45 protein-coding genes and 4 pseudogenes are annotated in these 45,740 nt (G+C 60.8%); 20 read left to right on the forward strand and 29 right to left on the reverse strand.

The features are described 5' to 3' along the window. On the forward strand, positions 1-137 hold a 137-nt coding region (locus HHJ18_RS08300), incomplete at its 5' end, for an ATP-binding protein (protein WP_296913941.1). 101 nt (positions 138-238) lie between these two features. Then, positions 239-553 (forward strand): annotated as a pseudogene (locus tag HHJ18_RS08305) (IS3 family transposase); the annotation flags it as partial. A gap of 69 nt (positions 554-622) precedes the next feature. Here HHJ18_RS08305 and HHJ18_RS08310 read toward each other — a convergent pair. From HHJ18_RS08310 to HHJ18_RS08345, 8 genes are all read right to left on the reverse strand, one after another. Then, positions 623-2,365, reverse strand: a complete 1,743-nt coding sequence (locus tag HHJ18_RS08310) for an IlvD/Edd family dehydratase (protein WP_296913837.1) — start codon at positions 2,363-2,365, stop codon at positions 623-625. Positions 2,366-2,560: 195 nt separating this feature from the next. Then, positions 2,561-3,433: a carbohydrate ABC transporter permease gene (locus HHJ18_RS08315; protein WP_296913839.1), complete on the reverse strand. Its 873-nt coding sequence runs from the start codon at positions 3,431-3,433 to the stop codon at positions 2,561-2,563. A gap of 38 nt (positions 3,434-3,471) precedes the next feature. Then, positions 3,472-4,377 (reverse strand): sugar ABC transporter permease, encoded by a 906-nt coding sequence (locus HHJ18_RS08320; RefSeq protein WP_296913842.1) that lies wholly within the window; start codon positions 4,375-4,377, stop codon positions 3,472-3,474. Between the two features lie 119 nt (positions 4,378-4,496). Beyond that, on the reverse strand, positions 4,497-5,813 hold the full coding sequence (locus HHJ18_RS08325; RefSeq protein WP_296913846.1) for an ABC transporter substrate-binding protein: 1,317 nt from the start codon (positions 5,811-5,813) through the stop codon (positions 4,497-4,499). Between the two features lie 68 nt (positions 5,814-5,881). Next, entirely contained in the window at positions 5,882-6,958 is a 1,077-nt protein-coding gene (ugpC, locus tag HHJ18_RS08330) for a sn-glycerol-3-phosphate ABC transporter ATP-binding protein UgpC (protein ID WP_296913849.1), read from the reverse strand. Positions 6,959-7,176: 218 nt separating this feature from the next. After that, complete coding sequence (locus tag HHJ18_RS08335) at positions 7,177-7,827, reverse strand: YitT family protein (protein ID WP_296913851.1); 651 nt, start codon at positions 7,825-7,827, stop codon at positions 7,177-7,179. A 451-nt stretch (positions 7,828-8,278) separates the two neighbouring features. Next, positions 8,279-8,800, reverse strand: a complete 522-nt coding sequence (locus HHJ18_RS08340) for an epimerase (RefSeq protein WP_296913853.1) — start codon at positions 8,798-8,800, stop codon at positions 8,279-8,281. An 88-nt stretch (positions 8,801-8,888) separates the two neighbouring features. Beyond that, positions 8,889-10,634 carry a DEAD/DEAH box helicase gene (locus tag HHJ18_RS08345; protein ID WP_296913855.1) on the reverse strand — a complete coding sequence of 582 codons (1,746 nt, stop codon included), beginning with the start codon at positions 10,632-10,634 and terminating at the stop codon, positions 8,889-8,891. A gap of 389 nt (positions 10,635-11,023) precedes the next feature. On the opposite strand from HHJ18_RS08345, the gene ettA reads away from it, so the two are divergent. The 3 genes from ettA to HHJ18_RS08360 all read left to right on the forward strand — a co-directional run bounded on the left by ettA (position 11,024) and on the right by HHJ18_RS08360 (position 14,281). After that, a complete protein-coding gene (gene ettA, locus HHJ18_RS08350; protein ID WP_296913858.1) occupies positions 11,024-12,685 on the forward strand; it encodes an energy-dependent translational throttle protein EttA in 1,662 nt (553 codons plus the stop codon). A gap of 144 nt (positions 12,686-12,829) precedes the next feature. Beyond that, entirely contained in the window at positions 12,830-13,366 is a 537-nt protein-coding gene (locus HHJ18_RS08355) for a DUF1415 domain-containing protein (RefSeq protein ID WP_296913861.1), read from the forward strand. 336 nt (positions 13,367-13,702) lie between these two features. After that, on the forward strand, positions 13,703-14,281 hold the full coding sequence (locus HHJ18_RS08360; RefSeq protein WP_296913863.1) for a BLUF domain-containing protein: 579 nt from the start codon (positions 13,703-13,705) through the stop codon (positions 14,279-14,281). Positions 14,282-14,381: 100 nt separating this feature from the next. On the opposite strand, the gene HHJ18_RS08365 is transcribed toward HHJ18_RS08360, so the two are convergent. From HHJ18_RS08365 to HHJ18_RS08385, 5 genes are all read right to left on the reverse strand, one after another. Then, entirely contained in the window at positions 14,382-15,869 is a 1,488-nt protein-coding gene (locus tag HHJ18_RS08365; RefSeq protein ID WP_296913865.1) for a TAXI family TRAP transporter solute-binding subunit, read from the reverse strand. 189 nt (positions 15,870-16,058) lie between these two features. After that, positions 16,059-16,376 (reverse strand): copper-binding protein, encoded by a 318-nt coding sequence (locus tag HHJ18_RS08370; protein WP_296913867.1) that lies wholly within the window; start codon positions 16,374-16,376, stop codon positions 16,059-16,061. An 11-nt stretch (positions 16,377-16,387) separates the two neighbouring features. Next, positions 16,388-16,858 carry a DUF411 domain-containing protein gene (locus HHJ18_RS08375; RefSeq protein WP_296913869.1) on the reverse strand — a complete coding sequence of 157 codons (471 nt, stop codon included), beginning with the start codon at positions 16,856-16,858 and terminating at the stop codon, positions 16,388-16,390. 151 nt (positions 16,859-17,009) lie between these two features. Then, complete coding sequence (locus HHJ18_RS08380; protein WP_296913872.1) at positions 17,010-17,456, reverse strand: hypothetical protein; 447 nt, start codon at positions 17,454-17,456, stop codon at positions 17,010-17,012. 30 nt (positions 17,457-17,486) lie between these two features. After that, positions 17,487-17,801 (reverse strand): hypothetical protein, encoded by a 315-nt coding sequence (locus HHJ18_RS08385; RefSeq protein WP_296913875.1) that lies wholly within the window; start codon positions 17,799-17,801, stop codon positions 17,487-17,489. Positions 17,802-18,082: 281 nt separating this feature from the next. Here HHJ18_RS08385 and HHJ18_RS08390 point away from each other — a divergent pair, with 281 nt between their 5' ends. Next, positions 18,083-19,876: a long-chain fatty acid--CoA ligase gene (locus HHJ18_RS08390; RefSeq protein WP_296913877.1), complete on the forward strand. Its 1,794-nt coding sequence runs from the start codon at positions 18,083-18,085 to the stop codon at positions 19,874-19,876. 155 nt (positions 19,877-20,031) lie between these two features. Here the strand turns inward: HHJ18_RS08390 and HHJ18_RS08395 are convergent, their stop codons facing one another. Continuing rightward, on the reverse strand, positions 20,032-20,589 hold the full coding sequence (locus HHJ18_RS08395) for a YaeQ family protein (protein ID WP_296913880.1): 558 nt from the start codon (positions 20,587-20,589) through the stop codon (positions 20,032-20,034). 124 nt (positions 20,590-20,713) lie between these two features. Between HHJ18_RS08395 and HHJ18_RS08400 the strand changes: the two are divergent. The 5 genes and pseudogenes from HHJ18_RS08400 to HHJ18_RS08420 all read left to right on the forward strand — a co-directional run. After that, a pseudogene (locus tag HHJ18_RS08400) lies at positions 20,714-20,896 on the forward strand (mannose-6-phosphate isomerase); the annotation flags it as partial. Between the two features lie 279 nt (positions 20,897-21,175). Beyond that, positions 21,176-21,646, forward strand: coding sequence for a hypothetical protein (locus tag HHJ18_RS08405; RefSeq protein WP_296913883.1), 471 nt, complete (start codon positions 21,176-21,178; stop codon positions 21,644-21,646). A 140-nt stretch (positions 21,647-21,786) separates the two neighbouring features. Beyond that, on the forward strand, positions 21,787-22,071 hold the full coding sequence (locus HHJ18_RS08410) for a DUF427 domain-containing protein (protein ID WP_296913886.1): 285 nt from the start codon (positions 21,787-21,789) through the stop codon (positions 22,069-22,071). A gap of 217 nt (positions 22,072-22,288) precedes the next feature. Next, complete coding sequence (locus tag HHJ18_RS08415; protein ID WP_296913889.1) at positions 22,289-22,726, forward strand: universal stress protein; 438 nt, start codon at positions 22,289-22,291, stop codon at positions 22,724-22,726. Positions 22,727-22,750: 24 nt separating this feature from the next. Next, positions 22,751-22,990 (forward strand): DUF465 domain-containing protein, encoded by a 240-nt coding sequence (locus HHJ18_RS08420; RefSeq protein ID WP_296913891.1) that lies wholly within the window; start codon positions 22,751-22,753, stop codon positions 22,988-22,990. A gap of 144 nt (positions 22,991-23,134) precedes the next feature. On the opposite strand, the gene HHJ18_RS08425 is transcribed toward HHJ18_RS08420, so the two are convergent. The 3 genes from HHJ18_RS08425 to HHJ18_RS08435 all read right to left on the reverse strand — a co-directional run bounded on the left by HHJ18_RS08425 (position 23,135) and on the right by HHJ18_RS08435 (position 25,352). Next, the gene (locus HHJ18_RS08425) at positions 23,135-23,899 is read right to left on the reverse strand and encodes an SDR family NAD(P)-dependent oxidoreductase (RefSeq protein ID WP_296913893.1); all 765 of its coding nucleotides are present in this window, start codon (positions 23,897-23,899) and stop codon (positions 23,135-23,137) included. 24 nt (positions 23,900-23,923) lie between these two features. Next, on the reverse strand, positions 23,924-24,499 hold the full coding sequence (locus tag HHJ18_RS08430) for a protocatechuate 3,4-dioxygenase (protein WP_296913944.1): 576 nt from the start codon (positions 24,497-24,499) through the stop codon (positions 23,924-23,926). A 163-nt stretch (positions 24,500-24,662) separates the two neighbouring features. Continuing rightward, the gene (locus tag HHJ18_RS08435) at positions 24,663-25,352 is read right to left on the reverse strand and encodes a pseudouridine synthase (RefSeq protein ID WP_296913947.1); all 690 of its coding nucleotides are present in this window, start codon (positions 25,350-25,352) and stop codon (positions 24,663-24,665) included. Positions 25,353-25,402: 50 nt separating this feature from the next. Between HHJ18_RS08435 and atpE the strand changes: the two are divergent. Beyond that, positions 25,403-25,643 (forward strand): annotated as a pseudogene (gene atpE / locus HHJ18_RS08440) (F0F1 ATP synthase subunit C). Here the strand turns inward: atpE and HHJ18_RS08445 are convergent. Both HHJ18_RS08445 and HHJ18_RS08450 read right to left on the reverse strand, forming a co-directional pair. Then, positions 25,640-25,969 carry a VF530 family protein gene (locus tag HHJ18_RS08445; RefSeq protein WP_296913895.1) on the reverse strand — a complete coding sequence of 110 codons (330 nt, stop codon included), beginning with the start codon at positions 25,967-25,969 and terminating at the stop codon, positions 25,640-25,642. The pseudogene atpE and the gene HHJ18_RS08445 overlap by 4 nt on opposite strands. A 7-nt stretch (positions 25,970-25,976) precedes the next feature. Further along, positions 25,977-26,120, reverse strand: a complete 144-nt coding sequence (locus tag HHJ18_RS08450) for a hypothetical protein (RefSeq protein ID WP_296913897.1) — start codon at positions 26,118-26,120, stop codon at positions 25,977-25,979. Between the two features lie 177 nt (positions 26,121-26,297). Between HHJ18_RS08450 and HHJ18_RS08455 the strand changes: the two genes are divergently transcribed. Further along, positions 26,298-27,572, forward strand: coding sequence for an MFS transporter (locus HHJ18_RS08455; RefSeq protein ID WP_296913899.1), 1,275 nt, complete (start codon positions 26,298-26,300; stop codon positions 27,570-27,572). On the opposite strand, the gene HHJ18_RS08460 is transcribed toward HHJ18_RS08455, so the two are convergent. The 7 genes from HHJ18_RS08460 to HHJ18_RS08490 all read right to left on the reverse strand — a co-directional run bounded on the left by HHJ18_RS08460 (position 27,560) and on the right by HHJ18_RS08490 (position 35,109). Then, positions 27,560-28,885, reverse strand: a complete 1,326-nt coding sequence (locus HHJ18_RS08460; protein ID WP_296913902.1) for a cytochrome c — start codon at positions 28,883-28,885, stop codon at positions 27,560-27,562. The genes HHJ18_RS08455 and HHJ18_RS08460 overlap by 13 nt on opposite strands. After that, positions 28,882-29,700 carry a c-type cytochrome gene (locus tag HHJ18_RS08465; RefSeq protein ID WP_296913904.1) on the reverse strand — a complete coding sequence of 273 codons (819 nt, stop codon included), beginning with the start codon at positions 29,698-29,700 and terminating at the stop codon, positions 28,882-28,884. The genes HHJ18_RS08460 and HHJ18_RS08465 overlap by 4 nt, the downstream gene beginning before the upstream one ends. A 513-nt stretch (positions 29,701-30,213) precedes the next feature. Continuing rightward, entirely contained in the window at positions 30,214-31,242 is a 1,029-nt protein-coding gene (locus tag HHJ18_RS08470) for a c-type cytochrome (RefSeq protein WP_296913906.1), read from the reverse strand. A gap of 78 nt (positions 31,243-31,320) precedes the next feature. Beyond that, positions 31,321-32,430 (reverse strand): c-type cytochrome, encoded by a 1,110-nt coding sequence (locus HHJ18_RS08475; RefSeq protein WP_296913909.1) that lies wholly within the window; start codon positions 32,428-32,430, stop codon positions 31,321-31,323. A gap of 311 nt (positions 32,431-32,741) precedes the next feature. Further along, positions 32,742-33,518, reverse strand: a complete 777-nt coding sequence (locus HHJ18_RS08480; RefSeq protein WP_296913912.1) for an alpha/beta hydrolase — start codon at positions 33,516-33,518, stop codon at positions 32,742-32,744. After that, positions 33,515-34,594, reverse strand: a complete 1,080-nt coding sequence (locus tag HHJ18_RS08485) for a M14 family zinc carboxypeptidase (RefSeq protein WP_296913915.1) — start codon at positions 34,592-34,594, stop codon at positions 33,515-33,517. The genes HHJ18_RS08480 and HHJ18_RS08485 overlap by 4 nt, the downstream gene beginning before the upstream one ends. 188 nt (positions 34,595-34,782) lie before the next feature. Continuing rightward, positions 34,783-35,109, reverse strand: a complete 327-nt coding sequence (locus tag HHJ18_RS08490; protein ID WP_296913917.1) for a 2Fe-2S iron-sulfur cluster binding domain-containing protein — start codon at positions 35,107-35,109, stop codon at positions 34,783-34,785. 200 nt (positions 35,110-35,309) lie between these two features. On the opposite strand from HHJ18_RS08490, the gene HHJ18_RS08495 reads away from it, so the two are divergent. Further along, on the forward strand, positions 35,310-35,831 hold the full coding sequence (locus HHJ18_RS08495) for a GNAT family N-acetyltransferase (protein ID WP_296913919.1): 522 nt from the start codon (positions 35,310-35,312) through the stop codon (positions 35,829-35,831). A gap of 73 nt (positions 35,832-35,904) precedes the next feature. Here HHJ18_RS08495 and HHJ18_RS08500 read toward each other — a convergent pair whose 3' ends face one another. Next, entirely contained in the window at positions 35,905-36,090 is a 186-nt protein-coding gene (locus HHJ18_RS08500) for a hypothetical protein (protein ID WP_296913922.1), read from the reverse strand. A 326-nt stretch (positions 36,091-36,416) separates the two neighbouring features. On the opposite strand from HHJ18_RS08500, the gene HHJ18_RS08505 reads away from it, so the two are divergent. After that, entirely contained in the window at positions 36,417-36,767 is a 351-nt protein-coding gene (locus tag HHJ18_RS08505) for a hypothetical protein (RefSeq protein ID WP_296913925.1), read from the forward strand. A gap of 137 nt (positions 36,768-36,904) precedes the next feature. Beyond that, positions 36,905-37,849 (forward strand): DUF808 domain-containing protein, encoded by a 945-nt coding sequence (locus HHJ18_RS08510; protein ID WP_296913928.1) that lies wholly within the window; start codon positions 36,905-36,907, stop codon positions 37,847-37,849. A 38-nt stretch (positions 37,850-37,887) separates the two neighbouring features. On the opposite strand, the gene HHJ18_RS08515 is transcribed toward HHJ18_RS08510, so the two are convergent. Continuing rightward, positions 37,888-38,085, reverse strand: coding sequence for a hypothetical protein (locus HHJ18_RS08515; RefSeq protein ID WP_296913931.1), 198 nt, complete (start codon positions 38,083-38,085; stop codon positions 37,888-37,890). A gap of 614 nt (positions 38,086-38,699) precedes the next feature. Here HHJ18_RS08515 and HHJ18_RS08520 point away from each other — a divergent pair. Continuing rightward, positions 38,700-39,887 carry a class I SAM-dependent methyltransferase gene (locus HHJ18_RS08520; RefSeq protein ID WP_296913950.1) on the forward strand — a complete coding sequence of 396 codons (1,188 nt, stop codon included), beginning with the start codon at positions 38,700-38,702 and terminating at the stop codon, positions 39,885-39,887. A gap of 22 nt (positions 39,888-39,909) precedes the next feature. Further along, positions 39,910-40,944: a tRNA-dihydrouridine synthase gene (locus HHJ18_RS08525; RefSeq protein WP_296913933.1), complete on the forward strand. Its 1,035-nt coding sequence runs from the start codon at positions 39,910-39,912 to the stop codon at positions 40,942-40,944. Positions 40,945-40,971: 27 nt separating this feature from the next. Here the strand turns inward: HHJ18_RS08525 and HHJ18_RS08530 are convergent. Next, positions 40,972-41,945, reverse strand: a pseudogene (locus HHJ18_RS08530) (DUF5996 family protein). 242 nt (positions 41,946-42,187) lie between these two features. Between HHJ18_RS08530 and HHJ18_RS08535 the strand changes: the two are divergent. Then, complete coding sequence (locus HHJ18_RS08535) at positions 42,188-44,611, forward strand: cellulase family glycosylhydrolase (RefSeq protein ID WP_296913936.1); 2,424 nt, start codon at positions 42,188-42,190, stop codon at positions 44,609-44,611. 851 nt (positions 44,612-45,462) lie between these two features. Continuing rightward, on the forward strand, positions 45,463-45,740 hold a 278-nt coding region (locus HHJ18_RS08540), incomplete at its 3' end, for a hypothetical protein (protein ID WP_296913938.1).

Below are 45,740 nucleotides of genomic sequence, written 5' to 3' on the forward strand. Positions count from 1 at the left end.
CGGCCATGACGCTGGCTGCGGTTGACCGGCTGGTGCATCACGCAACCATTCTGGAGATGAACGTGGAGAGCTACCGCCGCCGCGCCGCACAGGCGGGGCATGCTCCGCCTGCCAGAAAGGCCCGTTCAACAACGTAACCAGTTCCATTCATTCCCCGCTTCCACCGGCCAGGATAGTTGTCGCCGAGCGGTCAAGATAGTTGACGTCGACCACCATTGAGAAGGTGGCCAACAGCGCTGACCGACCTGTGGTTCACTCTGACCGCGGTGCGCACTACCGCTGGCCTGGGTGGCTCTCGCGGATGCACGGTGCGAAGCTGATCCGCTCAATGTCGCGCAAAGGATGCTCTCCCGATAATGCGGCCTGTGAAGGCTTCTTCGGGCGGCTGAAACCGGAGCTGTTCCATCCTCGGGACTGGCAAACTACAACCATTGAGCAATTCATGGAGGCAGTTGACTCCTACATCCGCTGGTATAACGAAAAACGAATCAAGATCTCCCTTGGCTCACTCAGTCCCCTTGAGTACCGACAGAGCCTCGGACTTACGGCATAACCAGTCCAAGTTTTCCGCCGCACCCCCGGTGGCTCAGTATTCAATCGGCGCCGACACGCATTCAATCATTCAATGGTTATCGCGCGGTACAAACGAGCCGCGCTTTCCCACCAGAAAATCAAGATCTGCGCCTTCATCGGCCTGCAGCACATGGTCGATGTAGAGCTTCCAGTAGCCCGAGGAGAGTGGCGGTTCGGGCGCTTTCCAGTTGGCCTTGCGTCGTACCAATTCTTCATCGCTGACGTGCAGGTGCAGGCGGCGCTTGGGCACATCGAGCTCGATCAGATCGCCGTTCTGCACCAGCGCCAGCGGGCCGCCGGCCGCTGCTTCGGGTGCGGTGTGCAGCACCACCGTGCCGTAGGCTGTGCCACTCATGCGGGCATCGCTGATGCGCACCATGTCGGTAATGCCCTTGCGCAGCACTTTGGGCGGCAGCGGCATGTTGCCCACCTCGGCCATGCCAGGGTAGCCCTTGGGGCCGCAATTTTTCAGCACCATCACACAGGTCTCGTCGATGTCGAGGTTCTCATCGTCGATGCGTGCGTGGAAATCTTCAATGTTCTCGAACACCACGGCGCGGCCCTTGTGCACCATGAGCTCGGGCGTGGCAGCGCTGGGCTTGATGACGGCGCCACGCGGCGCCAGGTTGCCGCGCAGCACGGCGATGCCGGCCTTGTCCTTGAACGGCGCAGCCAGCGGCTTGATGACTTCGGTGTTGAAGTTTTCGGCATCGGCGATGTTCTCAGCCACGGTTTTCCCGTTGGCGGTAACGGCCTGCGTGTGCAGGTGCTGTGCAATTTCCTTCATCACCACCGGCAGGCCACCGGCGTAGCAGAAGTCTTCCATCAGGTACTTGCCCGAAGGCTGGAGGTTGAGCAGGCAGGGAAGTTCGCTGGCCAGCCGATCAAAATCGTCGATGCTCAGCTTGATGCCGATCCGACCAGCCATGGCAATCAGGTGAATCACGGCGTTGGTCGAGCCGCCAATCGCAGCCAGTGTTTTGATGGCATTCTCAAACGCTTCGCGCGTGAGAATTTTGGAAAGCTTCTGGTCTTCATGCACCATCTCAACCACGCGCCGACCGGCCATGCGGGCCAGCACATTGCGCCGTCCATCCACCGCCGGGTAAGCAGCGTTGCCGGGCAGGCCGATGCCCAATGCTTCGACCATGCAGGCCATGGTGCTGGCCGTGCCCATGGTCATGCAGTGGCCGTGGCTGCGGTGCATGCAGCTCTCGGCCTCGAAAAATTCCTCCAGCTTGAGCGTGCCGGCGCGAACCTGCTCGCTCATGCTCCATAACCCGGTGCCTGAGCCGAGTTCCTGACCGCGCCACTTGCCGTTCAGCATCGGGCCACCGCTCACGCCAATAGTGGGCAAGTCCACGCTGGCCGCACCCATTACCAGCGACGGCGTGGTCTTGTCGCAGCCCATCAGCAGCACGACGCCGTCAATCGGGTTGCCGCGGATGCTTTCCTCCACATCCATGCTGGCCAGGTTCCGATACAGCATGGCGGTTGGTCGCAGCAGCGTTTCACCGAGCGACATCACGGGGAACTCCAGCGGAAAACCGCCAGCCTCGTAGACGCCGATCTTTACCTGCTCGGCCAGCGTGCGGAAGTGCGAATTGCAAGGGGTCAATTCGCTGAAGGTGTTGCAGATGCCGATAACCGGGCGGCCATCGAATTGGTCATGTGGAACCCCTTTGCCCTTGACCCAGCTGCGGTAGGCAAAACCATCGCGATCCTGCCGGCCGAACCATTGCTGGCTGCGCAATTCGGAGGGGGATTTTTTGGGTTTTTCGGGTGCGGTCATAGAAAAAAATCCTTAATTGATAAACAGGGGATGGGTGCGGCTGTCTTGAATGACGTGCGCGATGAACTCAAGAAAGCCTGCGACGATGGCGCTTGGGTCATGTCTTGATGAAGACCCATTCGTTGAATGGTTGTTGGCGCCTTCTGTCGTTGACGTGGGGCTTTTTGGTCTGCCGGTGGTGCGAGCTGCGTGGTCTTATTCCTTGACTGCACCCGTCATGCCGGAGACGTAATATTCAACGAAGAAGGAATAGATGATGGCCACGGGCAAGGAGCCCAGCAAGGCCCCCGCCATCAGCGCACCCCAGTGGTACACATCGCCACTGACCAGCTCGGTGATGGTGCCCACGGCAACGGTTTTCACCTCGGAAGAAGAGACAAAGGTCAGTGCGTAGATAAACTCGTTCCAGGACAGTGTGAACGCGAAAATGCCTGCGGAAATCAGGCCCGGCACCGACAGCGGCAGGATGATCTTCCAGAGGATTTCAAAGCGCGTGGCGCCGTCGATCAACGCGCACTCCTCCAGCTCGTAGGGGATGGATCGGAAGTAACCCATCAACAGCCAGGTACAAAAAGGAATCAGAAAGGTGGGGTAGGTCAGTATCAGGGCCCAGCGCGTGTCGAACAGGCCGAGCTGGAACACGATGGCTGCGAGTGGAATGAACAGGATGGACGGGGGCACCAGATAGGCCAGGAAGACGCTCAGGCCCACTTGCCGCGAACCCTTGAAGCGCAGTCGCTCGATGGCATAGGCCGCCAGCACCGAGGCGGCCAGCGACACGAAGGTGGAGACCACCGAGACAATGACCGTGTTCCAGAGCCAGGCCGGGTAGTCCGTCTCAAACACCAGTCTTTTGAAATGCGCCAGGGTGGGCGCGATCACCAGAAAGGGATTGCCATCGCGTGCCAGCAATTCCGCGTCCGGTTTGAACGAGGTGATCGTCATCCAGTAAAACGGAAAGAGCAGAACAAATACGAAGATACCCAGCGGGATGAACACAGTCACGACACGGCGCGGCATCGTGTCGAGAAAGCGCATGCCCGGGCTGTCGTTGTCCTTTTGTTTCATGAATTCCTCAGGGGGTGGGTGTGGAAAAGGACTTGTTTTTACTTGTCGCTTCCGCCCTGTTGCCAGGCACGGCGCTGCAATCCGAAGTAACTGAACAGGATGGAGGCCAGCAGAAAGGGCACCATGGCAATCGCAATCGCCGCGCCCTCGCCCAGGGCACCGCCGGAGATGGCGCGCTGGAACGACAGGGTGGCCATCAGGTGCGTCGCATTGAGCGGCCCGCCTCGCGTGAGCACGTAAATCAGTTGAAAGTCGGTGAAGGTGAAAAGCACCGAGAAAGTCATGACCACGGCGATGATGGGCGTCAACAAGGGCAGGGTGATGAAGCGAAAGCGCTGCCAGCCACTGGCACCGTCAATGGCCGCCGCTTCGTACAGCGAGGGCGAGATGGTTTGCAGGCCGGCCAGCAAGGTGATGGCTACAAACGGCACGCCGCGCCAGACATTGGCCGCAATGGTGGACAGGCGTGCGTTCCAGGGGTCACCCAGGAAATCGATGTAGTGGTCAATCAGACCCATCTTCATCAGGCCCCAACTGAGTACCGAGAACTGCGCGTCGTAAATCCACCAGAAGGCAATCGCCGACAGCGCAGTGGGGACGATGTAGGGCAGCAGGATGATCGTTCGGAAAAATGTTTTGAAGGGGAGTTGCTCGTTGAGCAGGATCGCAAGCCACAGGCCCAGGACGAACTTGAGCACGCTGGCGACAAAGGTGTAGAACAGCGTGTTGAACAAGGCAAGCCGGGTGACACTGTCGTCGCCCAGCAAAAATAAGTAGTTTTCCAGTCCGATCCAGACGCCCGTGCGGCCGATCTTGGTGTCGGTGAAACCTAACCAGATACCCAGGAACAGTGGGTAGGTCAGGAATAACACCAGCAATACTGCGGCCGGCAGCATGAAAATCAAGCCCAGTGCGTTGCGGCTGTTTTGCAGTTTTTGCAACATGGTGGAGTTCAGTCAGTCCTGCGGTGAAAAAATCAAGTCATCTCGCAACCCAAACTGCCCGCTGGGGCAGCTTGAGTTGCCGGATCGTCAGTGAGACGGGCGTCAACCAGCACGCACCATCAGACCTTGTAATAACGCTCGGCCCGCTTCTGCGCGCGTTCTGCCGCTTCCTTCGGCGTTTTGGCCCCGCTTGCCGCCTCGGCGACCATGTTCGTCACGATGAAGTCGGCGCCCGCGCCAGCCGAGGCATAGCCGAGCTTGCCCGCGTAACCCGAAGGACGCATGTTCTTGACGGCGTCGCGGTAGGGCGTGTGCTTTGGGTCCGAGGTCCAGATCGGGCTCTTGGCATATTCGGCCAGCGGCGGCGCAATATAACCACTCGCGCCCGTCAACCACGGTTCAAACTGGTCCTTCTCCATCATGAAGCGCAGGAACTCCTTGGCCGCTTTTGGGTACTTGGTGTACTTCATGGCCATCTGGTTGAAGAACAGGTGCGACTCGGTCGGTACGCCCACCGGCCCGATTGGATAGGAAGCGTGCTGGATGTCTTCCTTCAGCGCCTGAACTTTCGGGTCGGTCGAGTTCTTGGTTGCGTAATAGATCGAGATGCCGTTGTTGGTTACGCTGATCTGGCTGTCGAGGAAGGCCTTGTTGTTGTTTGGGTCGAGCCACGACAGCGTTCCGGGAATGAACGTGGCGTACATCTCTTTGGCGTACTCAAGTGCCCTGATCGTCTCGGCGCTGTCGATCACGACCTTGTTGTCATTGCTGACGAGCTGGCCGCCATGCGACCAGATCAGCCAGTTGGTCCACAGGCCGTCACCGGTGGCATTGCCCAGCGCGAAACCGCCCGGCGTGCCCTTGGCGTGCAGCGCCTTGAGCATCGCCAGGAAGCCGGCCGTGTCTTTGGGGAAGGTGTCGAAACCAGCCGCCTTGAGCTGGCTCTGGCGGTAGACTATCATCGCGCCGGCGGCACCCAGTGGAATGCCGATCCACTTTTTGCCATCCGGGCGCAGGTACGCCTCTGTCGCCGGGTACCAGCCGCCGTATTTCTTGCCCAGGTACTCGGCCAGGTCGGTCACGTCGAGCAGCTTGTCGGGGTACAGATTGGCATCGTCGTTGGTTGACAGAATGATGTCTGGCCCGGCGCCGGTGTTGGCGGCCACCGCGGCTTTCGGGCGCACGTCTTCCCAGCCTTCGTTATCGACCCGCACCTCAATGCCGGTCGTCTCGGTGAACCGCTTGACGTTGACCATGTAAGCGTCGATGTCGCCCTGCACGAAGCGGCTCCAGCGCAGCACGCGCAGCTTGGCACCTTTTTCGGGCTGGTTGTTCCACTGGGCCTGGGCCGCCGCAGGCCAAAGCATGGGCGCGGCTGCGACGCCCGCAGCGGCCGATGTTTTCTTGAGAAATTTGCGACGATTGAAATCGGACATGAAAGTCTCCTTATGGTTGGATCAAGCAACAAAAATTAAACGCGACCAGGCCTGGCGCCAGCAGGCATTCAGCCTGCCAGGCGCATACCACTGGTGGCATCAAACAAATGGGCGCGGGCAGGGTCGGGTCGCAGGTAAATGGTTTCACCCGGCCTGAATGTATGACGCTCACGAAACACGCTGGTGATCTCGACGCCAGCGATCTTGGTGAAGATCTGGGTGTCTGCCCCGGTGGGCTCGACCACCACCACTTCGGTTACAACGCCGTCACCCGCATCGGCCAGATCGATGTGTTCGGGCCGAGTGCCGTAGACCACTTTCTGTCCGTCCTGGCCGCCCGCGTGGACAGGCGCGGGCAGGCACAGGCCACCAGGGAACTCGACGGTGGCGACGCCCGCGCCGCGCCTGAGCACACCCGGCAGGAAATTCATGGCCGGCGAGCCGATGAAGCCGGCCACAAACTGATTCGCCGGATGGTCGTACAGATCAAGCGGTGAACCGGTCTGCTCGACGATACCGTCGCGCATCACGACAATCTTGTCGGCCATGGTCATCGCCTCGATCTGGTCGTGCGTCACATAGACCGATGTGGTTTTAAGGCGCTGATGCAGCTCTTTGATTTCGGTGCGCATCTGTACCCGCAGCTTGGCATCCAGGTTGGACAAGGGTTCGTCGAACAGGAACACCTGGGGATCCCGCACGATACAACGTCCCATGGCTACACGCTGACGCTGTCCGCCGGACAACTGGCGCGGGAAGCGATCAAGCAGATCGACCAAGCCCAGGATGTCGGCGGCCTTCATCACCCGGTCATTGACCATGGCCTTGGGTTGCCTGGCCAGCATCAGACTGAAGGCCATGTTGTCGCGTACCGTCATGTGCGGGTAGAGCGCGTAGTTCTGGAACACCATCGCGATGTCCCGCTCCTTGGGCATCATGTTGTTCACCACTTTGCCGTCGATGAGGATTTCTCCAGCGCCTATTTCCTCCAGACCCGCAATCATGCGCAACAAGGTGGATTTGCCGCAGCCTGACGGCCCGACGAGCACGGTGAACTGGCCGTCTTCAATGTCAATGTTCACGCCGCGAATGACATGGGTTGCGCCGAAATATTTTTCGACCCCTTTGATTTGAACTGCAGCCATGGTCTCCCGGGGATGGTTATGTTGAAAGCCCAGACTTTGTAGCATGAAAAAAATGCGATGTCATCAGCAACAACCATTGACGTCGTTGGGGTGAACCCTGTTGTTGCAGGGTGTGCAGCGTATGCCGGCAGCCAGCCGTCATCAAGACAGGTGCTGAAACAAAAATGCTCCTATTTCAGGAGCATCATTACGTTTTGTCGAAAGAACCGGTGCACAGCTTACATTGCCATGTAGCGGCCGGGGCGGTGGTTGATGGCTAGAGTCAAGTTGAGTACCACTGCGCCCAGCACCGACAGGGCCACCCGCTCGCCATCGGTGACCCAAAATGCGCCCAGCACGATCAGGCTGTCGATGGCCATCTGTACCTTGCCGGCGCGCCAGCCCAGACGCTCCTGCAGATACAGCACCAGCACATTGAGCCCGCCCAGACTGGCGCGATGGCGAAACAAAATAAGCATGCCGGTGCCGCACAACAACCCGCCCAGCACCGCCGCCAGCGGTGGCGACAAGTGTTCAAAGGCCAGCCCGCTCGGCAAAAAATGCGTGAACAGAGACAGCAGCGCAACGGCGACAAAGGTTTTAAGCGTGAACGCGCGGCCCATGCGGCGCCAGGCGAATATATAAAACGGGAGATTCACCACAAAGAACGCCAGGCTGAAGCTGATGTCGGCGGCATACGCGTAATGGATCAGAAAAGCGATTCCCGCCGTGCCGCCCGTCAGCAAACCGGCGTGGCCGAACATCACCACGCCCAGCGCTACGAATAGCGTGCCGGTGACCAGGGCCTGAATGTCTTCGTGCAGGCGGTGGCGGGGCGCAGGTTTTGCCGCATTGACTGCCTGTGGGGCGATGGCTGGGGTGGTCTTCATGCTGCTAGCGCCACTGATTCAACGCGCTTGCGACCGGAGCGCTGCGCGCTGTCGCAAGCCGGACTGATCGTCGGTGGCAATGCCTTGTATTGCAAACTTTGGGAAGGTGAAAGCCGCGTAGTTTGCATGCACGGGACCTTGGCTGTAGAGGTAGTTTTCGAACGGGTCCGACAGGGCAGTCTCGTAGGCCCGTAGCGCATAGGCTGCAGCAGGCTCGGATTGCGCCGCTTCAGACCGCGCTGGACCTGGCATCCCTGACACCTGCCTGCAGGGCAGATCTGCGAGCTTACGCAAGTGCCGCAGCCAGGGGCTTGATCCAAGTCATGAAGCGGCCTTTTTCGGGCCTGGCTGGTGTGCCGCAGCGCCTTGCGAACAAATTCTCGTCCATCTCATGGCGCTCTTCTTTTGATAGCTGCTCGCGCCCGCTGTGATTGGGCTATAGGCTTAAATACTAAATTTTCCGGGGGTATCGGCGTAACTCACCCGACAGCAGCAGGCGCTGCCCGGCGCCGACCGACTGCAGGCTGTCCATCAGCGCGTTCGCCACCTGGGCGGCCTCCACGGCACGGTAGTTGGCCGGTATCAGCGGGTTCAACCATTGGGCGGCGCGCAGTGCCCATTGCTCGCCCAGCCGCGGCACCTGCTTCAGTGCAGCCCGGTCACCGGACAGCAAGGAAGGGCGCACGATCACCACGGTTCGAAAACCCAGCTTAAGCACAGCGTCTTCCATCTCGCCCTTGACGCGGTTGTAGTAAACAGCCGACCGGCTGTCGGCGCCCATGGCACTAACCACTGCCAGACGGGTCGCGCCGGCCGCTCGGCCAGCATGGGCCAGTGCAAGCACCGCATCAACATCAATCGCCCGGAAGGCTTTGCGGCTGCCCGCCACCTTCAACGTGGTGCCGAGTGCGATGAACACATCATCGACGGGCGGTGCCGTGAAATCGCTGAACGAACCCACAAGATGCACCATTAGCCGGGGGTCTTGCTGCGCGGGTACGTGGCGGCCCACGCAATGAACCGCCGAGTAATCCGGGCGATCCGGGTAATGGCTGCCTGGCTTACCGGCCAGTAAACGAGCCAGGACCGCCCGACCGACGAGGCCCGTTGCCCCGGCCAGCAGCGCCACTCGTGCCGCCACCGCCGGAGCGGGGGCCTCCGCGGAAGTTGTTGCGGTTGCCGGTGGGTTGGCCGGAAGACGGGAATCCGGAAGAGGCGTGGCTGGCGGGTTGCTGGTTGTCGAAATCATTGTTGCGCGGTTCACTGTTTTGCTGACGCGGAGCCTGTGCGTAAGCGTTTCTTGGCTGGCCCGAAGGCTGGCCGCCCTGTGAATAGCCCGTGCTTTGACGCGGCTGCTGGCCAGGCTGGGCCGGGCTGCGACGGCCGCCGCCGCCACCACCATTACCACCACCGTAAGCACCGCGGCTGTCGCTACGGCTTTCTCCACCATTTCCGCCACCGGCCGGACTGCGGCCACGGCCGCCACCATTTCCGCCACCGCCGCCACGTGCCGGTTGCGCACCCTTGGTGTCGCGCACGCGCTGCATCATTTCGCTGCGCGCAGCCTTGGCGGCTGCCTGCATCACGTCACGGCTAGGCGGTTTGCCCAAGCCGCCCCAGATGGTCTGGCGACCCATGGCCAGCGGCTCGGCTTTTTCGCCAGGCTCGGCTTCAAAGCCGGGCACAATTACTTTTTCAATATTCTGCTTGGTAAAGCGCTCGATGTCCTGCATGAAGCCTTCTTCGTCCAGGCACACCAGGCTGACGGCTTCGCCGCTGTTGCCGGCCCGGCCGGTGCGGCCAATGCGGTGAACATAGTCTTCACTGACATTCGGGATCTCGTAGTTCACCACGTGTGGCAACTCGTCAATGTCAATACCGCGAGCGGCAATGTCGGTAGCCACCAGCGCGCGAATATCGCCGCTTTTGAAACCTTGCAAGGCCTGCGTGCGTGCGGTCTGGCTTTTGTTGCCGTGCAGCGCCATGGCGACGATGCCGTTCTTGGTCAGGTGTTCGGCCACATTGTTGGCGCCGAACTTGGTGCGTGTAAACACCAGCACCTGGCTCCAGTTGTGTTCGTTGATGATGTGTGTGAGCAGCGCTTTCTTCTTGCTGCGGCCCACCGGGTGAATGGTTTGCGTGATGCGCTGCACCGTTGTGTTGCGCGGCGTCACCTGGATGGACACCGGGTTGCGCAGCAGGCCGTTGGCCAGTTCGCGAATTTCATCGCTGAAGGTGGCGCTGAACAACAGCACCTGCTTTTGCTTGGGAATCAGCGCCAGCACTTTCTTGATGTCGTGGATAAAGCCCATGTCCAGCATGCGGTCGGCCTCGTCCAGCACCAGAATTTGCACCTGGCTCAGGTCCAGCGTTCCTTGGCCCGCGTGGTCAAGCAGACGGCCGGGCGTGGCTACCAGAATGTCAACTCCGCGGCGCAGTTTTTCAATCTGCGCGCCCATTCCAACACCGCCAAACATCACCATCGAGGTGAGGTCCAGGTGTTTGCCGTAGGTACGTACGCTTTCTTCCACCTGCGCCGCCAGCTCGCGAGTCGGCGTCATGATGAGTGCGCGCACGGCGTTAACGCCGCGTCGGTTGGTCAGGCGCGCTTCCGTGCTCAAGCGCTGCAGCATGGGCAGCACGAACGCTGCCGTCTTGCCGGTACCGGTCTGGGCGCCGCCCAGCAGGTCGCTGCCTGCAAGTACGGCGGGAATCGCCTGGGCCTGAATCGGGGTGGGGGTGTCGTAGCCCTGCTCAAGCACGGCTTTAAGAATGGCCGGGGCCAAATTCAATTCTTCAAATGTCATGGTATGGCGTCCAGGGACGCTTTAGATCGGCCTGTTTGAGTGCTTTGTTTGAAAGCAACCCGCCAGTCAAAGGCAGATGGGATCAGAAATTCAGGCCAAGTATTTTGCGATTTCGTTTTACATCGCAAGTTACATCGAGAGCAATTACGGAAAGTAACGCCCGAGATGTGCCTAAATACTGCAGGCAACTGGAGCCAGCAATAAGGGTATTGTTGCACAGGAACGATAATCTATGCATTCACGCCAAAAAACAGGCCATCAATTCAAGGGTCGGCATGTGTCGCCGGCCTGCAAAGAGCCCTGCCAGAAGCCTGCAAAACAATTTGCCGACAGGCGGCGTGCAGTCCGTTTTTCTGTTTTTTTTTCCAATTTTTAACAAAGTAAACCTGATGGCTCAGTACGTATTCACCATGAACAAGGTCGGCAAAATTGTGCCGCCCAAACGCCATATCCTGAAAGATGTGTCGCTCAGCTTCTTCCCCGGCGCCAAAATCGGCATGCTGGGCACCAACGGTTCGGGCAAGTCCACGCTGCTCAAGATCATGGCCGGTTTGGACACCGAGATCGAAGGCGAAGCCACCCCGATGCCGGGCCTGAACATCGGTTATCTGCCGCAAGAACCCAAGCTCAACCCCGAGCACACCGTGCGCGAGAGCGTCGAAGCCGGCATGGGCGCTGTGTTTGCCGCCAAGGCGCAATTGGAAGCGGTGTACGTCGCCTATGGCGAGCCCGATGCCGACTTTGACGCGCTGGCCGCCGAGCAGGCTAGATTGGAAGCCATCATCGCCACCGCCGGCACTGATTCCGAGCACCAGCTTGAAATCGCCGCCGACGCGCTGCGTCTACCACCCTGGGACGCCAAAATCGGCGTTTTGTCGGGTGGCGAGAAACGCCGCGTGGCTTTGTGCAGCCTGCTGCTGTCCCGGCCAGAGATGCTGCTGCTCGACGAGCCAACCAACCATCTGGACGCAGAATCGGTCGATTGGCTGGAGCAGTTTTTGCAGCGCTACTCGGGCACCGTGGTTGCCATTACCCATGACCGCTACTTCTTGGACAACGCCGCCGAATGGATTTTGGAGCTCGACCGCGGCCACGGCATTCCGTGGAAAGGCAACTACAGCAGTTGGCTCGATCAAAAAGGCGAACGTCTGGCGCAGGAGCACAAGGGCGAAGAAGCCCGGGCCAAGGCCCTGAAGAAAGAGCTCGAATGGTCACGCCAGAATCCGAAAGCGCGCCAGGCCAAAAGCAAGTCGCGCCTCGCTCGTTTTGAGGAACTGTCAGATTTTGAATACCAGCAGCGCAACGAAACGCAGGAGATTTTCATCCCCGTGGCCGAGCGTCTGGGCAATGAAGTCATTGAGTTTAAGGACGTCAGCAAATCTTTCGGCGATCGCCTGCTCATCGACAATCTCAGCTTCAGCATTCCGGCTGGCGCCATCGTCGGCATCATCGGGCCCAACGGCGCAGGCAAGTCCACGCTGTTCAAGCTGATTGCCGGCAAAGAGCAGCCCGACAGCGGCGAAGTGAAGATCGGCAAGACCGCGCGCATGGCCTTTGTTGATCAGCACCGCGACGACCTGGCCAACGAAAAAACCGTCTGGGAAGATATCTCCGGCGGACTCGACATGCTGACCGTCGGCAAGTTCACCATGCCCAGCCGCGCTTACGCGGGCCGCTTCAACTTCAACGGCGCCGACCAGCAAAAACGTGTCGGTTCGCTTTCAGGCGGCGAGCGCGGACGCCTGCACCTGGCCAAGACACTGATTGCCGGCGGCAATGTGCTGATGCTTGACGAACCGTCAAACGACCTTGACGTCGAAACCCTGCGCGCGCTTGAAGATGCGCTGCTCGAATTTGCCGGCTCGGTGATGGTGATCAGCCATGACCGCTGGTTTCTGGACCGTATTGCCACGCACATTTTGGCCGCCGAAGGCGACAGCCAATGGACCTTCTTCAACGGCAACTATCAGGAATACGAAGCCGACAAGAAAAAACGCCTGGGCGAAGAGGGTGCCAAACCCAAGCGCATGCGTTTTAAGGCACTGCATTAAGCCCCCACGCTTTTCACTTCGTGTAATGCGCTGCCCCCCGAGGGGGCCGCTGCGCCTGCGGACTGGCAAAGCCAGAACCGCGGCCCCTGCTGGGGTGAAGAATCTTCACGATCGCTCATTGCGTGTAGGCACTGGAAAATAGTTATGACCGACGACGAAGTCCTGATTCAAACCCGTTACTGGCTTGAAAAAGCGGTTATCGGCCTTAACCTGTGCCCGTTTGCCAAAGCGGTGTACGTCAAAAATCAGGTGCGTCTGGTCGTGAGCCAGGCACGCCATGCCGACGACCTGCTTGAAGAGCTCGACCGCGAGCTTGTCTTGCTGGTGGCCACGCCCGCCGAACAGATAGACACCACTCTGCTGATTCACCCCACGCTGTTTGACGATTTTCTCGACTTCAATGATTTCATTGAAGTCGCAGAAGGGGTGCTGGACGAGCACGGACTTGAAGGCGTGATACAGCTCGCCAGCTTTCACCCGCAGTTTCAGTTTGACGGCGCAGAGCCGGACGACATTGGCAACTACAGCAACCGCGCACCGTTTGCGATGCTGCATTTGCTGCGCGAGGAAAGTGTCGAGCGTGCGGTGGCGATTTTTCCCGAAGCCGAAACGATTTTCGAGAAGAATGTTGAGACGCTGCAGAAACTGGGGCATGAAGGCTGGAAAGCGCTGGGTCTCTAGGCCATCATCGCCTCGTCAGCGCGTTTTGGCATTGCTGCCTTGGCTATTTACCGTTTTTGAATGCGCAATGAGAAGGCAAATATCGCGCCTCCTCAAAAAATCAAGCAAATGAACAATTGTTACAATATGTTCTTCATGCGTTGGCAGCGCAAAAAAGCGGTGAAAAAATTTGAACGAATAGTCAGGGTTTAGGGTCTGTTTTCTGTCTTTTCAGGCTTGCAAAATCCAGATTTTGTTGCAGATTTATCCGGGGTTTGTCCTGAGTGAAACCCGGCGCTGAACAGCGCTCGCCTTGCATGATGGCAGTCCAGTTTCCTGACTACAAACGAGTGCAAGATGAACAAACTTATCCAGCTTATCTACATCAGTCGCTCCACTTTCAGCGCGTCAAAGTCTTTTCACGGGATCGATCCGAGCGTGGGCCGCATTCTGTTGAAGTCACGCACCAGCAATCAGAAAAACGGCTTGGTGGGCGTTTTGTATTTTGGCGATGGTTGCTTTTTCCAGTGCCTGGAGGGGAGCGAAGAAAGCGTAGACGCCCTGTACGCAAAGTTGCTCGCTGATTCGCGCCACACGGACCTCAAGCTGCTGGCCAAAAAACCGATCTCGACGCTGTCCTTTGAGGACTGGGCCATGAAATACGTGCCGCTTGATCAGCAAATGAATCAGCTGCTGCAGAGTCACGGTTATAAAACCTTCAATCCTTACACCTTCAATACGGTGATGACCCAGGAGGTGATGAACCTACTGCGTTCGGCCAGTGATGCGCAGGCTGAAGCCGGTCCGAAGTCTGCGCCGATGCGTAGGGGTGACGCCCCAATTCGCCGCGCTCGTGCACCGTCTGCCGCAAAGCTTTCCTTCTTCGGCCAATGGAGTGGTGGCTTTAACCGCTTGCTCAGCTTTTTCCGCAAATGATGGCGCCTGCGCTTCAGTTGCAAGCCTGACGGGATTGAGCCGGCGCGGGCCGTCGGGTCCTGAACTCCGGTGAATTCCGGTGTTCATGCCAGTCAAGCCTTTAGAGCTTTTGCAGCCGCTTGCGCACCAGTTGGATGTTGCTGCGCAGCGCATAAAGCTCATCGGTATACGACAGCGGCACGCTGATCTTTTCGGCGTGGTTTTCCATCTGGTTCAGCTCTTCGAGCAGCGGGGCGGTGTCTTGAGTATCCCCGGCCCGGTTTTCGATGTTCCGTAGTTGGCCGTACCACCTGAAAATGCGAGAGCGCACGCGAAACTCGTAAAGCGGGGGCACGATGCGCGACAGCGGCAGCAAGATGGCGATGATGATGCCCATCACCAGCCACATGCGCTCGACCAGATTGGCCACCCAGAACGGCAAGTAGCGTTGCAGCAGCGGCGCGCCGGCCTGGATGCTGCGCTCGGCTTCCTTGGCCACCGGTAATTCATTGTTTTTGACGTTGGGGTATTCGCGGGCGCGCTTGAACCAGCCGGCGCTGCCGTGGATCTCGTTGCCGGCCAGCGCAAACAGCTGCAGCAGCGCCGGGTGCGTGCTGGTGCGCGTCAGCAGCGTGGTGGTGGGCGCCACCAGGCGAACGTCTTGCGGCGGAACATTGGCGGCCAAGTCGACCACGCCACGCGGCAGCACGGCCGGGCTCAGGAAAGCAAAACGCCGCGAATAGGCTTCGCTCTGGGCAAAGTCCATCAGCTTGACGCCGGGGGTCTGCAGCAGCATCTGCACCATCAGCGACTCGGGCGCCGAGGCAAACACGATGGCATCGAGCTCGCCGGACAGAAAAGCCATGGTGGCCGGGGTCTGCTCAAGCTGGGAGATTTTCAGGCTGCTGCTGTCAATGCGGTTGCTTTCCAGCAACTTGGTCATCAGGTTGGGCACGCCGCTGCCGGGTGTGCCGATGTTGACGCGCAGGCCTTTCAGCTGCGTCAAGGTGCTTAATGTGGCCCCCACGCTTGTCGCTTCGCGTACTACGCTGCCCCCCGAGGGGGCTGAACTTCCTTGGGGCGGCCCTTCGCTGCGTTCTGTAGCCCCCACGCTTGTCGCTTCGCGTACTACGCTGCCTCCCGAGGGAGCTGAACTTGCTTGGGGCGCCCCTTCGTTGCGTTCTGTGGCTGTCGCCGTAACCTTGCGCGCAGCCTCTTCACGGTAAAACAGCCACACCGGCTCCAGAAACAGGCTGCCCAGCGATTCGAGCGGATCCTCTGCCGCGACGTCGGCCTCGCTGGTGCCGCCCTGCACAAAACCCAAGTCGGCCTTGCCATCGCGCAACAGCTGCAAATTGGCGGCCGATCCTTCGGAAGGCAGCAGCACGACGTCTATGCGGTCTTTGGCCAGAATTTTGGCGTAACGCTTGCCGAACTCTTCATAGGCGCTTTGCGCCGGGCCGGTGGCCAGCACCACGCGCTTGGGCGGGTTCGGGTCCAGCCACCAGTAAGCCAGCACCAGCAGGGTGACGGCCAGCACAATGAAAGGCCCGGCCGAGACGGCCAGATCGCGCAGCGAGAGCAGGGTGTAGCGTATGGTTTTGGACATGCTGCAAACCATAGCATGGGCTTGCTGCGACCCTGTGCAGCGCCGCGATAGGTTTATAAATGGCTGCTAGCCCAATGAATACGGGCACCAGGAGCTATCAAAATAATAGCAAAAAAATGGCAGTGCGGGGCGCGCTGCCGACCCCGCGCCAGCGCACCAAAGGCGGCGCGCTGGCTTGCTGGCTACTTGCTACTTTCGCGGCTCTATCGAAACCACGGTAAATGCGCCGTTGATCTTGTCCGCCGTGAAATTGACCTTGTCCCCCGGCTTGACCTTTTGCAGCAGCGCCGGGTCCTTGACCGCGTACGCCATGCTCATGGCGGGCATGTCGAGGTTTTTGATCTCGGCATGCTTCAACGTGATCTTGCCGGCTGCCGCGTCAATCTTGCGTACCTCGCCCTCGGTTTGCGGCAGACCAGCTTGCGCATGGGCTGAAAACGCTGCAAAGCCGGTTGAGGCCAACAGCGCCGTGCTCAAGACGAAGGCGGTGGTTGTCAATCGTTTCATTGGATATTCCTTCAGGCGCGGTTGTAGCTTTGATAGACACGGGTGCTGCCGTCGGAGCTGATGAGCAGCACGTCATACGGGTCCTTGCGTCCCTTGTACTCAGGCCCATCCATCCCGGGGGAGCCGACTTTCATGCCGGGCACCGTCAGGCCGATGACTTTCGGGCGCTCTTTTAACAGGCGCTGGATATCTTTAGCCGGCACATGGCCCTCGATAGCGTAGCCGGCGATCAGCGCGGTGTGGCAGGAGCCCAACTTTTCGGGTACGCCCAAGCGGGTTCTGACCGCCGCATTGCCGCTGTCGTCCACTTTGACCTGAAAACCGTTGGCTTCCATATGCGTCACCCAGTCTTTGCAGCAGCCGCAACTGGGGTCCTTCCAGACCTCGACCATGGTTTTGCTTTGCGCCATCACGGCCGGTGCGCCAAGCGAAGCGCCAGCCAGCGAGGCGAGTGCCTGAATCAGTAATCGTCTTTTCATCATGTTTTCTCCTTGAAGCGGATTTGGAAATTCGAAATGAGGAAGGTCAACAGGTTTAGTGTTGCGGGCAATCGGAGGTGAAGCCTGATACAAGCGTTACGGCTCGTGCCGCCAATAGCGTCAGGGAAGTACCGACCCAGTGCGGGCCCGAAACTCAGGAAATCGGTGGTTTTTGGCCTGGCATAGCGTCGGCGCTGGCAAAGCGGGATGCCGCAGCGCTGGGCCGCGTCAGCAAACTGAAAACCGGCGTCAGGTGCGCCACCGCCGCAGTTGGCGCCAGCGTGTGGCAAGCCTGACAGGCGGCATGGGTGCTGCAATGTCCGCCGGCCGGCTGTGCGGCGGCATCAAGCGGCTGGTCTGCGCAGTCGCCAGCACCAGTCATCGCCGCAGTGCTGCGAGCTGCATGGGCCGCCCCGGAATCCGCTGTTTGATAACTAAAAGTTGCCTGAGCCCAGGCTTCATGGGCGTTGGCGGCTATGGTTTTTGTAGCGGATTGCGCGGGTTGCAACCAGGTAGCCGCCATGTTGGTGGCCATTGCCTCACCCATCCAGCCGCGTAGCAGCAGCAGGGCAATCATGAAGATGAAGAACGGACGGCGCACTTTTGAATGATACGGCGGCGCGCAGAAAGTTCAAAAATGCGGAAGTGATCGTCGTCGCACCCGGCCCGGATTGGCTGGCCACAGCGCCGGGTTTGAGGCGGGCGAAAATGCCGAAGCGGTGTTGACGGCGCTGCTGCCCTGGCCAGGCTTTCGGCGGCGATGGCGGTGGGCATCTGACTGCACCTGACCGAACACCACGCCCACGCGCATCGCCATGAAGTGCTGGAGCACGAGCAACCGCAATCCCATCCCTCCGATGACGGCCACCACCAGCACGCCCATGAACCCGCGTTTGAAGGCCAGCACGCGCATCGGCACCGCTATCAGCCGCTGCGGCACAGCCATGCGAATTTTCCGGATGCGCACCACCGCCACGGGCACAAGCACTGAGGCCGGCTGCGCCGCTTAAGCAGCGATGGCATGACATGCAAATTACCAATTTCCTATTAAATTGGCCTTCAGCCCAATGAATACGGGCGTAAATAGCTATTAAAAAGTGAGCATTCGAGGTGAATTTTCCCCAGGGAAAAAGACAAGCGACACTGCTTTATCAGCAGCTACCCCGATGTGATTTTCCCCAAGTCCGGGTAGGCTTGAGGCAAACAAGTTCTGACTGGAGCCCTGCCGTGTCCCCTGCTTTTATATCCGCCCAGCCCGATCAGCCCGCAGCGCCGGCAGCCGCAACCCGCGGCGCAGCGTCGGCTCGTGACCGGCACGCGAAAGTCTGGCCCAAACGCTTGCCGCGCAGCATCACACCGCCGGCCACCTCGCTGTGGCACAACCTGGCGGTCAGCGCGCTGCGCTTTCCCGACAAGCCCGCGCTGGTATTTTTTGACCAGGTATTGAGTTACGCCGAACTGCTGCAACAGGCCGAGCGGCTGGCCGCCACGTTGCACCGGCTTGGCGTCAGAAAGGGCGACCGCGTGCTGCTCAATCTGCAAAATTGCCCGCAGTGGGTGATTGCGCACTTTGCGATCTTGCGCGCCGATGCCGTGGTGGTGCCGGTCAACCCGATGAACCGGGCCGAAGAGCTTAAACACTACATCACCAACCCGGACGTCAAAGTGGCCATCACGGCGGCTGACCTGGCGCCCGAGCTGGTCAAGGCGAGCGACAAACTGGCCCCCGAAGAACGGCTGACGCAGCTGATCGTGACGCATTACAGCGATGCCTTTGACGACGCGGCGGCGCAAGCTGAAGGTGCCAGCGCCATACCGACCGCCTGGCGCGACTGGCTGCTGACCCGGTACGCGCTGCCCGAGTTGCAAGGTGGCGCCGTGCTGAGCTGGGCCGAGGCGCTGGACCCAGACGGCGCGGGCAGCCGCGATCTGCCGGCGCACAGTGCCACGCCGCAAGACCTGGCCGTGCTGCCTTACACCAGCGGCACCACCGGCTTGCCCAAGGGTTGCATGCACACGCACGCCAGCATCATGCACAACGCGGTGGGCAGCTGCCTGTGGGGCAACAGCACGTTTGAAAACGTGGTGCTGTCGGTGGTGCCGATGTTTCACATCACCGGCATGGTGTCGGTGCTGCATGCGGCCATTTACGGCAGCGCCACGCTGGTCATCATGCCGCGCTGGGAGCGCGAACTGGCCGGCCGGCTGATCTCGCGCTGGCGCGTGACGCACTGGACCAACATCCCTACCATGGTGATTGACCTGCTGGCCAGCCCCAACTTTGCGCGGTTCGATTTGAGCAGCCTGGTCTACATAGGCGGTGGTGGTGCCGCCATGCCGCAAGCCGTGGCGCAGCGCCTGTGGGAGCAATACGGCCTGCGTTTTGCCGAAGGCTATGGCCTGACTGAAACCGCCGCCCCGTCGCACAGCAACCCGCCCGACGCCACCAAGCAGCAGTGTCTGGGCGTGCCCTTCATCAGCACCGATGCCCGCGTGATCGACCCGCTGAGCCTGGAGGAAATGCCGCAGGGCGAGCAGGGCGAAATCGTCATGTGCGGGCCGCAGAACTTCTCGGGCTACTGGAAGCAACCGACCGCCACCGAGGCGGCTTTCATCGAGCTTGACGGCAAGCGCTTTTTTCGCTCAGGCGATTTGGGGCATGTCGACGAAGAGGGCTATTTCTTCCTGACCGACCGGCTCAAACGCATGATCAATGCCTCGGGTTTCAAGGTCTGGCCGGCCGAGGTCGAAGCCTTGATGTTTCGCCATCCCGCCATTCAGGAAGCCTGCATCATTAGCGTCAAGGATGCCTACCGCGGCGAAACCGTCAAGGCCGTGGTGGTGTTGCGCGCAGACGCCAGGGGCAGGATGACAGAAGAAGACATCATCAACTGGTGCAAGGACAACATGGCCGCCTACAAGTACCCGCGCGTGGTGCAGTTTGTGGAGGCGCTGCCCAAGAGCGGATCGGGCAAGGTGATGTGGCGGGTTTTGCAGGAAGGCGAAAACGGTTCGGATTGAAGGGGTGGAGCTGGCGCTCTTCGACGCTGCTGGCTTGGGTAGAGAATCAATCTCTGGGGCAATGAATTCGGGCGTTAGTGCTATTAAATAGATAGCTGCTTACGCCCGTATCCATTGGTCTAGAAGGCGACTTATCCATAAATATTGATCAAGCCTCAAACTCCGGCCGTCAACCTTCGCGGCGTAATCTCGACCGACTCGCTGCCGGTGCTCATCCACACCGTGCCGTCCTGCACCGTGACCTGCAACTGCATGCCGCGCTCGGCCAGCTTGCCCAGAGCCTGGCTTTGCGCGGACTCAATCTGCCACACCACCAGATTGGCGGCGCGCGTCAGTTTGCTTTCAATGGCTTTCCACCACACCGGCGTGCTGTTGGCAAAGCCGTAGACGGTGACGCGTCCGGCGCGGCCGGCGGCGCGCATCAGGCGCTTGTCGTCGGGCTGGCCCACGTCTATCCAGTGCAGCACGGCGCCGGTGTAGTCCTTGTGCCACAGCGCGGGCTCATCAACATCCCACAGGTCCTTGGCAAATTCAAGATTGCCGCGCTTGTCATCGGCCGGCACGTTGAGCGCAAAGGCCAGCAGGCGGATCATCATGCGTTCGTCGGTCTCTGACGGATGGCGCGCAATGATGACGCTGTGGTCGGCATAGACGGGGCGGTCCATGTCGGCGATTTGCAGTTGGGCTTTGTGAATGGTGGCTTTGATGGCCATGGGAAAGGTTCTCGGGTGGCGGCCCAGGGCAGGCTGCCAAGGCTTCGCGGTAAACGCTCTATTGGAACAGTCTTTTTGTGGCGGCCCGAACCGGCTTGGCGGGGCAGGCGCACGCGTAGCAGGATTTGTCAATGTGCCGCCTTACGTGCCGCATCAGGAGATCAACGCCAGCCCGACAAAGATGCTGGAGTACCTGATGTGCCCCAGCGACGGCGAGGCCGTGGCCGTGAACCTGGACATCGAAGCGCTCGAGCAACTGTCCACGGTGCTGTGGATAGAACCTATCCAGCCCCACGGCGGCGTTTAGTTCCACGGCTAGCTTTGTCCGCTATCGCCGCTTTCGCCGCTATCTCCGATAGGCCGTTGCAGCGCCTTTCCGCCCGTCAAGACCCGGTAAGCGCGCCGTGAAGAACTGCAAAAAACCGGAGAAAAGGCCGTTTTAGGGTGTTTCTGAAAAGTTTGCTTACGAATGTCACATCGTCCTACATGACGCGTGCGTCAAGGTGGTTACAACAGAATCAGGCGTTATCTTAGATAGAGCGCCGTAACCTGCGTCCCGATTCCACGGTACGAGAAAAGAGAAACCATGAAAACCAATGTCAAACCCTTGCTGCGGGCGAGCCTTATCGCCCTTTCGGCCCTTTTGGCCACTGCAGCACAAGCTGTCACGCCTTACGTCAGTGCCACCGTCGAAGGCGCGCTGACGCCGGGTGTCTATGGCCGCATTGATATCGGCAACGCGCCGCCACCGCCGCTGATTTATGCGCAACCGGTCATCATCCAGCGTGCGCCGGTCTATGTGCAGCAGCAGCCGCTGTATCTTCACGTGCCACCCGGACATTCGAAAAAATGGTCCAAGCATTGCGCCAAATACAACGCTTGCGGTCAACCGGTTTATTTTGTCAATGTCCGGGGGGATGGTGACTTCGAACGGCGCCGGTTCGATGACGAACGCCGCGGCCGCGACAAACACGACCGGGGCCGTGACTGGAACGATGATGACGAGGGCCACGGAAAAGGCAAAGGCAAGCACAAGAACAAAGGGCGCGACGATTAAGCACTGAGGCTGGCATTAGCCAGTAGCCGTCCCCCAAAGGTGCCGATGCCCAGGTATCGGCACCTTTTTATTGGTGCCGCCAATGCCTGCAGATGGGCGTAGCATTGTGCGAAGATCAACCGCACTTAAGGATGGACCCCATGAAAGCAATCTGGAATGGCGCAGTGATTGCGCAAAGCGATGACACCGTGGTGATCGAAGGCAACCACTATTTTCCCGAAAGTTCGCTCAACCGCGACTACGTGACCTTCAGCAACCACCACACCATGTGTTCGTGGAAGGGCCAGGCGAGCTACTACTCGCTGCTGGTCAATGGAGAAATGAACACCGATGCGGCCTGGTATTACCCTGACCCCAAATCCGAGGCCGAGAACATCAAGGGACATGTGGCTTTCTGGAAAGGCGTGAAGATCGATCCTTCATGAGTGGCAACCCGCAACGGGCGGGCTATTGCAGGGGGTCAGGGTGGCAGCGCTTTTGGTTGTTTTCGGCGCCTTGTCCGACTGCGCTTAGCAGCGCAATCCTCTATAAATGGGCATGGTCAGGCCGCCGCTAAAGCCGCCAGAAGCAGGTACAGGCCGCAATTGACGGAAGCAGGGTTATAGACAAAAAATCTTTCCAGGCTGTCTAGGAGATTCCATCATGTTTAAGCACATTCTCGTTCCCGTAGATGGCTCATCTTCTGCTGGCCAGGCGGTCGAAAAGGCGATGGCCGTGGCTGATGCGTTTAAAAGCGCAGTCACCGTCATTTATGTCATAGACCCTTACGCTTTCTCTGGGGTGGGAACGGATTTTTCTTATGGCCAGGCCGAGTATCTCGCTGCGGCGAATGCCGAAGCTACCGAAGCGCTGAAGACCGCAAAGCAAGCTTTCGAGGCGCGTGGCATCAACGTCACGGCGTCGGTCGTTGAAGGCCATGCGATTTACCGCGGCATTCTTGAAACCGCCGAGTCGGTGGGCGCGGATTTGCTGGTCATGGGCTCTCATGGCCGGCGCGGACTGGAACGACTGGTGCTGGGCAGCGTGACAGCCCAAGTGTTGTCGCACGCGCATTTGCCGGTGCTGGTTGTTCGCGAATAGACCTGTCAACCAAGAGGAGTATCCATGGATTTGCTGAATCACGATCTGGCGCACGAGTTTCCCCAGTACCTGCAGAAAATGCGCGAGCTCAAAGCATCCGATCCCCGCTTTGCAAGCCTTTTTGTCCAATACGACACCGACAACCAGACCATCGCAAGCTACGAGGGAGGGGTCGGTTCAATCAGTGATGAAGATCTTGAAAAGCTTAAGAAAAAACGCCTAAAAATCAAAGACCAGATTCACCAGATTCTCAAGACGAGATGACTGACGTGCCAGTGGGAAAACGGCTGGATTATGGCGAAAAATGCCGCTAGACCAATAGCTAAGGGCGTAACATGCTATAAAAAATATAGCAATTTTAATCGCGTCAGGCGAACCTTGCGGGACCGTTTGTTAACAAAATCGGTACTAATTCCTGACGTCTGCGACGGGTTGCGCGCCAAAGTCGGCCCGCGCCAGATAGGCCAGCACGCGGTTTGCCGCGACTTCGGGAGAACTCAACTGCCCGTCGTTTTTTAGCTGCACGAAATAGTTCCGGTCAGGAAAGTCGGCTTGGTCTGCGCCGCGCAGTTGCGCCTGCATATCGGTGTCAATCCTGCCAGGCGCCAGTGAGCAGAGCCTGGCGCCGTTGGCTTTCCGCGCTTCTTCCAGCGCTACGCAGCGCGTGAAATGGTCCAACCCCGCCTTGACGGTGCAGTAAGCCGCCTGGTAGGCCTTGGCCCGGTGGCCGACACTTGACGAAATATTGAGTACCTTGCGCCTGGCGGGCCAGGCGGCGGTGGCACGCAAGAACACCGCAGTGAGCTGCATGGGCGCCTCCAGCCCGACGCGCAAAGCCTGCGCCAGATCGTCAACGTCGGCCTGGCTGAGCGGGGCCAGATGCGAAATGACCGCTGCATTATTGATAAGGGTGGCATCGGCAAAATTGGCGAGGGTAGCGCCGGCCTGTACTTGCAGCCACGCCTCCAGTTGCCGGCTGACCGCGGCACCTTGCGTCAGGTCTTCGGTCCACTGCAGCAGGGTTGCGCCTTGCGCGCGTGCCTGTTCAGCCAGCGCTTCGTTGCGATGGCGCGAAATGCACAGCAGCGTGTGCTTGGGCTCCAGCAGTTGTTGGGCCAGCGCCAGCCCCAGACCTCGCGAAGCGCCGGTCAGAATCGTCAGTTGTTGCGTCATGCCCGAATGATAGGGAGTCCTGGCTCAGGCTTGCACCACCAGCGGAAATTGCGCCCGTAGCCCGTCGGGCCCAAAGGTGAAGGGCACGGTGAGGGCGGCACGGGCTTGCTCATCGGCCAGGCTGCGCCATAAAAAATCGCGTTGGTTGAGCGCTTCGCCGGCGACGTAGAGCTGCGTCGTCAGCAGTTCGCGGCCAGCCAGCTTGACCTTGAGATGAATGTGCGGTGCGCGGCCGCTGTAAGCCACCGGGCGAATGGTGCGAAAGCGATATTCGCCCTGGGCATTCACCGTGACTCGCCCAAAACCTTGAAACGCCTTGTCGACAAGCCCGCCGTCGCCGGGGTGGTCGTAGTGGCCGGCGTGGTCGCACTGCCATATTTCCACCTGCGCGCCGCGCACCGGCCGGCCATTCAAGTCGTTCACCGAACCTTCCAGCCAGCTTGGCTGGCCGCGGCCATAGTTCAGCGCACCGTTACGCAGCAAATCGAAGTCGGCGTCTTGCGGCAGCTTGACCGGATAAAACGGGCCTTCGGTTTGGGAAGGAGTGGGGCGGCGCAGGGGCGCGGGCTGGGCGCGTGCGCCCGTCCACAACGTAGGCATCGCCACCAGCGCGGCGGCTGCAGCGCGGCGGTTCCACAGGCGAATTACGGGGCCAATTACGGGAAGAGAGGGCGGCTGCAAAGGCATGAGGAATCTCCAGCTGTATCAAGTCGGAGACTGTGGCCGGAGCTAAAGTTCCCCCGCACCAGCTCGACAAGACGGGTTAAAAGGGCGGCGGGCTTTCAAAGCGCATCGGTTCTGCGCTGCACGGGTGCGCCAGGCCCAGCGCGCAGGCGTGCAGTAACAGCCGAGGCGCGGCCGCCGCGAGGGCGGCAGGGGCATACAGCGCATCGCCGAGTATCGGATGGCCCAGCGCCTGCAGATGCACGCGCAGCTGGTGCGATCGACCGGTCAGTGGTTCAAGCTCCACGCGAGTGCTGTCGCTGGCTTCATCAAACGCCACGCTACGCCAGCGCGTCTGGCTGGGCTTGCCGCGTTGCGCATCAATGATGCGCAACGGCCGGCGCGGCCAGTCGACCACTATCGGCAGGTCAATCAAGCCCCAGCCATCGGCGCTTTCGGGCGGCAAGAGGCAGCCCTGCACCACGGCGATGTAACGTTTGTGGACCTGCCGCGTTTCAAATGATTTGGCCAGCACGCGTTGCATGGCGATGCCGCGCGCCATCAGCATCACGCCCGAGGTGGCCATGTCAAGCCGGTGCACCACCAGCGCGTCGGGGAAGCGCCGCTGCACCCGGGCGCTCAGGCAGTCCTGCTTGTCTTCGCCGCGGCCCGGCACGGCCAGCAGGCCGGAAGGCTTGTTCAGCACCAGCAGGCTGTCGTCGGCATACATCAGCACCAGCTCGGCGCTGGCGGCACTTGTCAGGTAATTGTTGGGCGGCCCGCTGGACATCATGATTTCAGTCAACAGCCCAGGTTTTTGACAACAGAAGAAACATCATGATGGACGCCGGTGCCATTTCCATGGGATGTGGTTTGCTGATTGGCCCCGGTGCGATAGGTGCCTGCCTGGGCATAGGCGTGATGAGCGGGCGTTACCCGGAAGGCGCGGTGCGCCAGCCCGAAATGAGGGAACAGCTGCAGGTCAACATGCTTTTGCTGGCGGGCCGGATTGACGCCAACTTTCTGATTGGGGGTGGGCGTGGCGATGCTGCTGCTGTTTGCCAACCCCTTTAGCAGTTAGCGTTTTGGCTCTGGAAAGTTATGAACCTGCGGGCTGGCGCGACGGACTTCGCGCAGCATGAAAAGGTACAGGCTTTCAACCTTTTCGCGCGCCCACGGCGTCTTGCGCAAGAATTTCAGGCTCGATGCTACGCTGGGTTCGCTGACGAAGCAGCGAATCGCGATGCGCTGGCCCAACTCTTCCCAGCCGTAGTGCGCCGCCAGCGCGGTGACGATGGCTTCTAGCGTCACGCCGTGCAGCGCATTGCCGGGTTGAACCGGCTGGACGGGTTGATCCGACTTCGGCGCAGCCGGGGCAGCAGCAGGTGGGCCAGCAGACTCAGCCATGGCCGTCTTACTTATTCTTCAGCTTGCCCCGCAGCGGCACCTGGGTCACCACGGTTGGCCGCACTGCATCGGGCGACACCAGCTTGGGCGGTGACGTGTCTTTCTTGGGTTTTTTGACCATCTTGTTGCTGTTTTGTTGACTTTTTGCCATGACATTCTCCGATTGAGTGATGAATAGATTATCAATCCAACTTGATGCGCGGACGGTACGTGCAGTCAATCAATTCAGACAGCGTGATGGAGCCGTGCTTGCTGGTGTTCTTTAACATTGACGGCCAGTTTTGCCCGCGCCCACACGTCCGGGCGAAGGTGGCGACAATCGCTGCTGATGTCCTCCCTGTCCACCCACAGCCTTTCAGATCTTTTCCGCCAGCGTGCCTTTTTGCGCATGTGGTTTGCCCGGCTGTTTGGCATCACGGCCAACCAGATGCTGATGGTGGCGGTGGGCTGGCAAATGTACGAGCTGACCGGCAGCGCCTGGGACTTGGGGCTGGTCGGGCTCTACCAGTTTGTGCCGGCGCTGCTGCTCACGCTTGTGGCCGGCCATGTAGCAGACCGGTTGCATCGCGGCCGCATCATTGCCGTTTGCCTGCTCATGCAGGGCAGCGTGGCGCTGATCCTGGTGGCCGCGACGCTGGGCTGGGGCGCGTCCGCCGCTTGGACTTCGCGAGCGCTGCTGCTGGGCGTCTCGGTGCTGCTAGGCGCGACCCGGGCCTTTCAGATGCCGGCGCAGCAGGCGCTCGCGCCCACACTGGTGCCGCCAGCCATGTTGCCGCGCGCCATGGCCTTCAACTCGACCGGTTTGCAGGCCGCCATCGTGGGCGGGCCGGCATTGGGCGGGGTGATTTTTGTGGCCGGTGCCTCGGCGGTGTATGCCACCTGCGTGTTTCTTTTCGCGATTGGCTGCGCGCTGATTTCGACCGTGCGCTACCAACACGTCCCGCCGCCACGCGAGGCGGTGTCGCTGCGCTCGCTGCTTGCCGGTGTTGAGTTTGTCTGGCAACGCAAGGCCCTGCTGGGCGCGGTGTCGCTGGATCTGTTTGCCGTGCTGCTCGGGGGTGCCACGGCGTTGCTGCCGATGTTTGCCAAAGACATCCTGCACGTCGGGCCCTGGGGGTTGGGCTTGCTGCGCGCGGCGCCGGCAGCGGGCGCCTTGCTCGCATCGGTGGTGTTGACACGCTGGCCGCTTGACCGGCGGGTCGGTCACACCATGCTCGCGGCGGTGGCGTTTTATGGGCTGTGCATGGTGGTGTTTGGCCTGTCGACCAGCTTTGCGCTGTCGTTGGGCGTGCTGGCTTTGTCGGGATGCGCCGACATGATCAGCGTGGTGGTGCGCCAGACCCTGGTGCAGATAGAAACACCGAACGCCATGCGCGGCCGTGTCAGCGCGGTCAATTCGGTATTCATTGGTGCTTCGAATCAGCTAGGCGAGTTTGAATCGGGCGCGACTGCGGCCCTGATGGGGCCGGTCGGCTCGGTAGTGGCGGGCGGCGTGGGAACGCTGCTGGTGGCCGTGCTGTGGTTGAGGGGCTTTCCCGCGCTGGCCAGGCGCGACCGCATGGTGAGTGAAGCCCCGCTTCAGGGCTCCGCTCAACGCGACTGATTGGCGCGTATGCGGTTCACGTCCAGCGGCAGCACGGCACTGGCCTGATTGCCCCAGGCGCTGCGAATGTGCGTCAGCAGCGCCGCCACTTCGGTGTTGTCGAGCACCAGCACAAAAGGCGGCATGCCAAAGGGTCGGGGATTGGCCTCGGTCGCCGGCGCAAAGCCGCCATTAAGCACCATCTGCACCAGATTGACCGTGCTTTGCATCGTCACCGCGCGGTTGCCTGCAAGCGCCGGATAGGCCTTGAATACGCCCTGGCCCTGACCCTGACCCTTGTCGCCATGGCACTGCTCGCAATGCTGCTCGTACAGCTTGGCGCCGCGCCCGGCGGCGGTGGCTGCGGCCGATGACGGCTCCGTGTAGGCTGGCGCTGCAGGCTCAGTCTTGACTTTGGGCAGTTCTTTCAGAAACTGCGCCATCGCGCTCAGGTCTTCATGGCTCAGGTACTGGGTGCTGCGCAGCACCACCTCGGCCATCGGGCCGTTGGCCGAAGCGCGCGGCGAGATGCCGGTTTTGAGCAGGCTCACGATCTGCTCCCGGTCCCAGTCGCCCACCCCGGCCTGGTGCGCCGAGGCGAGCGGGGGCGCATACCAGTTCTGCATCGGGATCAGGCCGCCGGCCAGACCCGGTCCTTGCTCGGTGGCGCCCAGCACGTTGCGCGCGCTGTGGCAGGCGCCGCAGTGGCCCAGGCCCTGCACCAGGTAGGCACCACGGTTCCACTCGGCACTGCGGCTGGCATCAGGCCGGTACACGCCCGGCTTGAAATACAGCGCCCGCCACACTGCCAGGGCGGCCTGCGACTGGTAGGGGAAGCGCAGCGTGTGGAGCAAGTTGGGCTGCGCCACGGCGGGCTGGCTGGCGAGGTAGGCAAACAGCGCGTCTGAGTCCTCGCGCGTGACCTGCGTGTAGCTGGTGTAGGGGAAGGCCGGGTAGAGCAGGCGCCCGCTCTTGGAACGCCCGTTGTGCAGGGCACGCCAAAAGTGCAGCGGCGACCAGCTGCCAATGCCGCTGGCCTGGTCGGGCGTAATGTTGGAGGTGTAGACGATGCCGAATGGGGTGGCGATGCCGCGTCCGCCAGCGTAGCGCGCGCCGCCGCGCGCGGTGTGGCAACCCATGCAGTTGCCGGCACGCGCCAGGTAAGCACCGCGCGCCAGCAGGTCCGGGTTGGCCGGCGTGGCCACCGGCCGTGTCTCCCCCGCGTCTTTCACGTCTACGGCTGTTTCATCGCGCACATTCAGGGTCCAGACCAGTGCCGACGCGCCGATGAGCAGCACGATCAGCAGCAGCGTGAGCTTGACCATTCCTTTCATGGGCGGGCCTTCAAGGCGGTGTTGGATGCACTGGGCGGACTAGGTGGACCGGGGTTGGGCGCGCTGCCGCAGTCGATGGCGCGCGCGCCGGGCGCCAGCGCGGGCAAGGCCAGCGCTGGTTTGGTATTGGCTGGCAAGGGCTGGGCCGCAACCCAGCTGGCCACCGCGTGGATGTCGTCCAGGCTCAGGCGCGCCACCACATCCTTCATGCAGTCTGGCGCATGAGCCCGGCGCTGGCCGGCTTTCCAGGCGCCGAGTTGCGCATTCAGGTAGTCACGCGGCAGTCCCAGCAGGCCCGGAATATTGGGCGCCACACCGGTCATGTCCCGGCCGTGGCATTGCACGCAGGCCGGCAGCTGGCGAGCCGCGTCGCCCTGCTGCACCAGGCGCTCGCCGTGCTGCAACAGCTCGGGCGACGCCGTGCTGACAAGCGGCGCAGGGTAGGGCACGTCCAGCCGCGAAAAGTACTGCGCCATTTCCAGCAGATAGGCGTCGCCAATTGGCCCATCGAGCGGTTCCAGCAACTGCGCCATCAGTCCGTAATGACGCCGCCCTTCGCGAAAATTGAGCAGCTGGTTGTAGAGGTAACCCGCTGGTTTCCCGGCCAGGCGCGGGTAATAGCCATCGGGCCCGGCCCGGCCCTGTTTGCCATGGCAGGCGGTGCAGGCCAGCGTGCGCTGGGCGATGGTGTCGGTAAATGTTGCAGCCTCGGCGACCGCGCGGGTCGGGCTGGCCAGCAGGGCCGCCACGCCGCAGGCCAGCAGGGCCAGTGCCGCCAACTTGCGCTGCAAACCATCAAACCGGGTTGTTGTCATGAGGCAAAAAAAGGGTTGTGTAGGTTTGTGGTGGCGTGAGCGCCGAGGATTAAGAGGTATTTTCATCGCAGATTGGCGGTCGTGTGAAGGCTTGGCGGAATGACCAGTCGCGCGAAACCGGCCAGCCAAGCCATGCGGGGAGAAAAATGCTATCAAATGTATAGCTGCTAACGCCCGTACCTATTGGGCTGGCGGCCGATTTTATGCATCAACTGCAGATAAGAAGGCTGGGCGGATGGTTCGTCACGCGTCCCACACTACTTCGGCAGCGCTAAAAAGTTAACGAAAAAGGCCTGTTGCCCAATGAAGAAGGGCGCGGCATGCTGTTTAAAAATAGCGTACCAATTCCCTTTGGGACACAGCGCAAGGCGCTGACAAAGCCACTCGGCGCCGTCGTGCGGCAAGTCACGGGTAACCCAGGGATGCGACCGGAGTTGTGCCCGCCAGGCCCAAAGCGCTGACGCCGGACGCCGGACTACCGCGCGGCGTTTTGCGTCAGCGCCATTCGTTGCGCTATTTCAACGGATAAACCCCTTTGGCGCGCGCCTCTTGAATCGGCGGCCACGGGCCGAACTTGTGCTGCTCAGCCGAGAAGCCCGGTGTGTAGGGTGCAAACGCGGCATCCACCGGTTTGTTCTTGCGCGCCGGGAAATCCTTTTCAAGATTCCGCTTGACCGGCCGTGGCTGGCTGTTGACGAAAGCGGCCACATCAAACGCCTGCTCATCGGTCAACACCGCGTTGAGGTGGGTGATGCCGCTGGGCATGTTGCCTTTAATGAAGCCTGCCGCCAGTGTCAACCGCGCAATACCGGCGCCATTGTTGTAGCTGTCGGGGCCCCACAACGGCGGAAACTGGTAGCCGTTGGCATCGCCCGCCTTGCCGCGCCGCACACCCAGGCCTTTTTCACCATGGCAAGACGCGCAGGTACTCGCGTAAACCTGTTTTCCGGCCACAGGGTCGGCAGCGCGCGCCAACGTTTTGAGCTTGAGCGTGCCGCCGCCTTCAAGTTTGGTGCCCACTGGAATGCCGGTCGACAAAAAGTGCAGATAGGCCATCATGGCTTTCATTTCTTCGCTGTCCAGAGGAAGTTTTTTCCCGTTCATGCTGCGTTCCATGCAGCCGTTGATGCGCTCCTCGGTGGTCGAGACCGCGTCTTCGCGCCCGCGGTACTGCGGAAAACTCACAAAAGTACCCACCCAAGGGTTGCCGAACTTGCGCCCGCCGGATTCCAAATGACACGAAGTGCAGCCCAGGTTATTGCCGGCGTAGCGCTTTTTCACATCCTTGACTTCAGGTCCGATGTGCTTGTAGGTTTCCTCCATCAGCAGCTTGCCCTGGCGCACTATCTGGCCGTACTTGTCGTCGGGCAGTTTTGTGATGTCGGGCGCTTTCCAGTCTTTTCCACTGAGGGTGGCGGTGGCCGCGGCCGAGGCAGCCGCCGCAGGCGGGGCAGCGCCAGCGGGCGGACTTTGTGCGACAGCGACCGAGCTCATGCCGGCACTGATGGCTACGCCTGTGATGAGTCTGTTAAAGCGCTTCATTTCAATCTCCCAAAATAGTCAATCGGCGTGCAGGGGTTGCCAACGGGTTTGCGAAAACTCAGGTGTTTTAGCAAACGCTCACGGGAAACCCCGCGCATTCCGTGCGCTTTTAAGCGCGGCCTCAATCGGCTGAAACGGGCCGAAGGTATGCTGCTCCCGGGTAAACATGGGTGGTTTGCTCGGGTCGTCCGTCGCCGCACCATTGTTGCTGCGCGGCATGGTGAAATCGTAGGAAGCGCTGGCGGGCTTGCGCAGCCAGTTCGGCATGCCATCGGGTCCGACGCCGGTCCAATCCTGGATGTAGCGCTCGCCGAACGGGTGATTATTCGACAGCAGGTAGGCCGCCACGTCCCAGGCGTCCTGTTGCGGCATGCGGGTGGATGGGTCCAAAATGTTGACCTTGTCGCGCGGCATGGTGCCCCACACCATCGTCGCTGCGGTAGCCAGCCGGCCCATGCCTGACATCAGGCCAAAGCTGTCATTGCCCCAGACTGCGGGAGTGAGATAGCGCTTTTGATCGTCGAGCCAGATGCCTTGGCCGCTGTTTTGATGGCAGATCGCGCAGCGCTCTCTATAAATATCCTTGCCGCGCTCCGGGTTGGCGGCCCGCGTCAGCAGGGCGACTGCCGGAAACTCCTGGCCCTTCACCTGCTTGAAGGTAAACCCAGGCTGGAGCCCGGTGGCCAGAAAGTCGAAATACGCCACGATGTCTTTCATGGGCTGGCTGTCGCGGGGAAGCGCTTCACCGGCGAGCGAACGCTCCATGCAGGTGTTCACCCGGTTGGGGACGTCGAGCAATATATTGGAGCGCGCATTGAAAATTCCCGGCGGCGCGTATTTTTGTGCGACTACCACGAACGGCGATGCATTGGGTTGGGTGCCGTCTGCCATGTGGCAATTGGTGCACGCGAGCTTGTTGCCCACAAAGGGCCGTCCGTTGGCGGCGCGTATGCCGCTTTCGACCCCCAGATACTTGTACGTCGAATGGATAAGTTCTTTGCCACTCGCTGCAGAGGAGGACATTGTTGCCGGATCGGGCAGCCGGTAAGCCGGCGCATAAAAGGTATTGAAATCGCGCGGGTTACTGGCGCTTGCGGGGAGGACATCATTTTGGCTAGCCGAAAATGCCAGACCGACAGTGCCGGCCAAGAGCGCCGCTGAAATGAGATACAGAGGAAGTTTTGTCACAATTTATGCCTTGTAAAGTTCTTCATCAGGAAGTTTGACTGGAGTGGTTCGGACTTTTTTCTGGAAAAATATCGGCCCTGCGCCGGCCCTTCGGTCTTCTGTAATAGCCGAATATATGTGGCACTCTAGGTTCTTGTCCGTCTCGTCCACCGTGCGGTGGCGCACCGTGCCGGGCTTTAGTTACCAAACTTACCTGGGCGGCCGATGGCATACCGGTCTTGTCTTCTGATTTAATAAAAAAGGGCCTTTAGTCCCTGCTAAACGGGCGCTAGCAGCTATCAAAAAAATAGCAAGCCAAGGTCGTCTGACGTTTAGGAAGGCCGTTTATAACTCGTTGCCGACGTGCCTTGGGCCAGCCAGTCCGCCACGGTTTGGCAGGTCCAGTCCGGGTCGTCGTGGCACAGGTCATGGCCGGCCCAGCGGTGCCTGTCATGACGGGCGCCCCAGGCTGCGGCCAGCGTGGCCGAGCAGGCTGGGTCGACCAGTTGATCGGCCGCCGAAGACAGCAGCAGCACCGGACAGGCCGGCGCTGCCGCCGCCGCTTGAAAGCGCGCCGCGGCCAGCAACTGGCGCAAGGCATTGGCGCTGCTGACCGGCGCGCTGCGGCGAATCTGTTGCCAGACGGCCGTATCGGCTTGCAGGGCGTCTGAGTTGGCGCAGGTCAACTGGTGAATGCGGCGCTCCACCCCGGCTGGATTCTTCCATTGCGCGGCAATGCGCAGCAGTTGGGGCCAGCACGCTGGCCGCAGGCGCTGGGCCAGCGCGTTAAAGGGGCGCATGCTGGTGTTGACCAGCACCAGCCGTTCAATGTCGGCCGGATGCTGCTGGGCCCAGTCGACGGCCACCATGCCGCCCAGCGACATTGCCAGCAGCGAGTAGGGCGGCATCAGGCCGAGCGCTGCCAAACTGGCCCGCGCCGCAGTCATCATGGCCCGCACCGTCGTCGGCGAGGGTTGTTGCCAGCAGGCGCCATTGCCGGGCAGGTCAAGCAAGGTGACAGGTCCCAGCCCAGCCTTTAGCAACTGGTCGGGTAGCCCTCCCCAGTGCCGAGCTTCACGTGTGAGGCCTCTTAAAAGTACCCAGGTCACGGTGTACGCCTTGGCCGCCAGTGCGCCATGGCTAGCTGCATGAGCTGAGCGCGGCGCTCGGCAAGCGGCAGCCAGCGTGGGGCGGCAAAGGCGGCGCGCGTCAGGAAATCCAGCAGATCCGAATGGCGGCGCAGCACGCGTTTGGTGCGGTGCGCCTTGATGGGGTTGAAAATGCCGTGCCGCGAAAACAGCTGGCGCGGATTCTTGCGTATCCACAGCCACGAGCCGAGCTCCAGCGTCATCGGCAAAAACAGGTTTCCGGGCGGCGCGTGGTCATAGGCGTGGTCCCACAAGTCGCCGTGCAGCAGGTACTGGTTGCTTTGCGGCTCAAAGCTGTAAGCATGGTGCGGGTGTGATCGCTCCAGCATGGTTTTGAGCGCAAACATTTCGGGCAGATGCGCCATCAGCCGGCGCGTTTTTGCATACGGAAACCAGATGCTGTCGTCAAAGCCGTAACCCGAGTGGCAGTCCAGCGCCAGGCTGAAAGGCCGACTTGCCAGCTGCTGGCGCACCACCTGCAGCAGCGCTGCGCTTTCGGCTTCCATGGGCGCGCCGGGCCGGCCGCAGTACCAGGGCAACAGCGGGCTTAAAGTTTGCCCGCCTGCCAGAAAGGGCACGCGCTGCTCGGCCCGCTGCGGCGCATTGCGCATCAAATCCACGCCATTGGGGTTGGCGCGCTTGTGCGCCCACATGCCGCCAGGATTGACGAGGGGCATGAACACCAGCCGGACCTGCTGCAGCTGCTGGTGCAGCAGCTCGTCCCACTCCAGCCGGAACAGCAGGGCGCGCATGTAATGCAGGATCAGCTGCGTTCCGATGCGCTCCAGCCCGTGAATGCCGCCAAAAAATCCGACAGCCGGCGCTTGGCGGTCGCGCGAACCGATGCTGGCGGTGTACAGCGGGAAAGACGGTGATCGGGTGGAAATGCTTGCCACGGTCTGGATGTCAAAGTGCGCGCTGCCCGCCAGCAAGATCGCCTTAAGCGCCTCGTGCTCGTCAAAGCTCGCGCTGGCGTCGGTGGTGGGACGCAGGCTGTCCAGGTCGGCAGGGTTGTGCTGAAGGTGAAGAGAGTCCATCGGCCGATGCTGGCACAGTTGTTTGACAGCGTCATGTTGGCCGCGGGATTTTTCTGGACAACTGCGCCGGCGGCGGCGCGACCGGTCAACAATGCTATAAAAACAATAGCTGCTTGCGCCCGTTCTTGCTGGGCTACAGCCATATTTCATTAAAAAACGCGGCTTCAGGTCGTACTGCGGGCACACGGTCAGATCAACACCACATCCGACAGCGGATAGGCCACGCAGGGCAGGATGTAGCCCGCCTGCTTCTCGTCTGCGCTCAGGCCCGGCCATTCGATGCGGTACATCACCTGGCCTCTGCTCAGCTGGCGCAGGCAGGTGCGGCAGGTGCCGTTGCGGCACGAACTGGCGGGGCTTAGGCCGGCGCGTTCGGCCGCGTGCAGCAGCGGCAGCGCGGCGGGTGCTGCAAACGTGGCGCCGTCAGGGCCGAAGCGGGCTGTAAAAACCGCGCCGGGTGCATCTGCTACGGTGACGCCATTCGGGTCGGGGACTAAAGGGCGGCTGGCGTGCATGGGGTGATGTCGGTGAATGTGAGTGAATGCGGGTGAATGCCGGTAAAGGTGCGTGGTGGCTCTGAACCCTGGCGCGTGCACGTTGTAAGCCACCGCATAGAATTTACCGTAAGCCTCGCTGGCGCGGCCTCAACTTGCGCGACAATCCTGCTCCTTCCCCGCCTTTCAATGATTTTTACTGATTTACAAGCGATTTTTTCATGCCCAGCTATTTAGTTCGTCCCGCCATTGCCCGCGATGCCCAAGCCATCGCCGAAATCCATGTGGCCACCTGGCAAGCCGCATACAAAGACCTGATGCCGGCAGATTACCTGCAGCCCATCACGGTGGCCAAGCGGCTGAAATACTGGCGCGAAGCCATCGAATTCAGCGAGCCGCAATTGCTGGTGGCGACGGAGGGCGAGCAGGTCGTCGGTTTTGTCGGCTTTGACCGTTCGCGCGATGCCGCAACCAAGTCCAGCATTGGCGAAATTTGGGCGCTTTATGTGACGCCGGCCCATTGGCGCCAAGGTGCCGGCCTAGCGCTGTGGGACGGCGCGCGTGAGGGTCTGAAGGAAGAGGGCTGTACCCAGGTGACAGCCTGGGTGCTGCTGCACAACGAGGCAGCCTTGGGTTTTTATGAGCACGCTGCCGGCTTCAAGCGCGAAATGCCCTCGCTCAAGACTGTCGCCTTCGGCAGCGCCAAGCTTGAGGAGATACGGCTGAAGCGCGCCGTCGACTGAGGCTTCGGCTTGGGCCAGCATTACTGGCGCAAAGACCTGCGAGGCAATTAAATCGGGCCGGCAATCCCAGCCTTCAGGAAGGTATGTCCACCACGCGTTCGTCATCCGGAATAAGCGGCGTCCCCTCGTCCGGACTGACCGGCAGTTCCTGGGCTTCGTCGTCTTCCGCTGCCTCATCGGGCGGTCGGTGGCGCGGCTGATCGTCGTGGGCGGCGCTGCTTCTCGGTGCTGATTTTTCGGATCCTGTCATAGGGCCCATGGTTACTCTCCTTAACGCTCTGATGATGGCGGCGCGCTCCGTGCATGCACTTAAGAAAAACGGCCGTTTTGCTGTCAGTTCCGGCTGACAGATTGACGCACGCTGTTCATCCAAGTCAGGCGTTCCAATCCCTCTAGTCAAATCCTCTCTTGTCCTACACGCAAGCTATCCGTGGCCGCACAGGCGCGCGCCGCAGTGGCTTTAAAGTTTGAGGGGGCTCCGGCGTGAATTGTTCTCGTCGTCTTTCTTTTCGCTTTTTTAGCCGCCTGCTCATAGCGCTCACGGCGAAAACTCGTGGGTTTTGTTGTTCTTTTGAAGGAAGCATCATGGAAAAATCCAGCGTAAATCTTGGCAATGACCCGCCCCATTCCGCGCAATCTGTCCAGAGCAGCGTTGAATCAGCAGGCGCGGCAATGCACAGCACGATTGACAAAATGGCCGAGCCGGCGCGCAGCACCGTGGACCGCATGTCCAGCGCCGCGCACGAAACGGTGGACAAGCTGGCTAGCAACGCGTCGCATGTGGCCGACCGGTTTTCCGAGCAGACCCGCCGCGTGACCGAAGCGCCGGCGCAGGCGATTGATTATTCGAAATCCTGGATCCAGGACAAGCCGCTGGAGGCCGTTGGCGTGGCACTGGCTGTCGGCTTTATTTTGGGGCGGCTGACCGCGCGCTGAGGTGTCCTTCGTGCCGCTCCATTGAATGGAGATTTAAAAAAATCGCCCCTTCCTTGCGTCCGGGCGTTTTTTTTCGGGCACCCTATCCTTGGTACCTCAAGCCCGCTGATTTTTTTTGGGCAACCTTGAAAGAACCCATGGCCAGTAGCCTGCTTGCGCTGATTGATGACATTGCCAGCATCCTTGACGATGTGGCTTTGCTGTCCAAGGTGGCGGCCAAAAAAACCGCCGGTGTGTTGGGCGACGATCTGGCGCTCAATGCCCAGCAGGTTTCGGGCGTGAAAGCCGAGCGCGAGCTGCCCGTGGTCTGGGCCGTCGCCAAAGGGTCTTTCATCAACAAGGCGATTCTGGTGCCAGCGGCGCTCGCCATCAGCGCGCTGGCACCCTGGGCAGTGACGCCGTTGCTGATGGTGGGCGGCGCATTTCTTTGCTACGAAGGCTTTGAAAAGCTGGCGCACAGATTCTTGCGTAACCCGCAGCAGCGGGCGGCACAGCAGGAAGCGCTACTGGCGGCGTTGGCCAAGCCGGCAGTTGATTTGCTGGCGCTTGAAAAAAGCAAAATCAAGGGCGCCATACGCACTGACTTCATTTTGTCGGCCGAAATCATCGCCATCACGCTGGGTACGGTGCAAGGCAGCCCCTTCATGACGCAGCTAACGGTGCTCAGCGGCATCGCCCTGCTCATGACGGCGGGCGTGTACGGCCTGGTGGCGGGAATCGTCAAGCTCGATGATGGCGGGCTTTACCTCAGTCAGCGCGCCGGGGCCAGTGCCTTGCGCGGTATTCAAAGAGGCTTGGGCCGGGGCATCTTGCGCGCGGCGCCCTGGATGATGAAGGGCCTATCGGTGGCGGGCACGATCGCCATGTTCCTGGTCGGCGGCGGCATTCTCACGCATGGCTTCACAGCGCTGGGCCACGGCATTGAGGCGCTGGCCGACCGGCTCGGGGACATGGACCATGCAGCGGCCGAGTTACTGGCCGCCGTGACGCCGCTGGCGCTGGATGCGGCCGTCGGGCTACTGGCCGGCGCGCTGGTGCTTTTCACGGTCAGCGCGGCCAAGCGGATGTTCGTGCGCGGCTGAACGCCAATTTCATAGACTACGGTTTGTTCAATCGCGCTTCACCGCAGCGATTGCTCGAAGCGGTACCCGTCGGCCTCGCCCACGGCGCTGCTTTGCAAGCGGTCACGCAACTGCGCCAACGACGGCCACGCTGGCAAGCTCGAATTGCTACACGCTTGCTGCGACTCACGCCTGGATTCCTTGCCGCGCTGTTTTTGTGAAACCGCTTGGGCGCTAGGTTGCTTGCTTTTTTTCACGTTAGATCCGGCAACAAAATTTACTGGGGCGGTATCGGCTGCGTTTCGGCAGGTTTTGCCTGCAGAACCGGTGCGTCAGACTTCTGTGATTCGGCTGACGTCGGGGATGCAGAAAAGGGCCAGCGGCCTTTCTGCGCGGGGGCGACGGGGTTGGCTGCGGCGCGGGCGCGCTCCTCTATGGCCTTGCGGGCGTCTCTATCGGGCGCGGGTTGGGCAAATCTTGGCATGGTGATCTCCAAAACAACACCTTAAACCTTAAGGGCTGCGCGACCTGCAAGCTGTAGGCTCTCAATGACGCCGCTTGTAGGAATCGCCATGCGGCTGGGCGCCGGTTTGCTGCAGGGTGGCCGCCTGGATACGCTGACGAATAGCTTGGCGAATAATTGCTTGCTATGCAATAAATAGCGGCTTGCACCCGTGTTTATTGGGCTAGATGGTGTTTTAGTCGGTAAAAATGAATTCGCAGGGCTTTTGCACCGACCCGCTTCGGCCCATCTGTTAAAACACTTGAATCTTTCTTTTTGAGTTGCCCTCCGATGTCTATTTCGCCGCCCGCTACCGCCTCCGCTATCACTCCTGTTTTGACCCCTGACGCCGTCTCCAGCGCGCCCGCCCTGATCCACTGGAACGAAGCGGATGAAGAGCGCTCTGCGCTGTGGCGCTCGGAACGCGGCGCCTTGCCGCCCAAACGCATGGTGCTGGCCGACGACACTACCTCTGCCGACACCGCCTATCGGCTGGCCTGCGAAGGCACCGGCCTGCTCTGGCGCGGTGACTTTCAAAATGCCCGGCAATTGGTGCAGGCGCTGGCCCGACGCATCGACAAGCCGCCCAAAGCCTCCAAACAAGCCAGGGTGGAGCGTAAAAAAGCCGCCGATGCAGCCGTCTCTGGCGTGCCGGCCGGCCAGGCCTTTCACCTGCACCGCCAGGCCCAGTCGCAGCGCGCACGGGTGCTGGGCATGGTACTGATCGAGTTTGGCGCCGATTACGGCATTGCGCTGCGCCGCGCGCCGGACGCCCGGCCGGCCTGCACGGAGGCCTGGGGGCCGGCCGATGGGGCTTCTAGCGCCTGCGTGGCTTCGTTGCGCGAGTTGATGGGCGTCATCAGCGCGCACGAGTGGCGCAAAAAAGGTGTTGAAATTCCTGCCCTGGGGAAGGCGCCCAACAACCGCATTCACCCGCATTACGGCGTGTTTTCACCGGTACGCGGCGAGTATGTGGAACTGGTCGCCAAAGCCCCCTTGCCCACCCTACGGCCCAATAAGTTTGTAGCGTTTGACATTGGCACTGGCACCGGCGTGCTGTCGGCGGTGCTGGCGCTGCGCGACATTGACCAGGTGGTGGCCACCGACCAGGACCCGCGTGCGCTGGCCTGCGCGCGCGAAAACCTGCAGCGGCTGCGCTTGCCCAATCCGGTCAAGGTGATGCAGGCCGACCTGTTTCCCGAAGGGCTGGCTTCGGTCATCGTCTGCAACCCGCCGTGGCTGCCGGCACGCCCCGGCTCACCGCTGGAAGGCACCGTGTACGACGAAGGCAGCCGCATGCTGCTGGGGTTTCTAAAAGGCCTGCCGGCGCATCTGGCGCATGGCGGCGAAGGCTGGCTCATCCTGTCCAATTTTGCCGAGCAGTTGGGCCTGCGCACGCGCGCTGAGTTGCTGGCGGCTATCAAGGACAGCGGGCTGAAGGTGCTAGGCAGGATGGACGCCACGCCGGACCATCCCAAAGTGGCCGATGAAAGCGACCCGCTGCACGCGGCGCGCGCTGCCGAAGTGACCTCGCTGTGGCGCCTCGGCGCGGCGTGACAGTTCGCTGAAAAGAGTCGGCATGACCATCCTGCTCGCGCCCATGGAGGGACTGCTCGACTTTGTCCTGCGCGACATCCTCACGCGGGTGGGCGGCATCGACCGCTGCGTCTCCGAATTCATCCGCATCACCGACCAGCTGCTGCCCGAACGTGTGTTCACCCGTATCGTGCCCGAGCTTCTCAACGGTGGCCGCACCTTGGCCGGCGTGCCGGTGCGGGCCCAGCTGCTGGGCTCAGACCCGGTCTGCCTGGCTGAAAACGCCGGCCGGTTGGCTGGCCTTGGGCCTGCCGGCATTGACTTGAATTTCGGCTGCCCGGCGGCGGTGGTGAACCGCCATGGTGGCGGGGCCGCGCTGCTCGATGAACCCGAAACCATCGCCGCCATTGTCCGCGCTGTGCGGCGCGCCGTGCCGGCCCACATGCCGGTGTCGGCCAAGATGCGCCTGGGCTTCAATGACGATGCGCGCGCGCTTGACTGCGCGCTGGCAATCGCCGAGAGCGGCGCTGACGAGCTGGTGGTGCATGCCCGCACCAAGGCGCAGGCCTACCGCCCGCCGGCCTACTGGGACCGCATTGCCGACATTCGGGCGGTGGTGCGCATTCCGGTGGTGGCCAACGGCGAAATATGGACGGTGGACGATGCGCGGCGTTGCCGCCAGGCCTCGGGCTGCCACATGCTGATGCTGGGCCGGGGCGCCGTGACCGACCCGGGGCTGGCGCTGGCCATCAAGGCTGACATGGCCGGTGCCTCGCTGACGCCGCTACCACAGTTGTCGCCAGGCATCAGCTGGGCTGCGCTGTTGCCGCTGCTGGGCGCCTTCTGGCAAGTGGTCTGCAGTCGGCTTGATAGCCGTTCGCGCGCTGGCCGGCTCAAGCAGTGGCTCAATTTTTTGCGCCGCCGATTTCCCGAGGCAGAAGCCGCCTACCAGTTGCTCAAGCCGATCAATGACCCGGCCTTGGTGGGCGAGTGGCTGGCCGTCACGCTGCGCGCTCAACGTGCGCCGCCACCAGAAATTGCCATGTCGCAGTTGGCGCCGCTGCTGATTGCCGCCTAGTTACCCGAGCCAAGCGCCCAGCAACTTCTAGCTGGCGCCAGGCGTCTTGATCGGCTCTTTGCGCTCCAGCGCCGAACGGTGCCAATTGCCCAGACGGGCCGCCGCCTCATAGCTGCTCTGCAGAAATTCAAGCAGCAACGCGTCCGGCGAGGGCGCCAGCCTCACATCGTCGTAAGGCAGGATGAACTCGTGCAAGCTGCTTTCATAAATCGCCTTGGCGGGACGCATGGGCGCCGTACCGAATCCGGCCGGTTCGGGATAAGCGTAGGAATAAAAAACCGGATACGGCACCGGCCCGCCACCCGGCCAGAAGCCGCAGCTGCTGACCTCGTGCGAATAGGCCTCGCGCGTGACCCAGTCGGGGCACTGCGGCACGCCACCCGGATGGTCGGGCGCCACCCGGCCGGAAAAACGCGTCAGCGCCAGGTCAAAGCCGCCCCAAAAAAAGTGAGAAGGACTGCTTTTGCCAATGAAGCGGCTGCGGAATTCCTTCAACACCCGATCAGCTTGCACCAGAGCAAGCCACAGCCTGTGCGCATACTCCGCATCGTACGAGGCATGCGTGTAGTCCTGCTCAAACGGTATGCCATCGGCCAGTTCATTGGGCGTAGTGTGGATTTTCACGCCAACGCCTAGTTCGGCCAGCCTGGCCATCAGCTCGGCGTAAAAATCTGCCACCGGGCGCGCTTGCAAGGCCAGGCTGGCAAGCCCGCCGTCGCTGACGCTAATAAGCAGCCGGTGGTCAATGAAGTCGAAATCGATCTGGCAGGTCCGGTTGCCGAAAGGGATGGGCGAGGTGGTCAGGCCGCGCGACGTGACTACAGGCTGACATGCCACGAGTGATTGACCCAAGGCGTTTGAATCAGCCGTATTTTGCCGACGATTTGCGTCCACATGTGCAGCGTGGCATAGGTGTCCTGCCATTCGTTGAGAGGCAGGCTGGGCCAGTGTTCAAGTGTGGTGGCGGCAACGGAAGAGGGTGAATCGGTCATCGGGCACATCCAGCATTAACTTGACACGGAGGCAGTGAACCTTTGATAAATTTAGCCTTGCCAATCAGAACAGTTTGTAGGACATCGGAGCTTTTTGCCGGCGGGCTTTCGGGTTCGCGACGCCGCTGTATGAGATGCTTGACAGGGGATCGCTGTTCCCTTAAAAACTGCCGGACTGGGTTAAACACCCGTTCGATAATGCCGCGGCACAGAGCCGGGCGCCAAGCTGATTTTTCGGAGGGAGAACCGTTGTGCACAGACGTGAATTTTCGCAAGCGGCTGCCGCTATGGCAGCGCTTGTTTCGATGGGCCCGCAGCGCAGCGCTTGGGCTGCAATGCCTGGCGCGGGAAGCAGTACCGTCGCCATGGGTACCAACCTCTCGGGCATGGAGTGGGCCCGGCCAGGACTGCGCTATGGCTTGAGTTCTGAGCCCAATATTCACTTCTCGGTGCCGCGTGCGGCCGAGGTGGCTTACCTGGCGGCCTGCGGCTACCGTAAAAACCGCTTGCCGATTCAGTGGGAACTGCTGCAGCCCATGCTGCACGACACCCCGGCTGATTCCGCCGCCCAAGCCGCAATTGGCAAGCCGGGCGCTTTTCACACGCGCTACGAGTCCTACATCACCGGCGTACTCGACGCGCATGCGGCCGCTGGTATTCAATGCATCGTTGACTGTCACAACTCTTGCCGCTACCAGGACTTCAGGTTTCAAGGGGACGGCGCGGTCAGCGGCCTGACCGTTCCCCCCAATGCCCTGATGCGGCCCTACACCACCGACAAGTCGCAGGTGCAGGAACGGATTTTTTCCTTGGCACCGGGGGCAACGCTGACGCAGTCCAACTTCAACGACTTCTGGACCCGCGTGGCGACCAAGTGGCAGGGCCACCCCGGTTTGGCCGGCTATGGCCTGATGAACGAACCGCACGATATGCCCAGACCCGGCGAGATCGTTGAGTCAACCGACGGCGAAGACTTGACGATCTGGCCGGCCTATGCGAAGGCCGCCATCAAGGCGATTCGCGCTGTTGACGCGGCTACCCCGATCTATGTGGGGGGCAACGGCTGGGGTTCGGCGATGGGTATTGCCACCCTCAACCCCGGATTTCCTTTGGCGGGCCACAACCTCATTTACGAGGTTCACCTTTACCTGGATGCATCGAGCAACGGCAGGGTGTTTGACCTGGATACTGAAGTGGCCAAAGGCTACAGCGCAGGTTTTGGCCGCGGATCCATCCATGCCTTGACCGGTCTGGACCGGCTTCGGCCGGCAACCGATTGGGCCAAGGCCAAAGGGGTCAGGGTGGCGCTGACTGAAGTGGGCATGCCGATTGATGATATGCGCTGGCACGAAATGTTTAAACCGGTCGTCAGCCATGCCATCAAGAGCGACTGCGAGGTGTACAGCTGGATGGGCGGCAACCATTGGCCCATCCGAAATTACGCCATCAACCATGTACCGGGCTGGCACCAGAACAAGACGCTGGAGCCCGCCGTGTCCGGCGTGATGAAGGCTGCGGCCGGGTTGGCGCAAGCCACGCTGTTCGATGACGGCCCGGCTTTCTCTCTGGCAGGTATAGCGCTGACGATCACGGTGTATGCGCGCGGCTTTCTGGCACGGCCGGTAACGCTCACAGTGGCAGCCAATGGCAAGGGGACGCTGAGTAAATCGCGGCTGACTATTCCTGCTGGCGCCAATGGGCAAACCACGTTCAGCTACACGCCAGCGGCCAACGAGGTGGCTCTGCTGAGCTACCGCAGTGACGGCCAGCCGTCCGACTCAGGCCAGTTAGCCGGCCAGGTGCCTCCGCCCCGAAAAATATTTTCGCTGACCGACCCGGTTGCCTATGCCGACACCAGCCTGACGGATGCGGCGCTGGCCATCATCGCCAGATATAGCGCCTGCAAGTGGGTGATGGCAGATGGCTACACCGACTATGTCCTGGGCGCGCCGGCGGCTGCCGGGCAGGCGGTGCGCGCCATCGCTGATTCGGGTTACGGCTCCAGCCCAGGCAATGCCATGGAGATGCTGATCTGGATCAACACCGAAGGCAAGGCCATGGGCAACAGGACGCTGCCGCTCATGCGCGAGAACAGCGGCACCAAGAGCATTAAGAACACAGACCACACGGCGCCAGACGCTTTCGGGTTTTGGTGCAAGAAGTCGGCCCCCGAGCCAGGTGTTCAGCCTCGTCCGCTCAACCGCGTGCCCTACAACCTTGATGATGCGCATTTCGTCATTGCCGCGCTCAGCGTGGCAGCGAAGAACAACAGTGGCGTGGTGTTTCAGGCCTCCAAAGCGGAGGAGGGCTACGCTTCGGAACTGGGGCTCAGTAATGGCCAGCCCCAAGCCAAATGGGTGGATGCCAAGGGTCGCACGGCACTGTTGACCAGTACGGCCCAGCTGCCCATCAATCGCCCGGCGGTGCTGGCGTTCACGTCAGCGCCTGGTGCGCAGAGTTTGCGCGTCAATGCGGCCGAAGTAGCGCGCAGCAGCGCAACGTTTCCCCGTGGCGTTTATGCCCAGCTGTTGCTGGGTGGCGGTTTTCGCAATTACTACCCGCAGGCGGGGTTCAGGGGGAACCTTTACGCCGTCATCACCGGCAAAGGCGCCCCCTCGGCAGCCGAACTGGCCGTGCTGGAAAAATACCTGGGTAGGCTGGCCGGCTTGGCTTGAAATAAGCCGAGTGTGCAGAACTCCACGCCGCAGCGAAGGCTGCGGCTATCGTCTGGTCGCTGCAGAACACACAAACTTTCACTTGCATGGCGTATGGCCGGCGTAGCTTTGCCGCGCCCTCTGAAATGTGCAAGGCGTAAGACAGAGTGTCATTTCGGTCTCGCCGATATTGACAAACGTTTTGTGAATTGAAATCTGTGCAGCAACAGACATAACCGACAAAAAATCGTAAAAAAATGTGACTATTAATCTACATAGATTAACAATTAAGTCAGGTATTCGTTGTTATGGAAACTCTTCACGCGCTGGAAGGGCGACTTGATTTCAGTCGCTGAAGGAATCCGAAGAACTTTAGAAGCGCCTCATTGCCATCCAAAACGCTCAACATTTCGACTGAAATTAAGTTTTTTTTTGTAAACTTCATCCTACAAAATTTTAAGTTTTTGAACTGCCCACTCCACTGGAAAAAAGTCGGATTTCTACCCGTACGATGCTCTTTTTTCCATCTCGTTTTGGCATAAAAACAAGGTAGTTTTCCCCGCAAGCCCGAAAAATATTTGGGGCTTTTTTTAACTATTTTGCAATAAGTAAGCAACGATTTTTTGTCAGTATTTTCCTACACTCTGTAGAACCAATCGCGCAAATAGTGTGCGCCAGCGCACGTACCGCCGGTGCTCGGACGACGGCCTTCACACTACCGCCTTGGGTTGCCGACATGTCATATGTATACGTCGCTGCACTCCCTTTAGCGCATCAGCTGGTTCTTTCGCATTTGCTTTGCTCTATCTGATGGTGTCCTTAGTCATTTTTTTTAATGACGCTTTTACTTACATTGAAATAACGACGCATACATGCAACGACGTAAATTTTTCCTGTCCACCCCTGCGGTGGCCAAAGCGCTAACAGCTGCCATTGTGTTGTGCCTGAGCCAGTCAGCCAGCGCGCTTGACCCGGCCGCAATCCCCGTGGGTAGCCATGACAACATCTTTTTGCAAGCCGGCAATCCCACAGATGCCTACTTTGTTGATGACAATCGTTGGGGTGCGGGTGCTATCACCGAGGGAGGCGCCGCCAATCAGTATGAGCAGGCTGTGGGGGTTGATCCGGCCGTTGGCGCCGGCGGGGAAGT

The sequence above is a fragment of the Polaromonas sp. genome (assembly GCF_012927455.1).
Taxonomy (GTDB): Bacteria; Pseudomonadota; Gammaproteobacteria; order Burkholderiales; family Burkholderiaceae_C; genus Polaromonas.

Excerpts from the sequence above, each read along its gene's own strand:
- HHJ18_RS08310 (WP_296913837.1), bottom strand. The coding sequence starts at position 2,365 with ATGACCGCACCCGAAAAACCCAAAAAATCCCCCTCCGAATTGCGCAGC.
- HHJ18_RS08315 (WP_296913839.1), bottom strand. The coding sequence starts at position 3,433 with ATGAAACAAAAGGACAACGACAGCCCGGGCATGCGCTTTCTCGACACG.
- HHJ18_RS08320 (WP_296913842.1), bottom strand. The coding sequence starts at position 4,377 with ATGTTGCAAAAACTGCAAAACAGCCGCAACGCACTGGGCTTGATTTTC.
- HHJ18_RS08325 (WP_296913846.1), bottom strand. The coding sequence starts at position 5,813 with ATGTCCGATTTCAATCGTCGCAAATTTCTCAAGAAAACATCGGCCGCT.
- ugpC (WP_296913849.1), bottom strand. The coding sequence starts at position 6,958 with ATGGCTGCAGTTCAAATCAAAGGGGTCGAAAAATATTTCGGCGCAACC.
- HHJ18_RS08335 (WP_296913851.1), bottom strand. The coding sequence starts at position 7,827 with ATGAAGACCACCCCAGCCATCGCCCCACAGGCAGTCAATGCGGCAAAA.
- HHJ18_RS08340 (WP_296913853.1), bottom strand. The coding sequence starts at position 8,800 with ATGGTGCATCTTGTGGGTTCGTTCAGCGATTTCACGGCACCGCCCGTC.
- HHJ18_RS08345 (WP_296913855.1), bottom strand. The coding sequence starts at position 10,634 with ATGACATTTGAAGAATTGAATTTGGCCCCGGCCATTCTTAAAGCCGTG.
- ettA (WP_296913858.1), top strand. The coding sequence starts at position 11,024 with ATGGCTCAGTACGTATTCACCATGAACAAGGTCGGCAAAATTGTGCCG.
- HHJ18_RS08355 (WP_296913861.1), top strand. The coding sequence starts at position 12,830 with ATGACCGACGACGAAGTCCTGATTCAAACCCGTTACTGGCTTGAAAAA.
- HHJ18_RS08360 (WP_296913863.1), top strand. The coding sequence starts at position 13,703 with ATGAACAAACTTATCCAGCTTATCTACATCAGTCGCTCCACTTTCAGC.
- HHJ18_RS08365 (WP_296913865.1), bottom strand. The coding sequence starts at position 15,869 with ATGTCCAAAACCATACGCTACACCCTGCTCTCGCTGCGCGATCTGGCC.
- HHJ18_RS08370 (WP_296913867.1), bottom strand. The coding sequence starts at position 16,376 with ATGAAACGATTGACAACCACCGCCTTCGTCTTGAGCACGGCGCTGTTG.
- HHJ18_RS08375 (WP_296913869.1), bottom strand. The coding sequence starts at position 16,858 with ATGATGAAAAGACGATTACTGATTCAGGCACTCGCCTCGCTGGCTGGC.
- HHJ18_RS08385 (WP_296913875.1), bottom strand. The coding sequence starts at position 17,801 with ATGGCTGTGCCGCAGCGGCTGATAGCGGTGCCGATGCGCGTGCTGGCC.
- HHJ18_RS08395 (WP_296913880.1), bottom strand. The coding sequence starts at position 20,589 with ATGGCCATCAAAGCCACCATTCACAAAGCCCAACTGCAAATCGCCGAC.
- HHJ18_RS08405 (WP_296913883.1), top strand. The coding sequence starts at position 21,176 with ATGAAAACCAATGTCAAACCCTTGCTGCGGGCGAGCCTTATCGCCCTT.
- HHJ18_RS08410 (WP_296913886.1), top strand. The coding sequence starts at position 21,787 with ATGAAAGCAATCTGGAATGGCGCAGTGATTGCGCAAAGCGATGACACC.
- HHJ18_RS08415 (WP_296913889.1), top strand. The coding sequence starts at position 22,289 with ATGTTTAAGCACATTCTCGTTCCCGTAGATGGCTCATCTTCTGCTGGC.
- HHJ18_RS08420 (WP_296913891.1), top strand. The coding sequence starts at position 22,751 with ATGGATTTGCTGAATCACGATCTGGCGCACGAGTTTCCCCAGTACCTG.
- HHJ18_RS08425 (WP_296913893.1), bottom strand. The coding sequence starts at position 23,899 with ATGACGCAACAACTGACGATTCTGACCGGCGCTTCGCGAGGTCTGGGG.
- HHJ18_RS08430 (WP_296913944.1), bottom strand. The coding sequence starts at position 24,499 with ATGCCTACGTTGTGGACGGGCGCACGCGCCCAGCCCGCGCCCCTGCGC.
- HHJ18_RS08435 (WP_296913947.1), bottom strand. The coding sequence starts at position 25,352 with ATGTCCAGCGGGCCGCCCAACAATTACCTGACAAGTGCCGCCAGCGCC.
- HHJ18_RS08445 (WP_296913895.1), bottom strand. The coding sequence starts at position 25,969 with ATGGCTGAGTCTGCTGGCCCACCTGCTGCTGCCCCGGCTGCGCCGAAG.
- HHJ18_RS08450 (WP_296913897.1), bottom strand. The coding sequence starts at position 26,120 with ATGGCAAAAAGTCAACAAAACAGCAACAAGATGGTCAAAAAACCCAAG.
- HHJ18_RS08455 (WP_296913899.1), top strand. The coding sequence starts at position 26,298 with ATGTCCTCCCTGTCCACCCACAGCCTTTCAGATCTTTTCCGCCAGCGT.
- HHJ18_RS08460 (WP_296913902.1), bottom strand. The coding sequence starts at position 28,885 with ATGAAAGGAATGGTCAAGCTCACGCTGCTGCTGATCGTGCTGCTCATC.
- HHJ18_RS08465 (WP_296913904.1), bottom strand. The coding sequence starts at position 29,700 with ATGACAACAACCCGGTTTGATGGTTTGCAGCGCAAGTTGGCGGCACTG.
- HHJ18_RS08470 (WP_296913906.1), bottom strand. The coding sequence starts at position 31,242 with ATGAAGCGCTTTAACAGACTCATCACAGGCGTAGCCATCAGTGCCGGC.
- HHJ18_RS08485 (WP_296913915.1), bottom strand. The coding sequence starts at position 34,594 with ATGGACTCTCTTCACCTTCAGCACAACCCTGCCGACCTGGACAGCCTG.
- HHJ18_RS08490 (WP_296913917.1), bottom strand. The coding sequence starts at position 35,109 with ATGCACGCCAGCCGCCCTTTAGTCCCCGACCCGAATGGCGTCACCGTA.
- HHJ18_RS08495 (WP_296913919.1), top strand. The coding sequence starts at position 35,310 with ATGCCCAGCTATTTAGTTCGTCCCGCCATTGCCCGCGATGCCCAAGCC.
- HHJ18_RS08500 (WP_296913922.1), bottom strand. The coding sequence starts at position 36,090 with ATGGGCCCTATGACAGGATCCGAAAAATCAGCACCGAGAAGCAGCGCC.
- HHJ18_RS08505 (WP_296913925.1), top strand. The coding sequence starts at position 36,417 with ATGGAAAAATCCAGCGTAAATCTTGGCAATGACCCGCCCCATTCCGCG.
- HHJ18_RS08510 (WP_296913928.1), top strand. The coding sequence starts at position 36,905 with ATGGCCAGTAGCCTGCTTGCGCTGATTGATGACATTGCCAGCATCCTT.
- HHJ18_RS08525 (WP_296913933.1), top strand. The coding sequence starts at position 39,910 with ATGACCATCCTGCTCGCGCCCATGGAGGGACTGCTCGACTTTGTCCTG.